Here is a 57,671-nt window from a genome sequence, read left to right on the forward strand (position 1 = left end):
AACAAACATCTGGACCGTATAATAACTGGAGAAGGTCAAAGTAGGTTCGAATACCCAAGTGCTTGTATCGCCAAAAGTTCCTACATCCGTTCTACCGCAGGTTTTAGAAAACTTAGAATAGATCAAATATGTTTCGCAGGCAATCTTAACGTTGGTAGGTCCATCTGGATTCAGATCGATCCTAAGAGCCTTAGTTCCTGTCTGACCAGTAATCTGGAACGTCTTGGAATCAGGATAAGATACTCCTAATTCTTCGCCATACAGATTATCAAAAGACTTATAACAATCTATATAGAATGTCCTACCGTAACAGTTGGTAGCCGAATCTCCATTATTCGCATCACAAATAACAGGTCCGTCCTTAGTCACAAACAATGTTCCAGTGGAAGCGCCAGCTGGAACTACTGTAACGATCTCAGTGCTAGTAGCGCTCAGAACGCTCGCGGAGACTCCATTAAATTTTACCGTCGTTAGACTTGTATCCGCGGAAAATAAACGGCCTTTAATTGTAACTGTAGTTCCAACAGTTGTTCCAATCGGTGGAGAACCACTAGGAGGATCGATCTCGGTGATGACCGGATTTCCCAAACCTAACTGGCTAGCAAGGTCCGAGTCCTTACTGTTAGAACAACCAAATCCAAAAATAGAGAGAAATAAGATAATAGCTATGATCTGAGTCTGAAATCGCATTTTTTCTTTAACCTAGAACCGTTCGAACGTAACGCTTTTGCTTGCGGTTTTTAAAAAACCGCAGAATCTACCCAATTATCGGAAAGATTCCCCCTGTTCGGGAAAGATTTTTTAGAAGGCAAATATGAGCGAGACTGTTCTTTATTCCATCGAAGATTATACGTGCATAATCAGTTTAAATCGACCCGAAAAACGAAATGCAATTTCTAGAGAACTGCTTTCTCAACTTATGTCCCATATAGAACGAGCAAGTAAGGACCCAAAAATCCGTGCTTTAGTATTCAAGGGAGAAGGTTCCGTATTCTGCGCAGGAGCCGATCTGAAAGAAAGAGCGGACATGTCAGAGAAAGAAGTACATAAATTTCTGGACCAAGTGGGGAAATGTTTCCAGGCGTTGGAAAATCTTCCTTTCCCAACGATCGCCGCCTTAGATGGAGATGCATATGGTGGCGGATTAGAAATGGCATTATGTTGTGATTTTATTCTGATGAGCGCAGAAGCAAAAGTAGGCCTTACTGAAACAGGACTTGGTATTATTCCGGGTGCTGGCGGAACCCAAAGACTTCCTCGTAGAGTAGGAAAAACAAAAGCGTTAGAACTTATTTTAACCGCTTCTGTGATAGATGCGCAAACCGCGTTGGATATCCAACTTGCGAATTCAGTATGGCATGACTCCGCATTTATGGCCGGAAAAAAATTGGCCTCCTTACTTTCTGAAAAGGCACCGATCTCCTTAAGGCTTGCTAAAGAAGCCATTAAAGAAGGTGAAGGAAAAGATATACAAGCAGCCTTGAAGATAGAAAGAAAACATTATAATAAAACCTTAAAAACGGAAGATAGGATAGAAGCCTTAAAGGCTTTCCGAGAAAAAAGAAAACCGGAATTTAAAGGAAAATAGAACTCCGAAAAAGGGAGGCGAGACACAAGGCCGGCCCGAAAATAGGCAAAACAAGGAAGCTGGAATACGAAATGATTCTAACGGGTAAGGAAATTAAAAAAAGATTAGAGAAGGACATCATCATAGAACCTTACTCCGACGATAGATTAAATCCAAACTCTTATAATCTAAGGCTTCATAACGAATTAGTTCGTTATACAGAAAGTCCATTGGATATGAAAAAATCCAATCCCTCCGAAAATCTAATTATCCCTGATTCAGGACTACTCTTACAACCAGGAGTCCTTTATCTAGGCAGAACTCTAGAATACACTGAAACACATAACCTCGTCCCAATGTTAGAAGGCCGTTCTTCTATAGGCAGATTAGGAATGTATGTGCACGTGACTGCTGGGTTCGGGGATGTAGGATTTAAAGGATTCTGGACTCTCGAAATTTCGGTCATCCAACCTTTAGTCATCTATCCAAATGTGGAAATTTGTCAGATCTTCTATCATACTGTAGAAGGTGAGATCACTGAATACAAATCGGGCAAATACCAAGGCAATAAAGGGATCCAGACCTCTATGTTATATAAGGATTTTGAGAACGGAAAATATTAAACTTCTATAAAGAAGCTTTTCTGTCTCTTTCGATCAGTCTTACTAATTTCTGAGCATTCTCATCTTCCGGGTCCTTCTCCAAAGCCAAATGGGCATACTCCAAGGCCAAGTCAAATTGTTCCGTCTGACGATATAGATCGGAAAGATTGATCAGGTTCATGGAATTGTCCGGTTGGAGTTCCTCCATCCTTTTTGCGGCTAGGATGGCTTCGTCCATTCTTCCGATCCTGCGATTTGCTAAAGAAAGATAATACCAGTATTCTACTAAATCTGGATCGGCTCCGAGATACTTATTCAGAACCTCAACAGCCTTACCGTAATTTTTACCTTTAAAGCTAAGAAGTCCGAGTAGTTTAGTCACCTTCGTATTCTGAGGATCGGATTTGTACAGACCTTCAAGTGCACCAAGAGCCTCGCTCAAACGGCCTCCCATATAATCTTCTTTTGCTTTTTTATAGATGAATTTCCAATCAAATGGATCTGAGATCTCATCATCTTTTCCGTCTCTTTCCGGAGAAGCTACGGGAGAATATTCCACTCTAAGAAGAGAAAGGTCATCGGTTAACTCTCCGACCTTTAGTACTTCTTCTTCTATTCTTTCCAGATCACCTTGGCCTTTTTCCACCATTTGTAAGAAGAGCATCTCATCTTCATTAATTGTGCGGACTTCTTTTTCAGGGGTGAGATCCAAGTCATCTTTACCGTCGGAACCTACGATCAATACGTCACCAGGTTCCAATCTTCCGGAATGGACCTTGAACTCGTATTCTGAATCTAGTCCTATCTTTCTAAGAGTCAGTCCAGTTTCTAAGAAACCTGCTCTTCCATCTCTATACATTACGGAGAATGGGTGCTCCGCATTAAAATACCAGAATTTACCTGTCTCGTCTTCAACGACGATAAACGTTCCAGAGATCACCATCGATCCGTTGAATGATTTAAAAACGGACTGCATCTCTTTATAAATTTCGGTTAAAAATTCGGAAGGAGTGGTATCTAACACTCTATCGTTTGCAGCAGATCTTGCAAGAATGGAGTTAACCACAACTCCCATCACAAGAGAGCCTCCTGCTCCTTGCATGGACTTACCCATTGCATCTCCGTTCATCGCGAAAGTATAACGTTTATAATCGTTTTCCTTTCCAAGACGAAGATTCCCTGTTACACAAAGATCTCCACCTAAGTCAGCATGTTTGCCTTTGAACTCGAATTGTTTCTTTTGGCGAAGAATAAAATTAGTGCTTACCTTTGAAGATTTGTTCGCATTATAAAAAAGCGGTTTAGCGAGTAGTGAAGTTAAGAAATAGTCACCATCTTGCTGTACCTTAAGACGTTGGAGCTCCTCTATCTTTTCAGAAAGTTCTCTGGTTCTTTCTCTTACCTTAGTTGCTAAATGTTCGGCGTAATCTTCGAGTTCTCCTCTTGCTTTTCGGATGGAAGTCACCATACTATTGAATGAGTCGGATAAGAATCCGATCTCATCCTTTAAGTCTACTTTCACTTCAACATCCAAAGCACCTAAGTTTACTTTTTCCACCCCGGACAATAGCCTATTTAACGGGGAAACTAAACTTTGTCGGAAGAAAAGAGGAAACACGAAGAATACCACAACCAGAACTAAGCCCAAGATCAGAGTCTGTTTTGCTGCAGTTGGATGCATAAATTCTCTATACTTGCGGTAAGAATAACCTACTTCACTGACCAAATCCTTCTTCACATCGTAATGAATATAAGTTACGAAATGTTGGTGTTCATCCAAACTTTTTCTGTAATGTCGATATAATGCAGGTTGGAATGGACGGAAATATAAAAGTACTTCTGCCTTTAAATGCCCGATGAGTAGATCTTTTTCATCGAAAGTGCAAGTCCCATCCTTCTCTTTCCATTTTTGAAGAAGATGTTCTTTGAACGGAATGACTCCTTTGTTCCCGACCCCTTTCAGATAATTTCTACCGTCTATGCAGAATTCTTTAGGGAAAATATAATCCAGCTTGTTTGATGTTACGAAGACTGCGGTATTTAATGTATTTAGGTGATCGAATAATTTTGTTTTTAATTCTTTTCCTTCCAGATTCGGATTATCATCCAAAAACTTCAGGATAGAAGATCTATATCCACTGAAATATTCATGAGTATCTTTCAGTATTTTTTTAACGGAGTTCCTAAAACCTTCTTCCGCTAAAAGTTTCATATGTTCAAAGATGATCGTATTTTTAAAGTCTATCTCTAATTGAGGAAGTCTTAAGTCGTATTGATTATCGTAGCGAGAATAATCCACATTTTTGGATCCCCCTTCCCACTGAACGATATATAACATCTCAGGGATCTGCTTTCCGCCTTCAAGTGCCCTTGACATATTCACAATACTTTTGGTATCGTATTCAGCTTCTTTATCTTGATTGGAGATAAAAACCAAAGCTTGCATGATCAACATCAATGTCACAAAAGTGATCCCTACGATTTTGACCATAAAGGTGGTTTTTTCTTCACTAAAGTTTAAGAAGGTTACCAGGATCAAAAAGATCCCTAATGTCATCAAAAGAACAATAGAAGTTAAATAAGTAGAACGTTCAATCCAGCCGTCTCGACTGAGAATATTTGTAAGCGCAGGAACCACACCGCCGGCAAGTAGCGCGGTCATAAAACCGCCGAGCGCAAAGCGAACTCTTCCCTTAGTTTTAGTCATTCTATAGATCGGAAGGATCAAGAAGGAGATCAAAACGAATAGGCCGATCAAAACAGCAATAATGGAAGAAGCCTTTTCCGCATTAAAGTCCCAATGGTGAGCCGTGAAGTGATATTTCCTAGGAGAAGTAAGAGTAATATAATAAAAATATGAAATTCCGATCGCTGCAACTGTATACATTCCGATCGTAAGATTTCGGTTCATTTTGGGATTAGCATGTCCAGGATAACGCGCTAAAAATTGACCCAAGTGAATGAGCGCAGGTAAAATAAATCCGACAGTCAACCATCTATGATAAGCAGCGATCGGGTTGTATAAGAATGCCGCGAAAAAATATCCTGAACAAAAGAAGGAGAAAAACAAAGCTCCTAATGCAAGATGCATTGTGCTTGAAGATTTTTCTTTCAAGAAGAGGAAGAATAAGGAAGTACAGAAGAAAGCTAAAATAGATAGCAAACTTCCGAAAGAATAATAGTTCAGCAGAACATCGTTTTGTAAGATTGAAAAAATTTCCATGCAAGCAAAAAGGAAAAGCTCTTATAAATGGATTATATTAAAGCTGGAACCGATCAGATCAAATCAAAAAAGAAATTCGTTTAGAATTCACTATTTTGTATAACGAATGCAATATAAAAATCAAGCTTAAAGTTTTTCTATCTCTTGGATTTTCATAAAAGAGTTGGGAGGATAAGCACTGTAAGGTCCAACTTCCACCCAACCTTGTAGGATCTTATTCCAATCTTTTCTCTGCACCTTATTCAAAATTTTAAAAACTAGTTCAGTGCTCAGTATTTCAGAAGAAGCCACCTGCTTTAGAAAGGATTTGTAACCTTCATAGCCCAGCTCTTTGTGAATGATAAACTGAGTACGAACCGACTTAGAGTAAAACCATGGCCCCAAACTAGGATTGGAAAGATGAAAATCCTTGGAAAGAGGAGGATCGTTCTTGGGGATCGCCTCGCCAAGACTCCATTCTTCTGTAACTGATTGAAGCTCGTCAGCGTCCAGTTTAAGATAACCTCTTTTGGACAAAAGATAAGGCAGGTAAGAAACGATCCCTTCGCTTAACCAAGAAGGTTCCGTAAAGTAATAATGTCCCAACTCGTGTAAAAGTAATGCAGGATAACCGGGAGGCACCAGACCCAATTCCATAAAGATCCCGAGTTCCTTTCCTAATTCACCGGATACATTATTGTATCCTCCTACTCTGGTCCCGTTCAAAAAAACCGTGTCTTTTAATACCAATCGTATCTTATCTTTTTCGGAAGAAGGAAGAGATTTGAATATTGGAGAAGAAGCCTGGTGGAAAGGAATCCCAAGATAAGACTCGTATGCATCTAAGATCTTTTTTGTTTTATCGAAAGCGTATTTGTCCCATTCTTTTAGTTCGGTCTCGTTCCGGACCGCTAATCGAATTTCTCCTCCTTTTAATTTAAAGGAGAAGTTTGATTCATTTGTTTTAGTGGACTTCTTATTTTGAGAAAGAATAGGAAGAACAAAAAGAAAGAATGCGGAAAGTATTCCAATCCGCAGCCATAAAGTAAACGTAGAGAGAAAACCGTCTATCAACGGTCTCTCTCTATCAAACGGATCAGTTTATGAGCGTTTTCGTTCCCCGGTTCTTTTTGTAATACTTTTCGAGCATATTCTTCCGCTTTATCGTACATTTCCATTAAACGATAGATATCGGAAAGATTGATCATATTGGAGATATTATTAGGATCGATTTCCAAAAGTTTCAGACTCGCAGTCAAGGCTTGGTCATACTTACCCATCTTCTTATTCGCAATAGAAAGATAGAACCAATACTCATGAAGATCCGGATCAGTTCCAAGATAGTTATTTAAAACTTCTACGGCAGTGTTATAATCTTTGCCTTTAAAACTTAGAAGTCCCAAAAGTTTGTTCAATCTTTGGTTAGCACTATCGTGCATATAGCCTGTTTTCAGAAGTTCTAATGCTTCATCCAAACGTCCGGTTTTATACATCTTCTTGGCATCTTCGTAAACCGAATCTGTATTTAATGCTTTGTCTATATGATCGGAGGATTCGAAAATTTCTTCGATCTCGTCGCTCTTAGGTTCTCCCTGAAATTCTATCTTGAGAAGAGAAAGGTCATCTGTGAGTTCCCCGGTTTTACGGATCTCAGTTTCAATATCTTCTAGATTTGCTTTTGCAGTTTCTACATGTCGTAAGAACAACATCTCGTCTTCGTTGATAGTGCGAATCGTCTCTTCTGGAGTTAGATCCACATCGTCTCTACCGTCCGAGCCAAGAATAATAATATCACCTTTTTTGAGTTGGAAACTTCTTACCTTAAATTCAAATTCTGAATCTAGACCTAATTTTCTGAGAGTCAGTCCATCTTCGATAAAACTTGCCTTTCCATCTCTATATAGTACTGAGTAAGGGTGCTCTGCATTGAAGTACCAACACACTCCGGTTTCATCCTCTATCAGATAAAGAGAAGCTGAGATCACCATCGATCCGTTGAACGATTTGAATACCGCATGGATCTCGTTGTAAATTTCAGTCAGCCATTGCTCAGGAGTAGCATCCAAAATCCTATTATTTGCAGCGGAACGTGCAAGAATGGAATTCATAACAACTCCCATTACCAATGCCCCACCGGCACCCTGCATGGATTTACCCATGGCGTCTCCGTTCATGGAAAGAGTATAACGTTTGAATGAATCAGGACGTCCTAATCTGAGATTTCCCGTTACACAAATATCCCCGCCCAGATCGGAATGTTTTCCTCTGAACTCGAATTGTTTCTTTTGACGAATGATAAAATCCGTAGAAACCAATTTGGATTTATTCGCGTTATAAAAGAGAGGTTTCGCTAATAAGGAAGTTAAGAAATAGTCCCCGTCCTGCTGCACTTTGAGACGTTGGACTTCCTCCATCTTCTCCTGAACTTCCCTGGTTCTTTCTCGAACTTTTTCTTCCAGGTTTTCTGCGTAATCTTGTAGTTCTCTTCTAGCTTGTTTGATAGAAGCCACCATCGCGTTGAACGAGTCTGCTAAGAATCCAATCTCATCGCGGACTTTGACTGGAACCACTACGTCCAGATCGCCCTTGTTTACCTTTTCCACCCCTGAAAGAAGACTATTTAAAGGATCTACTAAGCTGTTCTTAAAGAAGAGAGGAAACAATGCGAGAACGATAAAGATCACCGCGAGCAAGATCCCGGTCTGTTTCACTGCAGTTGGGTGCATAAATTCTCTATATAATCTGTAAGAGAATCCAACCTCACTCATCTGCTGTTTTTCAGGTTGGAATTTCATGAAGGCAACGTAATGCCCTGTTCCATCCTGGCTTCTTCTGTAGTGGCGGGTTTCGCTCGGCTTAAAATATCTGAAGTATCTTAAAACTTCGGAACGGATCTGTCCTTGATCTAAGTCCTTTCCATCCCAAAGACAGTCTTCCGACCAATGAGAGAAAATTTCTTCCTTAAAGCCGAACTCAGAATCCCCTAAAGCATTTACGAAGTCTCTTCCCTTCTTACAGAAAGATCCCCCTACAATCGCTTCTAATCGGTTCGTAGCAACGAAAGCTCTTTTATTCCATTGCTCTGCATTTTCTAAGATCAGTTTTTTAAGCTCTGCGTCGGAAAGATCCTGTTTTTCTCCCAATAACTTTTGGATAAAACGTTTATAACCGCCGAAGTATGTATGAGTTCGATCGAGGATAGAATTTAAGGATTTTCTAAATCCTTCTTCCTTTAGATTGCGGATCTCTTCGTAAGTAGTGACATTCTGTAAGTCAGCCTCTATCTCTTTGAGGTTCAACTCTTTGTTAGAATCATACTCCGAAGAATCCAAACTTTCCTTAGAATCATCCCAATGGAAAGCATACTCTATATCGCCTGATTTGACACCATTCTCCAAAGCTCTTTCGATATTCACCATACGCAAACTATCGTATTCCGCGTCTTTTTCCTGGCTGGAGATATAGACAAGAGCCTGCATGATCAAACAGATCGTAAAGAGTGTGATCCCCACGATCTTGACCATGAAGGTAGTTCGTTCCGCACTATTATTGATAAATGCGATTACTAAGAATGAAAACGCAGTTAAGAATAGAATTACGTTCGAAGTCATGTACGTAGAACGTTCCATCACTCCGTCTCGGCTGAGAATATTTGATATATTCGGATAAATTGCCGCGATCAAGAACCCTATGTTAAACATGAGAAGAGCGATCCTTCTCTTATCTTTGGTGATCACAACTCTCCATGTAGGAACGATTATAAAACCTACGATGGAGAATATTCCGATTACTAACGCAAGATAACGACTGGCATCAAATGCATTGAAGTCCCAATGATGCGCAGTGAAGTGATAGATCTTCTCTGAAATATAAGTGAAGTAAATAAATAAACTTACAGTAATCGCCGAAACCGAATGTTCCGCCATCAAAACCAATTTTGCTATACGTTGGTTACTATTTCCGGGAAACCTAAGTAAGAATTGGGTGAAATGAGCAAGGGCAAATAGAATGAATCCGCCGGTCATCCAACGATGATATGCTGCAATAGGATGATATAAGAATGCCGCTAAGAAATATCCAGTCTCGAATATACCTAATAGCATAAAGCCAATCCCAAGGTGAGTGGTAGCTATGGTCCTATTCTTTAAGGTAAGAAAGAAAATTCCGAGGAATATGGTGGTCAAAGTGACCAATAAACTTCCAAACGAATAATAATTAAAAAGGACTAGGTCCCAAGAAATTGGATTTAACCCCATAAACTCCTGTAGGCACTCGGACGCCGATGATCGAAACTGACTTCAAACCGAATCTTTTATTTTTAGTTTACCGGTTCCGGAATACATCTTCGGAACTGGTAAAAAATCGGCTAAAGCCTTCACTATCATTTTGAAAAGGGAAAAATCAATAGAAAAATAAGAATGTGACTCCTATTCTGTCGAGTATGTCCGATTCTAAGTCGAACCGAAACCTTCCGAATGCTATTAAGTTTCTTCCTTTCGAGAAACTCTGGTTCAGAGTTCTGTTAGGTTTGGTATCCGGACTTTTAGTAGGTCTATATCTAAGTCCCGAAAATTCGTTGGTAGCCCAAGAATATTCTAAGCCGATCATTTCTTGGCTAGGGCTTCCTGGTCATTTTTTCCTAATCCTATTGCAGATTATCATGATCCCTTTGGTCTTTTGTTCCATTGTCCTAGGGATACATGCAGGCGAAACTCTGGAGAATCTCAAAAGTTTCGGATTAAAGGCATTCTTATACTTCATATTTACCACAATAATAGCCGTATCTATCGGAATAATCTTAGCAAGCACGATCAAACCCGGAAGTTTTGTAGATCCGGCCGGGATCCCAAGAGTGCAGGTCCCGAGCAAAATCACAGAAACCTCTGGTACTGTTTCTGTAGATAAAGTCCCTGAGCTAATACTATCAGTTCTTCCTAGGAACCCATTCCAAACGTTTGCAAATGGAGATATGTTGGGAGTAGTTTTACTCGCTCTATTAGTTGGGATCGCTATTCTTTCAATAGAGCAGCAAAGTGCAGCGAACGTTCTGCCTGTATTCCAAGCTATATTCAAAACAAGTATGATATTCGTACAATGGGCCATGAAGATCGCACCTTTTGCCGTCTTCGGACTCATCGCTCAGATTACTGCAAAGATAGGACTCAAAGTATTATTAAGTCTTGGAGTTTATTTTCTAACTGTACTAGGCGGATTAGTTTTAGTTCTGATCATGTATTCGATCATACTGATTCTTGTAACAAGAAAGAGCCCTATTTGGTTTTTTAAACAAGCAGGAGAAGTGCAGCTACTCGCATTCTCCACTTCCAGTTCCGCAGCAGTTCTTCCCTTTTCCTTAAAGACAGGGATCGAAAAGATGGGGGTCTCCCGAAAGATTGCAGAGTTTATTCTGCCCTTGGGAGCCACAGTAAATATGGACGGTACTGCACTTTACCAAGCGGTTGCCACAGTATTCTTAGCTCAAGTTTATGGAATAGAATTAACTGCAACTAATCTTACATTTGTGCTCATCGCAACTGTGGTAGCTTCTATCGGAACTCCAAGTACTCCAGGACTTGGGATCGTAATTCTCGCATCTATTTTGGCCGGTGTAGGAGTTCCAACAGAAGGAATCGGAATTATCTTAGGAGTGGATCGTATTTTGGATATGTGCAGAACCACTGTGAACGTCACCGGGGATTTAGTTGCCTGTAATGTTTTTCAAAGTATAGAAGATAAGAAACGACCGAGTACTTGAGTTTTCTTTTTGGAAAAAAAATTTCTCACTCTAACATTTTTCAATATAGTCGCGAACCTAACAGTTCCACTTACAAGCTTTGCTGATATTGCAGTGCTTGGCCAATTGGAATCCCATACGTATGTTGCAGGGGTCGCATTATCCAACGTACTATTCGATTATTTGTTCTGGGGCTTTTCTTTTTTAAGAATGAGCACAACCGGTCTAACTGCACAGGCGGAAGGAAACGAAAATAACAAAGAATCCTTTCAGATACTCTTAAGATCATTATTACTCGGCCTTGGGATCGGTGTTCTAATTCTTCTTGCTAAAACTTATTTAGAAGAATTTGGATTTTCTGTTTTAGAAGGGGAGAAGGATGTAAAATCCGCAGGAGGAGAATATTTTAAGTCTAGGATCATCAGCGCACCCGCAACTCTCTGCAATTTCGTACTCACAGGTTGGTTTTTAGGAAGATCCAAAAGTGCTACTGTCTTAGTAGCAACAGTCATCGCAAACGTAGTTAATATCGGGTTGAATATTTGGTTCATTCTATTTTTAGATTGGAGAGCTTACGGAGCAGGGATTGCAACTTCCATTAGCCAATATCTAATGTGTGCATTCTTCCTCGTTTTATTATTGAAAGAGAAGGACCGCTTCTTGCAAGTCTATCATGAGATCCAAATCTTTTCCCTAAAAGGGTATATCTCTCTGCTCTCCTTAAACTCGGATATAATGATCCGGACCTTACTTCTGATCACCACATTCAGTTTATTTAGAAATTACAGCTCCGGTTTAGGTTCCGAGACCTTGGCTGCAAATGCAATCCTTCACCAATTGATCTTGATCGGAGCATTTTGGATAGATGGCGCAGCAATCGCAATGGAAACGGTTGCAGGGAATCTAAAAGGAAATAATAACTCGGAAGGCTTGCGAAAGATCCTAAAAATGGCGATCGTTTCAGGGTTCGGGATTTCTTTGCTCTTTTGTATTTTGATCCTTCTACCTTCCGGATTCTTATTTGAATTATTCAGTAAATCCAAACCAGTTGTGACTCTTGCAAAAGAATACGGTTATTGGATAGCTCCCGTTCTCATCTTTGGATCTTTTGCATTCATATTCGATGGTTTCTTCTTAGGAATTTCAGAAGGAAAGATACTCCGAAATTCAATGATCATAAGTTCTATCATATTTTTCTTTCCGGTCGCTTATTGGGGAAAGATCCAAAACAGCAATCATATACTTTGGTTTTCGCTCTCTTTGTATATGTTAGGAAGAGCGATTACACTTGGAGTCGTCGCTTACAAAAGATACTTTTTAACCAGACAAGAATCTTTCAGTTAGAAGAAAGATCCGTACCTTTAGGAAGAAGTGTAACTTCTATCTCCGCAGGAATTGGTTTCCAAATTTCGGAATCCTTTGCCTTGAATAAAATAGGAGAAGGTAAAGCGGCCCAAGCCTCACTACGAAATAGATCCACCATATCTTCTGCTTTTTGGTAAGCACGAGAAGATTCTATCTTCTCCGGTTTTACACTAGCCAACGGTACCCATCCAAAACTCGGAATATAAATGTCCAAGGTATCCTTAAAAGAAGGATTTGAATTTCCATTAAATACTAGACTTTTCACAGGGCGAACAGGCAGACCCGAATCTAGTAGAGACTTTTTCAGACCATCCCAATCAGAACGGAATAATCTCGCGTCGAAAATTTTATCTAAGAAAAAATTCCCTGTCTTCTCTTTTACGGAAACCCGGTTTTTAGTGAATGCGGCAAGGTCAATGGGAATCTCTTCCTTCTTCTTTAAAAAATCGTCCAGAACGTAGTATCTGACGTTAGTCGTTCTTGCTTCGAAATGGTATTCTAAAGTTTGGGGACCTTTAGGATCGTCTATCCCTAACTTTTTGGAAAGAGCACGAACCCCCATTACCATATCCCCTTTAAATTTAGGATCTTTGGTTTTTAGATTTCGAATCCTCTGGTGTTCCGTTGTAGGAGGGGGGAGAAGACCCAAAACTCCACCTACTAGAGTTGTTTCATCCAAAGAATATTTGATCTTCACATTGATGAGATAAGTGGCCTCTCCGGAAGCAAGGAATCGATCCGTTTCTACAAAGGAGATCTTTTTTACTTCTCTAGTAGTGCGATCCACGACGTAGATCCTGCTTCCAAGAATTGCAATACCGCGAATATCTTTAGAAGGAGAACGAATAGATCCTGTGATTTTTCCGCTAGTAGGATCATATCTATACACATTCCCATCGGAAGAATCTGTAATCCAAAGACTGTCTCGCGCAAAACAGATATCTTTTGGTTCAGATCTATCAGTTAAGAATCCACCGAAAAAACTTTGGGTGCCCTTATCATAAACGGAGACTTTTCCGGTATCCGAATCCAGGATATATAGATAATTTTGAAAGTTCGCGATCCCACCTATCTTGTCTATCGGGACCTGTATTCTTTCAGTAACTCCACCGGTATTCGGTTCAACTTTCAGAACGACCCTTTTGCTTGCTACGAAAAGTTTACCTTCTCTCGGATCGAAGTTTAGCCCTGCAATAAATGGAATTCCTAAATTGAAAGCTTCTTGTCTTCCGCTTGGATCTACACGAATGATCGCTCTTCGTTTGCTATCGGCGAACCAAAAATTTGTCCCGTCGTAAGAAAGACCGTAAGGGTTATCGGTCAATTGTATGTCTACGTCACCTTCTTCTTGCGAATGGACAGACAGGGAAATTACTAGAAAGATAAGGATAAAAATTTGAAAGATCAGTTTTCTCATTTTGAAAATACTTCGAGTAGAATTTTCCAAAGATCTTCTCCTAAACTGCTCTTAGCTCCGGAAGAGGATACAACAGTGATCGGAGAGATTGGAAAAATAAGCAGGAAGGATAATAGCATACTCCAGCCAAATATCTTTCTAAATTTACCGATTGGATAAGAAGCATCCGGAATAAAAGGATGTTCTACTCTGATAAAGTAATAGATGAGCAATCCCCATAAGATCCACGAATAATTCCAAAGTGAGAGCAAAAGAAATGCGGAGAACAAATAGTGGATCCACTTTCTGTAACCTTCTCCTGCTAATGAGTAAACTACATGCCCTCCATCTAATTGACCGAAAGGTAAAAGATTTAATGCGGTGATCAGTAACCCGACCCATCCTGCAAATGCAAGTGGGTTGTATTCTACCGTAAATAGTGAAGAATCGAAAGGACCTAAAATTTTCTGGGATAAAATATAAGTAAGAATGCTATCTCCAAAATGAATGTCCATCAATCCCGGATGAGCTTGTAATACTGTGGTTCTTTCTGCGAGAGAGACGAGTTGAGAATTATATAATCCGATAACAATACAAGGGACAGAAAGTATAAGACTCATGGCTGGTCCCCAAATCCCAATATCGAATAATTGGATTTTGTTTCGAATTGGTTCCTTTATACGAATGACTGCTCCCATGGTCCCAACAGGAGAAAATGGAACCGGCAAAAAGTAAGGAAGAGTTGTTTTGATCCCATAATATCTAGCCGCGAAGTAATGCCCCATCTCATGGCAAAAAAGAATTCCAAGAAGAGAGATAGAATAAGGGGTTCTGACCCAAAAGATCTCCGAAATTGTCGCAGAGTTTAAATATGGAATCCTGAATATATCGTCCTGAAAGGTTAAGGTAAAAAAAGTCAGAACGAAAAGAAGTATGTTCCATCCGTAAGACGATCTGTTCAATTTTTTAGACCGTTTTCCTTTAGATTCCGACTCAGGTCCTCTCTCAAAATGATTCCTCCTTTACATACCGGCGCACAGTTTCAGGTTTATTCATAAGTAAATATAACATTACTCTTCTATCGACCGTCAAAGAAGAACCGGGATAAACATTTGTTCGAAAACATCAAAGCAATTAAAAAAAATGATCCGGCAGCTAAATCCTATTTGGAAGTCATTCTCTGTTATCCGGGTTTACACGCGCTTTGGTTCCATTCCCTGGCACACTCCTTATATAAGATCAAAATTCCTTTATTTCCCAGGATCATCAATACTTTCGCACGATTTTTGACTGGGATAGACATTCATCCGGGAGCAAAAATTGAACCCGGGATTTTTATTGATCATGGCCAAGGCGTCGTTATCGGCGAGACCGCAGAAGTAGCGAAAGGTTGTCTCATTCTGCAAGGCGTTACCCTGGGAGGAACAGGTAAAGAAAGTGGCAAAAGGCATCCCACGTTAAAAGAGAATGTGGTAGTTGGAGCCGGAGCAAAAATTTTAGGAAATATAGTCATCGAACATAATGTTCGGATCGGTGCCGGTTCCGTAGTACTCAGAGATGTCCCCGCAGATTGTACGGTTGTTGGAGTTCCTGGAAAAGTAGTCCGTTCCAAAGTGGATTTTGGAAAGGAAGGAGAAAGAATGCTGGACCACGGAGAACTTCCGGACCCTGTCGCAAGAGTTTTCTCCATTCTGGTCGAAAAGATTGATACCTTACAAAAAGAAGTGAACGAACTATACGCAAAATCCAATCTCAAAGAGAAAAAATCTCCCCCAAAAAACAAAGATGATGAGCTAAACGAGTTCATCCACGGCGGCGGGATCTAAATTTCGGAAAGATTTTTTTTGACAAACTGACCTTCTTCCAAATCCTTTAGGTTATATTCGTTAGCCGCCTTTGCGGCCGAGGGTTTATGAAGTCGAAAATAAGGGCCTTTTTTCTAGTTTGTTTTTCTACAATCCTACTCTATTCATTTTCAGATTGTGGACTCTTAGTAAATCATGAAGATCTTTGCGCAGAAGATCTGAAAAATTACGACGATTGCTTTACTATTATGTTAATTGCAGACCCTGCGTGCGGACAAGGGACAGGCACCTGTCTTCCTGCTTATGTTCAATTAGCCAAAACACTTTGTGCGAGCAGAATGAAGGTCAAAGGGTGTAGAGCACACCGAAACTAAATAAAAAAGCCTCCGATAGTCGGAGGCTTTTTCTTTCAGAGACCGAATTAGAGTTTTATTTTTTAGGAATAAAACAATCCACTCCGTCTTCTTTCAATTTAGATTTTAGAAGGTCCGCTTTTGCTCGATCCATAAAATCACCCATTTGAAGAACGAACATACCGTCTCTTTCGAAAAGATATACTTTCTCTCCATATTCTGCAGAAAGATTTTTTCTATAATCTTCAGCAAGTCTGCTGTTTCTAAAAACTCCCACTTGGACTGTTTGTCCTTTAGGAGCTCCCTTCACTAATGGAGCAGGAGTCACAGCTTTCTTAGGAGTTAATCTTTCAGGTTTGTTTTCTTTTAGAAGAGCTTCTTCGTCTTCAAGACCTTCCATGTCTTCAGACTCTCCTGCTCCCCCTTTGCTAACTACAGTGAGACCAACTCTTGCAATTCCTACATCTTTGAATTCCAAGTTCTCAGCTGCTTTTTCAGATAGATCTATAATCCGATCTTTTACGAAAGGTCCGCGATCGTTTACTTTTACTAAAACTTCTTTATCGTTTTCCAGATTTTTCACTCGAACCACTGAACCTAATGGAAGGCTTGGGTGAGCTGCAGTCAGTTTTGTTTTGTCAAAAATTTCTCCGCTCGCCGTTGGCTTACCGTGAAATTTAGGACCATACCAGGAAGAATATCCGACCTCGTCGAAATCTCCCGTAGAACCTGATTGTTGTCTGGAAGGAGTAGTGGCTTTTACCGGTTTATTATCCGCAAGAAGATCATCCAATCCTCTGGAAGCGGAAGAGTTCTTAGCCAGAACCAAATCTCTTTTGGACTCTTGGTCCATTGGAACGATTTCTTTTTCAAAAAATATTTCGGAAGGATCTCCGGACGCGCTAATACTTCTTCTGGTTTCGGAAGAAGCGCAAGCGGTAACAGTTATCAATGCGAAGATAGCGGCTATCTGTTTCATTTCGGACCTCTGTCTTTCTATATTATATTTTCGGAGATTTTTACATTTTACCTGAAGTTTTTTTCAGGTTGTTTTCTTGGGAATTTTAGTCGATATTCCGGATATGACCGAAGCCGATATCAAACGAAAGTTCAACGAGGCTTTAAAACTCGAAAAAGAAGGGAAAATCTCCCAGGCGGCCAAGGTATATTCTGAAATTTTGGGAATGAATCCCAAATTCCAAAAAGCCTATCTGAACCTCGGGGCTCTTTACTCTCGAACCGGCGATTCGGAAAATGCGATAAAGACTTACCAAAAGGCACTCGAACTTGGAAAGACCACTGAGCTTTACTATAACCTTGGAGTAGAACTTTATAGACTCGGAAGTTTAGATGCCGCAGTTAAAGCGCTCAAAAGTTCTCTAGAATTAAATAAAAAATATCTAAACTCTCATCTACTTCTTGCATATTGTTATAAGCAGTTAGATCGTCCGGACAAATCAGAGTTATATCTGAAGAATGCGATCAAATTAGATCCTAAAAATAAAACAGCTTATGCAGCACTTGCTACTATCTACTTCGATACTGAAAAATGGGAAGAGGCTTTAGCCGCAGCAAATACTGCCATCCAAATCAACCCGAATGATCCTAGAATGGAAATCCTGATGACGGAAATCCATGTTAAACTTGGAAATTATAAACAATCATTCGAAACTCTTAAGAAAGTTACTACAACCGCACAAGGATTCGTACAATTCAACGACTCCATCAAGGAAGCCAGACAAAAGCCGAAGCCGGAAGAGAAAGTTTTCTTCGACAATCTGGAAGTTCTAACCAGAAAGAAATTGGACGAATTTAAAGATAAACTCACTCTTTCTAAAGAAAATCCTCAGGATTTCGAAGCTCCAGAAGCACAGGACGCGCTTGATCTTTCTCTTATGTATTTGTTTCATGGAGATACAGAGCGAGCTTTAAAGTATTTATTGTATGCGCAGAAAAACCTACAGGAAAATCCTACTTCTGAAGCCGGTTAATCTTTTTCTTTTACCCTTTCTTCTATTCTTCTCTTGTCTATATCCAATCAGAAACAACGAACAGATCGAAAACGATCTCATGTTTCTTTATCTTCCCGCAACAGATTATACAAGGGAAAAGGTAGACTCGATAAAAAGCCCTTGGGAAGCAAAATCGCATAGAGGAAAAGCAATCCCTGCTCCAGACAAAAACAATCTGGGAATTTTATTCGTAAGATTCTCTCTTGTCGATGATGCCGAAGAAGAGTTCCTGAACTCGCAAAAACTTCTCCCTAATAATCCTATACCATCACTCAATCTATTACGTTTATATTATCTAGTGGACGATATTTCAGAAGCTAAAAAGTTCCTGGAGAAATTCCTAAAACAGTCTCCTACTATAGAACGCAAAAAATTCGAGAACCTTCTGATAGAAGCCCAGAGAGAAGAAGAATTAGTAATTTATAGAGATGCACTTTCTACAATTCCAGGCCAAGAAGTCTACGCTTGGGAAGGTTTGGCAGAATATTTTTTCTCCAAACAAGACTGGTCCAAAAGTTATTATTATTTGGAGAAAATCCTACAACAAAGCCCATTCCATAAGAATGCAAGGGGGCTCATGTTGAAGATGGCCCATATTTTAGAAAAATGGGATGATGTTTTGGTCTTCGGACTCAGCTTAAGCGGAACCGGAGAAAGAATCCCCGAATTAGAATATTATATCGCTCATGCATATTGCGAGAAGAGAAGATATACAGAAGCATTAGATTGGCTAAACAAAGCTCCGGAATCTGAAAAAGAATCTTTGGTATTTTTGGAATTATGGAAACTTTCTCTTCTTTCTAAAAATCCTAAGGCAGATGTTTCTCCATTACTTCCTTATTTTAGAAGATTAAAATCCAAAGGTCTCCAATTCACCGAAGAAGAGTTTTTTCCTACTCTGACTCCGGAAGGCAAAGAAGCAATGGATAGAATTCGTTATGGACGATAGTCGCTTCGCTCCTGAAGCCCGCGTTGCGGACTATAAACTCCGTGAGACATTTCCCAGGTTTTCATAGCTAATAAAAAAGATTTGGGAGAATGAGTTCTGATCATCTGAACTCCTTTGGACCAAAGATATATTTCCGAGATCGCAGTCGGGATAATTCTATCTTCTACAGGCAAACCACCGAGAGCATTTCCTAAAAAAGATTTTTTAGTTACTGAAACCATCAAATTCGGAAACTCAGAAAGAATTTCAGCAATCTTGGAAAGAATTGCAAAGCTTACCTTATAGTCAGGACTTAAAAAAAATCCCATCCCTGGATCTAAGATCAAACGATCTGCAAGGCCTAAACTTTCGAAAGTTTTTGTCCTCTCTCTAAAGAATTCCAATGCAAGTGGTACAACTGTCTCAGGTTTTAGATCTGAAAATTCCGAAGCCTTGATAGAATGATCTTGGGAGAACATCGCAATATATTTTGTGGACTTGTCACTTGCACCTTTTAGTAGATCCAAACTTTCAGGATCTACAAAACCCCTGATATTATTGATATAATCCACATCTGCCTCTAACGCCTTTTGGATGACGTAAGGCCTGAATGTATCTATTGAGATTGCAACCTTCTTCTTTTTTAATTCGGAGATGATCTCTTTCATTCTATTCCATTCCGTATCTTCCGAAATTGGTTCCGCCTTTATATTGGAAGATTGGGCCCCAATATCAATGACATCCGCGCCTTCTTCAATTAAAGATTTCGCCTTGGCAAGAGCCAGGTCCTCGCGGAGGTATTTTCCCCCGTCCGAAAAAGAGTCACTGGTTATGTTCAAAACTCCGAATAAGATCGGTTTTGGAGGGAAAATTTCTTGCTGGTTTCTATTCGGCAGGTCGGATTCCATCTTAGTTTCCATCTTGATACTTGGGGTCTTTCTTCCGATACTAATTACAAGATGTTTTTTTACAATCCAGGAAAAGGACCCGTTCTAAAACGAAATCATTTTCTAAGCTCCGTTCTTGCCGGAACTCTTTTGTTTTTTTTATATTCCTGGGATGGATCCGCCCAACCTGTTCCTACACTCTTGGAAAGAAATTTTGGATCTCCTTTAAACACGCAAAACGTAGAATACAATCCCATCATCAGTCCTGACGGAAGATATTTGATCTTTCAATCCAATCGTCCAGGCGGAGAAGGAGAGATGGATATCTGGCTCTCTGAAAACGCAAACTATAAAAAAAGAGATGGAGAAGCTGATTGGAAGAAGCCGGTCAATCTAAACCAGGACATCTGGGAACAGAATAAGAAGGAACTTCCCTCCGGAGAAAAAAAATCCAAACTATTCAATACCGATAAGTACGAAGGTGGGATCTCGATCAGATTCGACGAATTAGGAAATCCCGAGGAAATTTTTCTGACTTCTATCCGAAACGTAAAAGCGGATAGAGAAGGTTTTGACGCATTAGATATTTATTATACTAAGAGAGATGAAAAAACAAGGCGTTGGAGCGACTTGATCGGTATCTCCGAGATCAATTCTAACTTTAATGAAAAGATGCCGGCGGTTTCTCCAGACGGAAAATTTCTTATCTTCTCTTCTGATCGACCTGGCGGATCTGGAGAATACGATCTTTGGGTAAGTTATAAAAATCTTTCAACGGGAGTTTGGTCGAGTCCAATCAATCTAGGATCGGAGATCAATTCCAAAGCCAGTGAAATTCTTCCTTATGTTCATCCCGATGGGGAACAATTATACTTCTCCTCTAATAGAGAGAATGATCGCAAAAAGTTTTCCTTATATCGTAGCTTCTTAAATCTTCCGGGAAACGCCGACATAGAAGATGCGGAAGATAAACTGACAATTTCTAAAACGAATCTTCCTCATCCAGTTCCGGAAACAGGAAGTTTAGAAAAACTGCCTCATCCATTTAATTTAGATAATACAGAAGGGATCGATTCAGAAGGAATTTCTTTCGATCACGAGGGGCTTTGGGCTTATATTTCTTCCAACCGAAACGGAGGGCAGGGCCAGTACGATATTTATAGATTCCAAGTTCCTGAAAATCTGAGGAATTCCTACGATGTATCCTTCCAGGGATTGGTCCTAGATGGCTCAGAAGCTACAATGATAGGCCTGGATGCTACAATCAAAATTTCAGATAGTATTGGTCCTTCTCGTACTATTACTTCCAGAAGAATAGGTGGGGATCTTTCTAAAGGAAACCCGACTAACTTTAAAACCGTTTTAAAAACAGGAAGATTGTATAAGGTAGAAATTTCTTCTCCTGGTTTTTATCCCACTGAGGACAAGCTCGACTTACGTGGAAACGTAGAGAGAAATAAGAAAGTTAATAAAACTTATGTGCTTCTGCCTATCAAAGATGAAGAGAAAGGTAAGATTGTTAACACTGGTGATGGGGATAAAGGAAAGGGACTTAATGTAGTAGTCGTAGATGCCACTACTAAAGAGCCAATTACTGGAGCGAGCGCTACAGTTTTTACTCCTAAGAATAGACAGGGAGAAATCTTAAAATACAACAGTTTGTCAAAAAATTTCCATATCGAGTTGATCCCCGACACTGATTTCGAAATCTTTGCAAAGGCTGAGAAATATATTTCCGAAAGTGTTAATATCTTGAAGAAAGATATTAAACCTGGCTCTACGATCTCTATCGCATTAAGGAAAGATTCGGAAGTCCCAGCTGTTTTAAGTACTAAACTCTATTTTGAATTCAATAAGACCGAGGTGACTGACGCACATCGCCGACAACTCGATCTGATTGTAGACTATCTCAAGAAGAATCCGTCGGATAAAATAGAGATTGGGGGCCATACGGATAATATAGCTTCCAAAGAATATAACACTCGCTTAAGCGGGAACAGAGCACGGAAAGTTTTTGACTACGTTCGTAGTAAAGGGATCCAAGCTTCTAGGTTAAAAACCAGAGCATATTGGTATTCCAGACCTGATGAAGATAACTCTACCGAAGATGGAAGAGCTAAAAACAGGAGGGTCGACTTCCGTAAGCTATAAGGAGAGCAAATGGAAGTCGAGTACCGATCTTACCTACAATCACCAAGAATTTGGGATACAATCAAAGATCCTCAAAAAGTAGGTTATATTCTGAAAGAGTACGTGCATAATAACGGACTCTTTCTGAAAGAAAATCCCTTAAAACAAGAATTGCAAATCTTACAAACCACTCCTGAGGGAAAAATTTTCCTTAGGATAGATCCGGAATATGTTAACGAAGAAGGCGAAATCACAGTTTACAAAACCTTAAGTAAACATATGGAGATCGGCTTTAGAGTCGATTCAGTAAATCATGAAGATGGATTAGTGGTTTGTTCTCCCGAATATGTAAGAATAGCAAAAGACGGCCGAATTCTTCCAAGGGTAGAAGGCCTACAAGGCAAAGTAATCGCGCACAGATTTCATATGGTTAAGAAGGAACAAGATTCTACCAAAGTATTGGGAACATCCGGCCAAATCCTTTTGACCGACTTACACAAGAGTATCTTATCTGAATATCCGTATTCCAGATTGGTATTTCCAACGGGAAAGGAACTTAGCTTAGAGCAGGACTTAGCAAAACGTACCGGTAAAACTATCTTTGTAAAAGATGCGATCAATATGGATCCTCTTTCCCAAGAAGAGGCAAACGGCTTTAATATTTTAGATCTAAAGCAAGAATTAGAAGATGAAATGATCTTGGAAGATAGAACCAAAGTTTATCGTTCCGGGAAGATACAATCTTTCGCGATCTATCCAATCTATTACAAAGACCCGTCCGGATCAAAGCTCGTTGCTTTAGGTTATGCGGAGACTAAGGACAGGATTTTGGATCCCGCTATTCTGAAAAAATACGCAGAGTTAGAAACTGTGTTTAACGATAGGATAGAAGACTCCAACACTCTGGACATTGATATCCGTCAAAACGTAGTCAATGCTTCGGAAGGTGGAATTCTTTTGGAAGTAACCGAGTCCCAGCTAGTCGAATCATTTCTGCATAAACCTTTCTTTACTGCGGATATAACTTTTAAAATGCAAGCTCCGCTAAGATTTGCATTCAAAATCCGACATATTTCTCAGATCGGGGAAATTTATCTAGTCGGTGCAGAAATAGTTGGCTCCAACGATGCCAAGACGAATATGACTCTATTAAAGAAGAATTTAAGCTTCATTAAGAGCGTCTAAGAGACTTGGAAAAACAGAAAGCCTTTTTACCCACAGCCCCATACAAGGGGACGAGAGATTTTTATCCGGAAGAAATGAGATTCCGAAATTGGATGTTTTCCGTAATGAGGAAGACAGTCCAATCTTTCGGTTATGAAGAATACGACGGCCCCATCCTAGAATCTTTCGAACTCTATCTAGCAAAAAGCGGAGAAGAGATCGTGCAAAGACAATTGTACGATTTCACGGACAAAGGAGATCGTCATGTTGCGATCCGTCCCGAAATGACTCCTACTCTTGCAAGAATGGTAGCAGGAGAGGTCAGAAATCTTGCTAAGCCTATTCGTTGGTTTTCCATCCCGAACTTATGGAGATATGAACAACCGGGCAAAGGACGTTTAAGAGAACATTGGCAGCTCAATGTAGATCTGTTCGGTGTAAATTCTTATAGAGCAGAAGTTGAGATCATTCTGATCGCTAACGCTATCTTAGAAAATTTTAAAGCTCCAAAAGGAAGTTACCAGATCAAGGTTTCTCATAGAGGTATCTTGGATTCATTTTTGAACCAAACTCTGGCTTTAGCTCCCGAAAAAGCTCACGCTGTTTCCAAACTTTTAGATAAAAAATCCAAGATCAGCAAAGAAGCTTTTGAAGAAGAGATCAAACCTCTACTTTCTAATCCGGAAAAACAATTAACTCTAATTTATAGATATTTGGACACAAATCTCCAAACAATAGGAGAATTAGAAGGTATAGATCCTTCTTCTGTTGAATTTATTAGAAATCTTTTTTTAGATCTAGCCTCCTTAGGGATCAAAGACCAACTCGAATTCGATCCTTCGATCATTCGTGGTTTCGATTATTATACAGGTTGTATTTTCGAAGTATTCGATACGAATCCTGAAAATAGGAGATCCTTGTACGGCGGAGGAAGATACGACAACTTGATCGGATTATTCTCCAATGAACAACTCTCAGGGATCGGTTTCGGATTAGGAGATGTAACCTTCAAAAACTTTTTAGAAGGACATGGACTCGTCCCTAAAGATCTGAATTCTAAAAATGCTGTTTTAATTCCTTTGATGGAAGATAGAGTTTTTCCGGAAGTTTTGAAACTTGCTGAAGAACTTAGAAAAGAAGGAATCGGAGTGGAAACAATGCTTGAGTCTGCAAAACTCGGCAAACAAATCCAGACGGCTGAAAAAAAAGGATATCGTTTCTTGATCTTCTTAGGAGAATCCGAAATCTCTGAAAACAAGGTTCAGTTAAAAGATATCGCTTCGGGAGAGCAATCTTCCGTTTCAAGATCCGATCTGATCTCCATTTTACGGAAATCCTTACTTGGATAAGAATACTTTGGAAAAATTATCCGCTTTCGAAAGAATCGATTATGCGATCGCGATGTTTATTCGCGAAAAAATCCATTCTCAGACTCTGAACCGAACTCTCTCCAGGATCAATCGTGGAGAGATGATGTTAGTTCTTATTCTTCCTTATCTTGCATATGCTGCATGGAAGGGAATTCTTCCTTATCCTTGGTGGATTGTAATTCCTTATGCGGGGATCGTTGCCTATGCAAATGATCGTTTTGTTTTAGTATTAAAGAAATTAATCGCGCGTAAGAGACCGTTAGTTACTGTCGCTGGAAAAGTGGATCAAAACCCTGACATGAAACATTCTTTCCCTTCTGCTCATGCATCTAACTCGATGACAGCAGCATTGATCTTAGTGTTTTTGTTCGGTTTTCCGGAATGGTTTTTGGTGCTGAGTCTTTTGGCGGGGATCGGAAGATTATTATCTCTTCACCATTTTCCCTCCGATGTGCTCGGAGGGTGGTTGATAGGAACCTGCTTCGGAAGTTTAGGCCTTTTTCTTGGCCGCTGGCTTCTTCCCTTCTTGTTTGGAACCACCTAAGGCATCCAAAGTAAGTTTGTGACGGATCTCTCCTTCGTGAGTGATCGTTGTAGAAGCAATGACTTCGTCGTTTAAATCAAAGTTGATCTTCTTCTCTTTAACCAATAGTTTCAGATAATTTAATACGTTCTTAGCGAACATTCTGGAAGCGTCGGAAGGAAGAGAACCTGCCAAGTTTTGGTGACCAACTATGGAAACTCCGTTTTTAGTTAAGACAACCTTACCGTGTTGAGTGTACTCGCAGTTTCCTCCGTTTGGAGAAGCAAGGTCCACTACTACGGATCCGGCTTTCATTCTATCCACGATCTTTTTAGTGATGATGATAGGAGCTTTTCTTCCTGGGATCAAAGCTGTAGTGATGATTACGTCCGCTTTAGCTGCGAACTTTTCGATCGCTTCTTGTTGGCGTTTTTTGTAGTCTTCAGTTTGTTCTACAGCGTAACCACCCGCAGCTGCGGAGTGAGTTGCACCTTCTACCTCAACGAATTTAGCGCCAAGAGATTGAACTTGCTCTTTTACTTCAGGACGAGTATCGAACACATCTACTACTGCGCCTAACCTTCTGGAACTTGCAATTGCTTGTAATCCGGCAACACCTGCACCGATGATGAGTACGGAAGCGGGAGTAATTGTACCAGCAGCGGTAGTCAACATTGGGAAGAATCTAGTCAAATGATTAGAGGCTATAAGAACAGCTTTGTATCCGGCAACGGTTGCTTGAGATGAAAGAACGTCCATTGACTGAGCACGAGTGATACGAGCAATCGCATCTAAGCTCAATACTGTAACTTTTTGAGCTGCAAGCTTTTTGATTACCTGAGGATTAACTGCAGGCTGAAACATTCCTAAGTAGAAAGCTCCTTTTTTGATCTTAGATAAGCTTGCACCATCCGCTAAGTGAATACTCACAACTAGATCGGATTTTTTTAGGATATCCGCGCGAGATTGAATCGTCGCTCCGGCTTTTTTATAATCTTCGTCGGAGAAATAAGAACCTTCTCCGGCGCCTTTCTCGATGATAACAGAAGCACCGATTTTTTTTAAAGCGTCTACTACGTCCGGCGTTACCGCTACTCTAGTTTCTTCCTTAGCTTCTTTTAAAACTCCGATATTCATACAGCCTACTCGAAACTCAATTTTTCGGTTAAATTCCCTTATAGGGGAAAAGTAGGTCCAGATTTTCTCGGCGAACGATTAATCCAAGTGATTTTTGAAATAATCGACCGTTTTCCTGATTCCTTCTAATAAAGGAACCTTAGGTTCATAACCCAGTTTTTGTCTAGCTAAAGTCAGATCCGGCTTTCTGCGGGCAGGATCGTCTTGAGGAAGAGTTTTATAAATGATCTTGGAAGAAGAGCCGGTCTCTTTTAAAACTAACTCCGCTAATTCTGTAACCGTAAACTCTCCGTCATTCCCCAAGTTAACAGGACCGTTGAAGTCCTGGGTGTTCATCATTCTGATGATACCATCCACAAGATCATCCACATAACAAAAGGACCTGGTTTGAGAACCATCTCCGTAAACTGTGATATCTTTTCCTGCAAGTGCTTGGACCACAAAATTACTTACAACTCTGCCGTCGTCAGGAAGCATACGAGGTCCGTAAGTATTAAAGATACGGATTACTCTTATGTCCACTTTATGATTTCTGTGATAATCGAAACAAAGAGTTTCAGCGACCCTCTTTCCTTCATCGTAGCAACTTCTGATACCGATCGGATTTACATTTCCCCAATAAGTTTCCTTTTGAGGATGCTCGATCGGGTTTCCATAAACTTCGCTGGTAGAAGCTTGTAAGATCCTCGCCTTTACTCTTTTAGCAAGACCCAACATATTCATTGTACCGAGTACATTGGTCTTAATTGTTTTAATTGCGTTGGACTGATAGTGAATTGGGCTTGCAGGACATGCAAAGTTGTAGATCTGATCTACTTCGAGTCTGATCGGCTCAGTGATATCATGACGTATTAGTTCGAAGCGAGGATTGGAGAGAAGTTTTTCGACATTCTTCTTTCTTCCTGTATGAAAGTTATCCACACAGATAACTTCGTTACCTTCTTGTATCAATCTTTCGCATAAATGAGATCCGATAAATCCGGCTCCGCCGGTCACTAGCACTCTATTAGCCATCAATTCTCTCGATATCCATAAATTCCGGAGGAAGAGGTTTACCGTTCAGATCCAAACCTCTGCTTAAAAACCATTCCAATACTTCCGGAGTTACTTCTCCGGGAAATGGATTGTCTAAACCTAGCACCGGCCCTTCATCAAACCCTGGAGCCTCAACCGGAACCGGACGAGGAGCTACCGCTCGTTTCAATGAAAAGAATATGATGGATACGCTAAAAAAGGACCAGAGCAGAGCAATCAAATATCCCAAGAACAAAACCGATTTCGGAACGGCTCCGACAGGAGAAGTTCCAGTAGCCCAATATGCTAAGATACCTGCATCAGTATTTTGAACATTCTCCGTAAAATCCAAAAGATCGTACAGACTGTATAAACTTACACTGGTCCCTAAAAACACAGTGATCAATCGATCCCAACCGAATGGAAGAAAAGAAGAGACCAAAAGAAAAATCCCCCAAAGTAATCCAGTCCTCTGAGCAAGCCCTCCGGAAGAAGTGTACTTTAAAGTGAGTAATAAAACTGCCCCTCCCAAAAGTAACAAAGTGGGGCGAACCAGGCTTCCTTTGAATCCTCTGTTAATCAAAAATCCTCCGACTAAACAAGACCCCAAATAACCTGCGGAAACTACGAAAATAAAAGGACTTTTACCTGATGTAGGAGATGCAACAGTTTGTCCTGCTTCGTCCCCGTTCAGTTCTATCATTTGCACGGAACCGCCGGAGATCAAAGTTGCAATCGCATGTCCTGCTTCATGGATAAAAACCACGAAGTCTTTTAGATAAGAAACCCAACCATGATTCCAATAGGAAAGAAGAGTCACTATGATCGCGAGTAAGAGCGCAAGCCTTAGGAAACGATTCTCCATTCTAGAATCAATATCGGCTTTTTTGCGATTTAATCTGTTTTAAAATGGCTTAAAATTCCGCCAAATTTTTGAGAATGTTCCAGAGTATCTTTCACTGAATGTCTGATATTTTCAGAAGTAGCGGCTATATCTTCTGCGGATTTAGAAATTGCGCTCATAGAGTCCGAAATTTCTTCAGCAGAAAGTTTTTGTTGTTCTGAAGTTCCGGCCATCATCTTTCCTAATACCAAAACCTGATCGGAACTACTGCGTATTTCTCCGAGTCTTTTGGATTGTTCTAACAAAAGACTTTTTACTTTAGATGCAGAATTATGGACTTCTTCAATATAGTTTTGAAGATTTTCGAATACGTCTACCGACTGTCCTACTTTCTGAGCACCTTCTTCCACCGAGTTGGATGTACTTTTTACAAGATAAGTGATATCTTTGATACTCGACTTGGTTTGTTCAGCAAGTTTAGAGATCTCATCTGCAACCACCGAAAATCCTTTTCCTGCTTCTCCTGCTCTTGCTGATTCAATCGAAGCATTTAATGCAAGCATGTTTGTTCTTTCAGAAATACTAGTTATAATACCCACGATCTTATTGATCTCATTGGAATAAGAACGTATCTGTTCCATCGATTGAATTGCTTCATTAAAGATCTGTTTTGCTTGATCAGCTTTATTCGCTACATTCCCCGCCTGAGACTCCAAGTTCTGCATCGATTCAGAAGTTTTTCCCAAGGACATATCGATAGAACCGATGCTATCATTTACATTGGATAAGCTTCTTGTCTGCTCGCTAATAGTTAATACAATCTCATCAATCGTTTTAGAAAGTTCATGGGAAGCTGCCGCCGTTTCTTGAACCGCGTGTGCTTGTTTTTGAGAAACTCTTTCGAAAGAACCTACTGACTGGAATAATTCTTCATACAGTTTTAAGTTTCTTTGGTAGTTCTCTTTCATTTGGACAAGAAGTCCCCAAAGACTGATGGTCATACATCTGAAATTAGAATAAATTCTGTCTGCGTCTTCTATTCCCTCTTTCCTTGGAAATTCAGAAGCAAGATTTCCATTCACTACCTTGCCCACGATCTCTAAAGTTTCAGACATTTTCTTTTTAAGTTTATAAATAGTTCTCAAACAAAGAGAAAATCCAAAAACCACCGCAAGGAAGGTTACAGTAGAAGCAACCGGGTCGGTTACAAATAATTTCAAACCTAAGTAAGAAGAAGGTATAAATATACAAGCGAATGTAAAACTTACAAGAGCAAGATATCCGAATTTCACTCGGATTGAATTTATGAAAGAAAGGAATGTCCTAAAAAGTTTAGATTCTCCATTCAGTCTTGCAAAAAGTTTTTCCGCCTTTTCGATTTGTTGTCTATTCGTCTTCTTGCGAACAGACATATAACCGGTGATCACTCCATTCTCAAGAACGGGAGTGACAGTGGCGTCCACCCAATAGTGATCTCCATTCTTAGCGCGATTTTTAACGATCGCATTCCATGGATGTCCGGATTGAATTGTGTTCCAAAGATCTTCGTAAACTATGGGAGGTATATCAGGATGACGGACTATATTATGAGGTTGGCCCAGCATCTCTTCTTCTGAAAAACCGCTTACATTCGCAAAATCTTGGGAAACGTAAGTGATCCTTCCTTTTGAATCGGTTCTGGAAATAATTACCGCCGATTCAGCGAATTGAATTTCTCGACCTGTAACCGGTAGGTTCTTTCTCATATTCTCAGTAATTTTTTGGAGCCAAGTTTGGTATAGCGAATTTAGAAGAATCGCTTCTTGATTTTATATATCGAAATGTAAAAGACCGTTCATTCGTAAAAAAAAGCTTAAACAGTAATACTTTCGGATTATTTTTATAGAAGGGTCCGTCTAACAAACCGACCGCGTTCCTTACTTTATAAAAACAAGATATGCTTGGATACAGCCAGCGATACCTCCAAGGATTGCACCTAAGCTGATTAAGGTGGCTTCATCTTCCTTAAAGACCGAATGTAATAGATGTTCGAATTCTTCCGGGGGTAGTATACTCAAATTCTCGAAGACCAATTTCTCTATCTCTAATCGCTCTTCAATATAATCTTTCATTTTGTCAGCAGTTTCAGGCACTAATTCCAAAATGGAATTTGCGATCTTCTCCTTTAACTCTTCCAGTTTTTTAGAACCTAAGATCAAAGAAGCATAGGGAATTTTTTTCTTTAACTTCTCATCCATAAGTTCTTTGGATTTGGAAAGAAGTTCCGTAATAATCAAATCTCCCCCTTTCCCTTTGAAGATCACGCCGATCAAACTTTCCGGATCTAAAATTTTGCCCGCTACAACAGATGCAAATTCTCTGGAAACATCTATCTGCCTTTTTAAGAAAAGACCTTGGTATTTAAAAAATATAAAGTTCTTAGGTCTCAAAGGAGAGAAGATCATAAGGATCGCTAGCCAATTAGTGATATAACCTACGAAAATTCCCATGAGGGGCATAGTCCACCATTGATTCAAATATGCGATGAACATAATCTGGACGCAGCCGATCAAAAATCCGAAATAGATCCCGGAACGAATAATAAATCTAAACTCTGGTCCTCCACATCTTTTAAAAATTTCAGAAAGAATATTTGCATTTTCTCCTGAAAGAGATTCTTTAATTAAATCACCGATCCCTAATATACCTTCCAGGTTTTTGCCGAAAGAAGTATAAATCTCCTCTATCTTCTTTGGAATATCTTCTCTGATCTCTTTTTCTAAAATTTGTTTTGCTTCTTCCGGAACCATCTTCCAGATCACAGGGTTGTCTGCGAAAAATATGTCTTTGACTATAGAGGAAGATTTCTCTCCGATCCTATCTCGGATCAGATCCGAAATTTGGACTGGATCGATCTTTTTATATAGATCGTAAGGACGGATCAGTCTTTCCATCATTACATTCGAAATGAGTCCTGCCATTTTTTGGGAATGTCTCGGAATGATACCCTGCCAACCTAAAATTCCCCACCCTCTATACTTAGTAGGATAGAAGATCATCTGCACCGCTATATAGTTTGTGATCCAACCTACAAAAGAGCAGGTTACCAAAATCGAAATGATCTCGATCGTAGAACCATGAACAGAATCGAAAGATTGCATCGGGCAGAGTTTCATAGGTCCGAAAATTCGATTCAAGAAAAATTCAATATTTATTATACTTGTAAAATCGTATCAATCCAATGGGATCCAGAACTTCATTTTTCATTTCTCTTTCAATTCATGCAGTGCTCTTTCTATCTTATTATTTGGTCCGAAATTTAAATCCTGAAAATTTTTCAGAACAGATCAAACTCAGCCTTACCAAGGGACAGATCCCAAGTGTACATTTTTCACTTCCTAAAAGTTCTGGAGAAGGACCTGATACTTCTTCTGATTCAGGCCTGGCAGGAACTCCGGAAGCTGAGATTGAAAGATTTAAAAACGAGATCCATTTTCCTCCGGAAGCTTTGGAACAAAGATTAGAATCCGATTGTTCTTGGGAAGTGGTGATAGGGTCTAACGGAACGGCCAGAAAAGTAACTACTATCAAACCTTGCAAATATAAGGTTTTCGAAACACAGTTCAGAAGGTCAGTTTCTAGCTGGAAATTTCAACTACCGGAAGGGAATATAATAATTATTCCAGTATCCTTTCGCATTGAATCTGATGAGTGAATCTTCCAAATCATGGTATGCAGTTTATACCAATTCTAGGGCGGAGAAGAAGTTAGCACTAGAACTTTCTAAAAAGGGAATAACCCAATACTTGCCGATTATCTCGACCAAAAAACAATGGTCTGATCGGGTCAAAACGGTTCTGATCCCTGTTTTTCCTTCTTATGTATTCGTAAAAATTGATATAAGAACGGAAAAATTAAAAGTTTTGGAAACTTCGGGAGTAGTAAAGTTCGTTTCGATTGGGGAAATTCCTCTCATAATAGATGAGGAAGATATTGATGCGATCCGCCAACTCGTGACCGAGTATCCCGATAGAATTAAGATCGAAAGGGAAAAGATGCTGGCTCCCGGTAAAAAGGTACTGATCAAAAACGGACCTTTTAAAGACATAAGGGCTAGAGTAATCCGAAAAGGAAGTAAATCGTCTATTCTTGTTTCCCTTTCCGGAATGGATACTACAGTATCCTTGGAATTGGATTCGGAATTACTAGAAACAGACGAGGAGAATTAAAAGTGGGAAATACATTAGATAAAGTTAAAAAAGCTTTGGATACTGAAATCGAAGCAATCCTTCATTTTAGAGAAAATCTAGATCCAAATGTAGAAAAAGCAGTCGATCTGATCTTCCAATCTAAAGGAAAAGTAATCGTAACCGGAGTCGGAAAATCCGGAGACGTAGGTAAAAAGATCGCGTCCACTTTATCTTCCACAGGAACTCCTTCCTATTTTCTGCATCCATCTGATGCGGCCCACGGTGACGCCGGAATTTTAGCACAGGGCGATGTGGTTATCGCAATCGGTAAGAGCGGAGAAAGTGAAGAATTACTCAACCTTCTTCCGACCATAAAAAGTATTGGAGCCAAATTGGTAGGTTTAACTGCAAACCCTGGGTCCAGATTGGCTTTGGACTGCGATATCGTAGTTTTAACCCCAGTATTAAAAGAAGCATGTCCCCTCGAACTTGCACCAACTTCTAGCACAACAATCGCATTGATGTTAGGAGATGCGATTGCAATGGCATTAATGGAACTTAGAAATTTTCAAAAAGAAGATTTTGCATTATATCATCCTGCAGGGAGACTCGGAAAAAGATTATCCCTGAAAGTGGACGATGTGATGAGAAAAGGAGATAAACTTGCAAAAGTAAGTTCCGACGCAAGTTTAGAAGAAGTTCTTTCCGAGATCACAAAGAAACTCGTGGGTGCAACTGGAGTTGCAGACGCGAGCGGGAAACTAATCGGATTCGTAACAGATTATGATATTAGAAAATTATTAAATGACGGAAAATTAGATAAATCTATTAAAGCTAAAGATTTGATGAACTCTAAACCTACCGTATTCGAAAGTGGGATCATGGCTTATGATGTTTTACAATCTATGGAAAGAAGAGAAAAACCGATCTCAGTAGCTCCGATTGTTTCGAAAGATGGAGTCTTACTCGGAATCGTTTCTATCCACGATCTATTGCAAAAAGGACTCTGATCTCCAATGAGCCGGAACGATTCTCAAAAAATATGGATCATTCTTACATTGAATGAAGAGGAGTTTTTTGGATTAAAAACTCTTCCTAAGGCCGATTTTTTGGAGATCCGTTTGGACCAATTTCGTTCCGACAAAGATGCTCCGGAAAAGATCTTACAAAAAATAAAAGATCTAAATGCATCTTGCGTATTCACCTATAGACAACCGGAAGATTCCAGCTTGAAAAGTTTAGGAATTTGGAATAGAGAGGGTGTTGCTCCTTTACTCTCCGGATTAGAATCAGGAAAACATTATATAGATCTAGAATTGGATAAAGATAATCCGGTCTTTAATGGAATAGACGAGGATCGTTTCGGGATCATTCGATCTGTTCATAGTTTTTCAGGAATCCTAGATTACGAAGAATTACTCTTTTACTTAAGACCAGTCACAGAAGAAGTTTTAGCAACTGTTAAGTCGGGACTTCCTTTTCAAAGGATTTTTAAAATTGCAGCGCTTCCAAAGAATGGGCAAGAATCGGAAGAATTTCAACATTCTGCTCTTAAACTTGCTAAGCTATGTGCAAAACAGAATATTCCGATCGGATTCTGTGGAATTTTAATGGGAGAATCAGGAAAAGAATTTAGGATCTTTCCTGAAAAGATAGGATCCCAATTTACTTATTGTTGTTTGGGAGAACCAAAGGCTCCCGGCCAAGTGGATTTGGAAACCATGCTTTCTAAAAGAAAATAAACGATCAGTCCCTATCTTGGGAATCGTCGTCTTCTTTATCGTCTTCCGATTTTTTACGATCTCTGGTTCCAGCTCTGGTTTCTAAAAATGTTTTAAAACCTTCGTCGGATTTGAACTTCTTGAATGCTTTATCTTTTTCCGCAGATGCCCAATAAGAAGATTTGATACTTCCAGATTTTTTAATATAGGACATTGTCCTTTCTTGGTCATTTTTCTCTGAGTAACATTTTGCTAATAGATAGTAGGCTCCCGCAGAATCTTCTACCTTTTCCAAATGATTGATCGCTTTATCAACAGAACCGGTATATAGATAGGTTTTACCTAAATAAAAATTATATTCTCTGATTTCTTCTTCGTCCGGTTGGACAGCATGGAAATATTTGAGAGCTTTTTCATAATTTCCGTTATTTGTATAATATCTGGCGAGTTTTAAGATACCATCGTAATAGACATCGGGAAGATCTTTCAGCTCCGGATTTTCTTTTTCGATAGCAGCACCGATCTCCTTCAAAAGATCGTAACCTTCTTCTTTTTTGCCGATCTGTATCTTGCAGAGGCCGATATACATTCGGATCTCTCTGGTTTTTTCTCCGTATTCGAGAGCTTTTTCGGCGGTTTTGATCGCGTTATCACAATCCTTTTGCTGCCATTTAATTTTGGTCAGACCGATCAAAGGAAGGACTGTATGTTTATTTGCATGCGCCTTTCGATAATACTTAGTCGCTTCTTCGAAATTTTTCTTTTTATGATAAGCGGCCGCCTGGGTCAGATGCGTATAATATAATAATTTTTCCCTTTCAGAAGGGATTTTAGGCTCTATGCGATTCAGAACTACAAGAGCATCGTCATAATTTCCGAGTCGAACAAGCAAAGCCCCGTACTTATAGCCGTACTCAACATTCTCCGGTTCTCCTTTCACTAATCCGGAAAGAATGAATTCAGACTTAGCAAATTCTTTTTCATTATAATAAGCTAATGCAAGTCTCCAAAGGATCTCTTTATTATTAGGATCCTGTTTTAATTTTTTTTCTAGACTGGAAACACTTTCCTGTTCAGGTTCTTCTTCATGATAAACAGGTTTGCGAGGTCCACCGGAAGAATATCTCTCTTCTGCGGCAGCTCTGATCTTTTGAATATGAGAAAGATCCGGATCGATCTTTAGTAACCGATTGGAATAAGAGATCACTTCTCCGTAATCTCTTTGATAATTATGGTACAAGATGATCTTTGTAAGAGAGTTAACCAGATCCTTTTTCGGAAGATTTAAACTGACCGCTTTTTTGAATGCTTGGATGGATTTAGTATAATCTTTTCTACTCTCATAGATATAACCCATGTACATCCAGGCCTCGCCGGAAGAAGGGTTTCCATCATTATACTTTTGGAATTGTTTGAGAGCCTCCGTGTAGTCTTTTCTAGAATAAGCTTTTTTACCTTCTTTCATATCTGCGAAGACAGAATTGGAAAAGAAGAATATACTAAAGCAAATCAGTAAGGAAAAGAAGCCCCTAGCCATACTAGTAAGACCTACATTTTCCCTCCGAATACTACAAAAGAAGGAAGGCATTTATCCAATTTTGGAAGAGAACGCCACGAATAAAGTGGAATTCTCGCCTTTCATAAGGAATTATTTATTTCCTAAAACCTCTGCCTTTCTTTGAGCTAAGGCTCTTGCGGCTCTCAGATTCACGCTCATTGTCGTAATTTGAGGATTTACGGATAATCCTGTAGGATATACAGAAGCATCCATTACGAAAATATTCTTATGACCATAGAGTTGGAAGTCCATATCCACCGCACCTAGGTCGGGTGACTGAGCAGCTTGAATAGAACCATGAGGGTGAGCGGAACCGATTGCGATCTTTCCAGGCTCGATACTCTTGTCTAAGATCCAGTCAAACTTGGAATTTTTATCTACTGCGATCGGTTCTTCTACATCAGGGAATGGGAATATGATCGCCTTTGCACCTGCAGCAACTTGCACTTCTGCGAGAGCTTTCAAACCTTTGAGTAGATTTTTACCGTCAGTAGGAGTGATCTCGAAATAAACTTTTCTTCTTCCTAAAGACCATTTCACGGAAGCATTTGCTTCTCCGTCTGCTCCGTCGCGAACAAGCACAATCCCAGCACTCATATTCGGATACTTTTTCATAGCATCGAATTGTCTCTGTCCATAAAAAGGAATAAGAGAACTTGCTAAGGTAGGACGGAATGGAGCTACTTCTAACCAATAGCCATAACCAGTATTGTCCTGGTTATGGCCGTCTTTGATCACTGCAGATTGGGGAGGTCCGGAGAACATGTTAATCGTCTCATCAAAGATAGCAAAGTTTGTACTTGTAGGATGGACTTTTAAATTTCTTCCCACCCAATCGTTTCCTAGTCCGGATCTTTGCAGTAATGCAGGACCTTCTATCGCACCTGCACTTACTATAACAACTGGAGCGTCGATCAATACTTTTTCCAAAACATTGTTTGGCGCTTTTTCATAAGGATCAGGAGTAAATTCGGCAACTACAGTTTTAATATCTCCATCCTGGATGTATTGCGCTCTCATATTCGAGATTACAATAGCACCTGCTTCGATTGCGTCAGGTATCCAAGTTAAGAATGCCGATTGTTTTGCATTAATAGGACAACCCAAACCGCAACGACCAAGTCCTATACATCCTCTATTATTATTCTTTAATACTTCAGGGTGTAGACCTAAAGCTTTCCCACCTTTCATTAAGGTGTTATTGTTCGAGTTGATCAAGTTTTGAGGAACTTCGTGGACTCCAATTCTCTCGTGGACTTCTGAAATATAAGCGTCCATTTCCTGTCTTCCGTATCCTTTCCAACCGAAACGGGAATCCCATTCGTTGGTCACATAATCAGGAGGATAAAGAGAAGTTTGCCAGTTTATGGTAGTAGAACCTCCGACGGTTCTACCTTGTAAGATGGAAAGAGTCTGCTCTTCAGCAATGATAAATCCCGCATCTCTATATAATCTTGCTTGAGAAAGGAATTCATCCCCGGTGAATTTTGCAGGAGTGAAATATCCGCCTTCTTCGATCAGGACAACTTTCCATCCTGCTTTAGCTAGAGTGGCAGCAACAACTGCCCCTCCCGCTCCCGAACCGATGATGACCGCTTCTGCTTGTAATTTCCAAACTCCGTCTTTGATCCCGTTTTCTTTGATCAAAGATTCATGTTTTTCCGGAGTAATGATCTTATAATTTGCTTCAGGAATCGCTCCCATAGTTCTTAACCTCTATATCCCACTAGTTCGTTATAATCTCTTTCCATAGAAACTAAGAAGAAGGACAACTGGCGCATGATGTTATAAGCGCCTCTTTTCAAAGATAAGGAAGAGTTTTTCCAGGAAAGAAGTCGTTTCTCTCTATCTTCTTTGGAAAGTCCCACCATAGAGGTGAAGGAAAAATCCAAAGCAAGAGAAACAAGAGAAGAGCCCGGCAAGAATGCCAATAATTTCAAAACGGATTCAGTATCGATCGGATACGGATGACCATAGATGTACTTATCCGCGGCCACTCCTAAATCGAATCCTTGGATTGGATTTCCTACAAGGAAGACTTCTTCCAATGATTTGAAAGCGAGATATTCAGAATCACTCAATCCATTCAACTTTGGAATAGATCCAGGTTTGCAGGAAGCTTGAGGAACTAGGATAGCCGAGATGGCCGCCGTTTTGAACAAAAACTTTAGAAAGCGATTACGAGAAACTTTCTCATCCAGAAACGATTCCAATTCTAACTCCTAAACCTTGTTCGAAAAAACAAAGTTTGCCGTAACGAATGTTCTGGAATATGTTCGACTTTGTCTATCCTTTCTTTTGGAATTTTTTCATCTTCACGTAAATTTTGATTTCTTCAAAATCAATTCTATCTAATTCAACAGGAAAGGTTTCACCTAACGAATATTGTTTGGTATATTTTTTAGAATAGAATGTGAAATCCGTCTCTGCTTGCAGCTCACCTTCGTCAGTAAATTCTATTGCAGGAATGATCGCTTCCACCGGAGGATTGTTCAATTCTACAAATGCAACCGCTGCTTTAAATCCTACAAGAGTTGCAGAGAATTCCTTGATCCCTGTTTTTTCCAAAAACCTACAGGCCTTCAGTTTATAATAATCCCTTTCAGAATCCGTCGCCTTCCTCTCTTCATGAGAAGTGTGAAGACCCATTACTTTAATATCCTCTTCGGAATAAGGTTCCTGATCGGAGAGTAGAATACTTTCTAAAACTCTATGACAGACCAAATCGGGATATCGACGAATGGGAGAAGTGAAATGACAATAATCTTTGAAACCCAATCCCCAATGTCCCAGATATTCGCCTGAATAATAAGCCTGCATAAAACTTCTCAAAAGAGAAATATTAAAGAGACGTTCGGCGGGACTTCCTTCTATCACTTGCAAGACATTGCGAATGGATTCGTAAGTTATATCCTGCAATTGCGCTTTGACCCCGTTCAATCTTAGAAAGGAATTTAACATTTCCAGTTTTTCTACATCCATCGGTTCATGAACACGATAGAGAGTAGGTCTTTCTTTTTTGCGAATATATTCGGCGACTTTGATGTTTGCGGAGAGCATAAATTCTTCGATCAAGATATGAGCCTGCAGTCTATCCACAGGTTTGATCTCAATTACATTGTGTTCTGAGTCGGTAACCACCTTGGTCTCTTTCAGATTCAGATCGACTCTTCCAGAGTTCAATCTTCTCTTTCTAAGAATGTCCGCAAATTTCATCATCTGAAAGATCCAATTCTTCGGATCTCCGGATTTAATCTCTTCTTCTGCCCGATTGTAAGTATATCTTTCCTCTACGCGGATTATGGATTTATAAAATTTTGCATGGAAGATAGTTCCGCTCCAATCTGCTTCCATCTCCACTGTGAATGCGAGTCGGTTCTTTTTAGCCACAAGACTACAAAGATTTTCGGAAAGTTCAGGTGGAAGCATAGGAACCACTCTACTTCCCAAATACACGGAAGTTGCTCTAGAATAGGCCTCCACGTCCAGAGCAGAGCCTGGTTGTACATAATGAGAAACATCTGCAATATGAACGTAAAACCTGATCTTCTTACCCTCATCTATGAAGGAAATCGCATCGTCAAAGTCCTTGGAATATTCTCCATCTATTGTGATAGATTTGAGCTGCCTCAAATCCACTCTAGAGTTCCAATTGTTCACTGTGGATTCGTCTACTTCGTCGGGAAGTTCTTCCAATTTTATTTCCTCAGGATAGAGGATTGTATAATTGTACTTCATCAGCATTCTCATCAGATCCGTGTCTTCTTTAGTATCCGACTCGAAACGGACAAAGTGTGCTTCGTATAGATTTTTTTCGTGATCAGAATCGTGTTTCAAGGTTACGATCAAAACATCGCCAATATTGATCTCATCTTGTAGATCTTGGAGTAATGTTTTACGTGGAAGGAACCCTTCTTTCAGATCTCCTTCCATATCTAAGAAAGTCCCGATTATAAATTTATAATCTTTCTCAGTGACCTTCATTCTATAAAGTTCACGGCCTCTACGCAGAATTGAGACAACTTCGCCTTCTAATTTTCCTTTGCGGCCGATACCTGTGGGAAGAATTTCCACGAGGTCTCCCTGGATTGCAGAAGAAGTGTATTGACCGGGAACAAATACTTCGGTTCCGGTAGTCAGCTTTACGAAGCCGTCTCCTTTTTTACTTAAGGATATGGTTCCACTTAAGGTTTGGTTAGGGCGAACAATGATATTCTTTTTCTGGATCTCTATCAGACCTTCTTTCTCGAAAAAGATCAAAATTTCCTCTGCAGAACGTTTTTGTTCTTGGGCTTCCCATTTTTCTCTTCTAAAACCTTTTTTCTGCCCCGCATGTGCTATGAACTTAGAGTATATCTCTTGCATAGATAGGACCTTTCCTGCTTTAGAACGGAAAAATTTTAGAAGTTTTCTGCCCGGCTCATTCTCTCTTTCCCAATCATGGCTTCCGAATTTTTTATCGTAAAATTTGGGCTTTGATGCCGGAACATGAGATTCCGGTTTAAATTCTTTCTTAAATTTCGGAGCCTTAAATTCTTTTTCTTTTTTATGCGAAGAAGGGAGTGGAGGCGGCGCTGGAGTTTTTACTTTTTTCTCCACCGGAAAAACTTCGAGTTCTGAAGAGCGAGAAGACTTATGATCTTTTTTCCTTTTAGAAACCTTCTCCTTTGCTTCCCTGAGTTTTTTTCTTAAATCATTATCTTTCGATTCTTTTGGAATGGATCGTTTATCCTTTTCAATATTCTCTTTGGTTTTTGTTTTTTTCTTTGTTTGTATTTGTTTAACTAATTTCTTTTTTTGTGTCATGTATAATATACCTTAGGCTTGTCGTCAGCGTAAGTTCCTCTTAGATAATTCGGAACCAATTGCAAATACGAATGATCTTCCGGCTTAGATAATGCCTTTTTGATCTCGCTAGACTTCTCCAATAAACTCGCTTCCGGTGAAGGAAGACTTTCTTTCATATTTGTTCCCGCAAAAAATTCGGGAGAGTCGCTGAACTTAATTCCTGTAAGATAAGAGCCTATCCTATCTTCCGGGATGGTTTCCGGAATCATATCCGGAGCAATGTCCAAGGTGCCCCAATATCCTCTGGAGTCTCTTAGACCGAAATAGATTTTCCCTTGTTTCGCTTCAATTCCTACACAGACGGGAGATTCGGATTCCGCATAATACTGGCAGGTGTACAATTCTAAACTATCAATTCCCAAAACCGGAATATTCCAGATCTGTGAAAAGTTCCGTGCAGTAGCCACGGAGATCCTGATCCCAGTAAAAGACCCGGGACCGGTTGCAGTCACTATTATATCAGGTTTTTCCCAATCGGATACCTTCAAACAATTGGAAATTTCTTTAATGAGCAAGAGAGAAGATTCTCTATTATGTAATTCTCTGTACTCGGAAAGTTTTTCCAGATTGCCGTCATCCGTTTTAAGATAACATCCCACTAAGATCCAAGAGTTGGTAGCATCGAAGAATAATATTTTTGTCATAGGATTTTCTCCGACTTCAGGAAAGATTCAATCTGTAGATCGGGCCTTCTCCATTCTTCTCCTAAAAATTGGATCTGCAGATTTCTAGTATCTTCGTCAGCTTCTTCCATATTAATTTTAACACGGAATTTTCTCTCTTTAAATTCAGGTTCCGCTTTTTCCCACCATTCTATCAGAGAAATCCCTTTGCCGTTCCAATATTCTTCAAAACCCAAGTCAGAAACTTCTTCCGAAGAACCGATCCGATATAGATCAAAATGAAAGATCTCTAATGGATCTCCCGATTGGTTTTGGATTCCTGGAAAAGAATACTCATTCATCAAAGTATAAGTAGGAGAATTTACAAATAGATTGGATTTATCCAATCCAGGTTTCAAATGATCCAACAAAGCCTTCACAAGTTTAGAAACGAATGTGGTTTTGCCTGAGCCCATTTTTCCGGAAAGAAGAAGTAGGGGAAATTTTCCCTCTTTCCAGACAGCCGCGACAATCCCTGCAAGTTTCGAGACAGGAATATCGATAGAATCTAAGGTAAGATTTTCAAACCGTCCTGACATTCTACTTTCTAAAATAACTCTAAGACCTGTGCCTTTGGAAATCTATAAATAGAATTACAGAATTCGCAGGTGACTTCGATCTGTCCTTGCTCTTCTGCGATATCCATTGCTTCTTCTTTTCCTAAATTTTGAATGAGTTCCTTGATCTTCTCTTCGGAACAATCGCATCTGTATTCAGGTCTTCCCGTTTCTAAGATCTCGAATTTTGTATTCCAAGATGATTGCAGAATTTCTAATGCTTGCGAAACAGTTCCTTCGTAAACTTTGGATTTTTCTTCTTCAAGTTTTCCCGCTAATTCTCTTACTGCATCTATATGTTCCTGTCTTGCTTCCGGCAATGCCTGTAAGAATAGACCTTTGATCCTCCAGTGCAAACCTTCCAATTTAATATAAGCTACTAAAAAGGAAGGAACCTGCTCCGAGTCTCTCAGATAGTTTTCAATGTTTGCTTCGAAACTTTGGTTCCTAAAAGGAACGATAGATTGATAGATACATTCTCCGTCTTTCCAACGGAATACTTTTAAGATCCCTAAATTTTCCTCGGAGATCTGTCCGGATTCGATATCTTCTTCCGGACGGTGTCTTAGTGTCGCCTTTAATTTTCCATCACGAGTACTATAGGCTAGAACCGAATGTATCTCTGTGTCGTCGTAAAAGCGAATTTGAACGCTTACTTTTGTGTCTTCTTTTACTAGATCCGCTAAGAAGAATGCAGCAAGCATTGTCCTTGCCAGAAGCTCTGTCCCCGCATCGTCGAAACCGTGTAAGTTAGACGCTGCTGTTACTGCGTAGGAAATTTCGGCTGAGGAAAAACGGAAATGAACGTCGGGAAGAATCCCATAATGGTATATGTCGTGATTTTCCATGCAATGTTTGGATTCCCGACCTTCTAGGACGAGGTTCTAATCTATTCTCCCTGAATCGTATCGAAAAGACAGTATTTTTTCCGAATTTCAATAGGAATTCCCGGTTTTCTTTCTGGAAAGATCTTCCCTCAAGAGAATCATCGTCTCTACCTTTTTAACATGCGAGGACCGAATGATTTTCGGAGCTGATTATTATCCTGAACAATGGACTCCCAAAGATTGGGAAGAAGATATTCGGATCATGAAGAATATGGGACTAACTAGAGTCCGTCTCGCAGAGTTTTCTTGGGCCCTAGTCGAACCTAAAGAAGGGTTATTCGATTTTTCTTTTTGGAAGAAGATGTTGGATCTCTTTCATAAACATAAAATGGATGTGATCCTGGGAACTCCAACCGCCACATTTCCTCCTTGGCTTGCGAAAAAATATCCTGACGTTCTCCAAGTGAGAGATGGAGTTCTAAGAAATATAGGAACGAGAAGACAGGCATGTTTCTCTTCTCCGAATTATAAAAAAGCTGTGGTTCGGGTCGTGACTAAGATGGCCCAAACATTAGGAAATCATCCTGCCGTAATCGGCTGGCAAATAGATAATGAGATCGGTCATGAAGGATCAGATATTGATCATTCAGAAACTTCTCTCAAGGCATTTCGTCTTTGGCTGAAATCAAAATACAAAACGATCCAAAACCTGAACGATACTTGGGGAAGTATTTTTTGGGGAGTGATCTTCAATGATTGGAATGAGATCCCACTTCCAGGTCCTCATGTGAGTGCCGGCTTTAATCCTTCTATGATCCAAGACTTTTACAGATTCCATTCGGATACTATCGTGGATTTTGTAAAATTGCAGTCGGACATTGTGAGAAAATTTTCTCCTAATAGAAAACTCACTACGAATTTATATCCAAGTCCTTTTCTTCCTGTGATTGATATGAGCGAATTATTCACTCATTTAGATTACGTATCATGGGACAATTATCCAACCTGGGGAGACCAAGAAGAACCTTTCCCTCATCCATTCATCTCTGCAATGCATCAATACAATCGTGGTTTGAAAGATCTTCCGTTTACTGTGATGGAACAAATTTCAGGATTTCAAGGACATGATACTTTAGGTTATCTTCCCGCTCCAGGTCAGATACAACTTTGGATGAAGCAAGCAATCGTACAAGGAGCCGAGCAAATCGTATTTTTCAGATATAGAACTGCAAGATTCGGACAAGAACAACTTTGCTATGGGATTTTAGACCACGATAAATCTCTGACCGATAGATACCTTGAATTGCAAAAAGGTATCTCTGAGATCTTACCGGAAGCGAAGGACTTTGTCTCTGAACATTTTAATGCTGATATTGCCGTTCTTCATGATATTGAGAACGCAAGAAATTTCAAACACCAACCTATTTCTTCCGGTTTAAAACATAGTCCTGTTCCTTTTGCGCAGGTCGGCTATGATATCGAGATGGCAACTTGGTTTGCAGGTCTCAACATTCTAAATGTAAATACTCACTTCTTACCCATCTCCAAAACCAACTTTTCCAAATACAAAGTTTTGGTCCTTCCCCTTTATGCAATGGTAGATGATCTCATTGTTAAAAAATTAGAGCAATTCGTTAGAGAGGGAGGTGTTTTAGTTTTAGGATATAGAGCAGGCTTGAAGGATAAAAATTCATGGATGTTGGACTCTCAGGTGCCTGGTCCATTCTCCGAAATGGCTGGTGTAAACGTGAGAAAGTTTGAAGCAGTAGGAAATCGAAACGTTACCTTCCGATTCAGGGTTTTACCTGGAACTTGCTCCAAAATTTGTGAGATCCTGGAACCTACTACGGCCAAAGTTTGGGCAAGATATTCCGATAATAAGAAATTTTATAAAGGAAAACCTGTCATAACTTGTAATCGATTCGGAAAAGGATCTGTCGTATACGTTGGAGCGAGTCTGAGTCCGATCTCGTTTATGCTATTGTACAGAAGAACGTTAAGAATGGCAGGCATCCCATTTACTTTTTACGGGCCAACAGTAGAGCGCAGTTTTAGAAAGGGAAAGTCCAAAGACTACGAAATTTTTATCAATCATTCCGGTAAGAAGACTCTTGCAGGTTTCAAGCTACTCAAACCATACGAGGTGAGGATCCTGCCTAAAACGAAAAAATGAAGCTGAATGAAGTTAAAGAATTAAATAGGCTCTTACAGAATCATTCGAATGGAAAGAATAAGGAAAACTCCATTTACGTGGATAATCTTCATACTTCCTTCGTTGAATTCGAAGAAAAGTTTATTCTACCTTCTACTTCCGTTTTCGAAATAGAGTTTAGCGCTGCAGAAAGTTTTCTGAAATCTATTCTTCATCTTGCTCCGGAGTTAGTTGCAGATTCGCTCGTTCTTCCGGAACCCAGACCAAAAAGAGATATTGATCGTTTGTTTCTGATCAAACCGTTTTATACGGAAGGAGAAATATTCAGAGAAAATTCTCCGGAAGTATGGAAAGAACGACTCCCTCCATTTGCAATCGTTACCAGCTTTCATGTGATGCATCTCGGTGGAGCACCTAAGGAAGATATTTATGCCCAAGCTTCTCAAGGGAAAACTATGTCCGTTTACACCAAAAGGGCTTACTTTTCTTCCAGAGTAATTCCTCTGGATTCTCTTACTGTGTTAGAAGGTGCAGTGATTGACTTTACCGCTAAGAAGTACCAAGAGTCGGACTTCATGGTTCAGATCTCCAGAGATACTTTCGAAGGAGTAAGGCATACTTATTCTGAAATTTTTGATGAGGTAGACTACTCGAAGCAGATAAGCTTTATCCATGAGTCCTTGGGGATCACTCCTACAGACTGGACCCTCGGAAAAATATTCGCTCCTTTAGCGGTGGAATACCTAACCCTGACCGCCAGATTTTTGGATCCTTCCCTAGATAAGATCGCAAAGGATTTTAATTCGTTTCACCAAGTAGTTGATCTTTTGTTAAGACCAGGCAGCATGACCTTAGAAGAATCTGCCCGAAATTCATTCTTCGCTTGGCTCCGATCTCATAAGTCGGAGAGGATCATTTCCCCCTCGGGAAACATGGCCTGGAAAATTTTACGGGTATAAAGGACATAAGACCCGAACATGGAATCCTTAGCACCTCCCATAGATTTCCCTCTTGAAGAAGTGAAGAAGAGAGTGAAATCAGTCCAATCCGTATCCGGGCTTATACTGGAATCCGCTCGTAAACTCCAAAAAGAGATCCGAGTTTTCGGGATCGTAAGCGACTCCGAAGAAAAAGACCGCATTCATAAAGCGGATGAATTGATGGGAAAATTCCTGATCGATTTTATCCGACAAAACTTTCCAAACGACTCCATTATTTCAGAAGATTATTTCAAACATGAAGGAAGCAATTCTTTCCGTTGGGTTCTGGATCCGATCGACGGATCTATGAACTTTGTAAGAGGAATCCCTCTTTATTGTGTGTCTGTTGGTTTAGAACATAGAGAAACTCCTGTCGCAGGGGTTGTATTCGCACCTGAGTTGGACACACGTTATTCCGCAATTTTAAGCCAAGGTGCATTCAAAAACGGACTCAGAATTGATGTTTCTAACACGGACGCGCTTGCAAGATCGCTTTTAGTATCCAGTTTTCCTACAAATAGAAAGGAAATTTTGAACGAGGTTATCTCCGACATCACTGCATTTATCAGCTGCGGTAGATCCATGAGAAGAACAGGATCTTTTGTTTTAGATACATGTTGGGTTGCGGAAGGTGTGCTCGACGGTATATGGGAGAAGGGCGTAAAACTCTGGGATACGGTTGCAAGCTCCGTGATCTTAACGGAAGCAGGCGGAAAACTCACTGACTTTCAAGGAAAACACTTCTTATCCGGTCAGGCAGAAGTAGTAGCTTCCAATGGAAGGATCCATAAGCAGATCATCGACATTCTCCGAAATGTTCGGATCTCCATCGGAAGAAATTAAGAAGAAGGGAACGGCGAAGATCATCGATCACTCGCCAATCCAAATCTATTACTGTTTCAAAAACTCTTCTAAAGATCTTATCTGAGCTTCCGCAAAATTAAAACGGGTCATTGCAGTACTCTGACGTTTAGGAACGTATCCTGGAGGATATTCTCCTCTCATTCTCGCTTCCAATAATTCATAAGAAGAATTTCCGACAGAAGGACCAACGGCTCCATCGAGTTTCGGGTTTGCATTATGACAGGCAATACAGTTTGCCATATACAATCCTCTACCAGCTTCTGCTTCCGGAGAAAGCGGTTTGGATTCTTTACAGAAAGAGAATACAGATAATAAAAAAGCTAAGAGTAGGAAGCTAAAAAAAGAAAGGCGGTGATTACCGCCCTTCTCGCTTCCACTCCGATCGATTTGGAATGGATTCATTCAATATTCCTTAAGCAGTTAAAAGAACTTCCATCAGAACGTAAGTAACTAAAGCAAAAATCACTCCGCTTGTAATTACAGCTTTTACGGTTTTGATCGGCTTAACAGTAGGTCCGTTTTGATCCGCTTTTAAAGCATTCACTTCGAAAATCACGATCAAAAGTACGATAATTCCGAGGAAAACTCTCAACTTGTCCGGGCTATAATTAATAGGAAGGTTACGAGCCGCTCCCATCGCAAATAACATTGGAATAGAGAAGAAAGTGTTAGTTCTAGAAGCTACGAAAGCGCGGTTTGCGTTAGGAGCAGGATCCACAGTGGTTTCTCCTTTAGCTTTCGCGATCACAACTTTTTGATTCGGCCAGATTACGAACCAAACGTTCGCCCACATAACCGTTCCAAAAAGCGCACCCACTAGAATTACTACGACCCATTGGGAATTATGCGGAATACCTTGAACTCCAAGTGCGATAGCGATCATCGCAATACCGGATAAGAAGGTAAACATTGCGCCCCAACGGAACCACCATAATGCGCGTGGAACTAATTTCTGAGTTGCGTTCTTTTTTGTATCCGCATCGGTTTCGTTGAAGAAGGGACCTTGTACAAAGTTGAAATAGTACAACATTCCGATCCAGGTTACCCCGGATAAAAAGTGAATGTACTTAACTAAGTAATAAAGCCCGTTCGTGGTGGTAAACAGGGTTAATTCCATGATTCCTCCGAACACAGTTCTAAAAATATTATTCGGTCGTTAACCGAATCCGATTAGGATTATTTGTGAAAGAGGTCCAGTCAAGCAGTTTTAGAAAGTTTCTAAATTGGTTTTATGAACTTCAAGTATACTTGAAGTTTTGAGGATCATCTACCTCTTAAATCTAATACGATATTTTTTCCAAGCTCGGTAAAAAAAGAAGGCTCATCATCTTCGTCGCTCGACTTGAAAGGAAGGAAACGATCTCTAAATATTTCAGACTGAGTAGTTAACAAAACCTTGCTTCTGTTCCCATTACGCTTGGTTTTATTTTCGAATCGTGTCCCGCCCTTTCCGTCGGATCCTTCCACTAAAAGTTTAAAACTTCCTTCTGCATATTCATCCATATTTCCGGGAATAAAGAAGTTCACTGCACCTGGAGGAAAAATGGAAAGAAATCTACCGCCTATCGTAGTTTCCGGAATTTTATTGTAGTATCCCACGACAGTGTCCGTGTTTCCCGAACGACTGAACTTAAGAGTATATCCTAATCCTCGAACATCGACCTTTAATCCGAAAACATTAATAAACATATACGTTCTTAGATGCAAAGCCTTAGGAGAAGCCCAATATCCTTTAGGCGAATTCGGAATTCCTAATATAATTTTTTTTCCTTCATTATAGAATTCCCATCCCTTGGTAAAACCTCCTGGTTGGAATAACTGAAATCTAAAAGAAACCTGTCCTAAACGTTTATTCCATTTTTTGTACGCGATCGGAAATTGTTCCCTCATTCTTTCCGAAAGTGTATACGTAAGAAAGAGTTCTCCATGATCGTTTTTAATCTCACAATCGAACTGATGACATAAGAATTTTTGAAGAGAAGAATGTTCTAAAACTTGATTATGTTCGGACCTGCGAAGATGTTCTATTGTTTCTTCTATCATCGGAAACACATCGTATACACTCACTTCAGGTGAGATCATTTCTACTGTTCGAGTGATCTTGTATATAGGCTTGGTATAAAATTCCGCAGGCTCAGCCTTTACAAAGATCGAATACGGGCTTTCCGGAAAAACAGAAAGAGGAGAATCGGATAATTCTTTTCTGAATCGATCGCCGCTCTCACTTAATCGAAAAGAAAGTGCAAGATATCCATCTTTCTTATAAAACTTCTCCTCAGAATCCGCTTCCGGATTTCCATATAAGATCCCTCGAATAGTATCGTCTTTAAGTTCAGTTTGAATGTAATCTTGATATTTAAAATATCTTTCGAAATAATCCGCAACATGCGAATTCTTTCTTACACAGTTACCAACAAAAGGAAGAATTAGCAAAAGTGAAAGATAAGAAGAAAAGATCTTTTTGTTCATTTTACTTTCCGCTTCGGGTCAATCTATAAAGTTCGGAAACTTTTGCGTCATCCACAGACTCGAAATATTCTTTGTGGATCAACGCACCCTTGGGAGAATATACTCTTAAGAAAGATTTTCCTTCTACCAAGCCGTTGGATAAAACCCCTTTCTTATCCAACAAAATACTTTCGTAATCTTTCTCTTTTTCTTGGAAAATATAATCGAAAACTGCAGATGGCGCGTTTTTCAAATTCAAATATGCGGAGAATATAACGCGATCCTCATCTTTCAAGAATGTCTGCATCTTCCAATAGATCTTACGTCCATGTTTTCTGCAAAGGACTATGTCCTTAAAACCGCAACCGAGTAAAAAGTAAGTGTTTCCTTTTGCACTCGAAGAATTGAAAACTTTTCCTCTTTGATCTGCCAATCTGAAATCCGGAAGTCTCTCTTTTTCGTCTGCAACCAATTCTAAAGCAGAAAGAAGCAAAACGATAGAGATGATTTGGATCTTATACTTCATGTTTTAGAATTTCCTATTTAGTTGCGGTTAAATTCGGATTACAAAACCGAGTAAACAATCAGACAGTAGAAGGGTTTAGACGTTCCCTAAATTTTAGAAGAATAGATCGAAATTGAAAATTATTTTCTGTGAAGCCTAAAAATCCCATCCCAATCTCCCGGAGGAGTCTGGCCGAGGATCATTTTGGTTCTTTTAGCATACAATTTTACTATATTGTCTGTAGGCTTTTCTTTGTATAATTCCTTAAAGATAGAGAAAGCATTCTTGAACTGGCCGGCTTTATACAGAGCTATCCCTTCATTCAATTTTGTTTTAGAGCCTTCTTTCCAATCTACTGATTCTGGTTCATCAGCTTGGAATACTTCATATAAGATCACAGGCTGAGTCTTGCCCTTTACAATTACCGTATCAATCTCTCTTGCCATTACATCTGAAAGTAGGTTTAAGCGTAAGAAAGTATGATGGGTTACTAAAATTTTGGTTTTATAAAATCCTGAAAGACTTTGGACTCTCGAAGATAAATTTACCGTATCCCCTACAACTGTAGTATCAATTCTTCTCTCACTTCCTACAGTCCCAAGGATCAAAGGTCCTGTATTCACTCCGATTCCCAGATCCGCACCCAATCCAATTCCGTCGTTCAAAGATTCTACATAACGAACCATGTCTATCGCAGATTGAAGGGCGTTGTCTGCGGAGTTGAAATTCTCCTTTTCCGCTCTATCACTATGATCCGAGAACAATGCCATGATCGCGTCTCCAATGTATTTATCTACAAAGCCAGCATTCTTAAATATGATATCTTCAAATGCGGAGAAGTATCTGTTCAGATACTTTATATTCTCGTCTGGACTTAGTTTTTCGGAAACCGAAGTGTAACCTCTTAAGTCCGCGAAGAATACGGACATTGTTTTTTCTTTAGAGTCTCCTATCTTAATCTCCACCGGGCTTTCTCTATCTAAGATGGAAATAAATTCGGAAGGAACGAATCTGTAGAATGCATCTCTCTGTTTTGAGATCTCTAAGTTAAGAGCCTGAGATTGTTTGTATAAACTCACATACCTGGATACCAAAAGACTGATAATAACAAGAATGAAAACTGAGAATGAGATCTTAAAGAAAGGATAATGAAATCCCGCAATCTTAGTCATCGCATCGATCGTATCCCAAAGTCCGAAAAGGCCACAGACCCCGATACCGACCGCTAGTTTGATAGAGTCGGGTTTTTTCAAACGGATCGCGTTCGCAGAAAAGAAGATCACATACAAGAGCATCAAAAACAGAAGCACTTGGAAAACCATAAGATTCGGAAGAACGTATTTAAAAGGCAGGAACCAATTCGTTAAGAATAAAATCCCGCTTAAAACACAGAAGGTCCGAATGATCCAAAACTTTCCTTCTTTTTGGTAAAAGAAGTCTTTCGCAAAAAGCATAAAGACCGGGACCATAGGAATAAGTGCGGAAATTTCTCCCCTAAAGAATAATTCAGTATCGGGTCCGTCCGGAAAGTTTATATATTTATTATATATATGAAAAGTGGTGAAATAGAAATATACTGAGGAAAATAATGAAAACAGTCCAAAGTAGAGATAATAAATATCCTGCTTTCTAGTTATAAAAAACAGAACATGATAGAATCCGAATATAAAATAGATCCCAAAAAGAAATATATCGAAGTATTCTGAAGTTGAGTTATAAATTTCTTCGAGAGAGGAAATCCTGAAATTTTTTGGATGATAGAATCCAAAATGATCGTTTGCTTTTATTGGATTGCTGTCAGCCATTCCTATAAAACGGATCTTCAATTCGTTTTTACCCGGCTTTAAGATCCCATGATAAAGCGGAATGATAAGACCTTTTACGGAACGGTTTTTAGAAAGCTGTCCGTTACTAGGTTCGTACCATTCTTCTCTTACTAATATTCCATTCAGGAGAATTTTCCAATTCTCTCCTATATCAGTGATATATAGCCCGGCAGGAATTTTAAGTAAATCGTCCGCTTTATCTAAATTAAAGTCGGTCTTTATCTCAACTTGATGAAGTCCTGAATCCATAGGGATTTGAAAGAGACTATTGAATGTCCAAGGTAAATTCGGAAGAGGAGTCCAATCTTCAGAAACAGATTCTTGCTTTTTATTTTTTACTTCCGCTTTCTTATCATTTTGAGTTTCCGTAATAAGTCTTCCGGTCCATTCTAGTTCCGAAAAATCTATTTTTCTAACGGGCTTAGTATCTGAAATACAACCGAACTGAGAGATCAGTAAGGTTACGCAGATCCAGAATACAAATCGTTTGTGAGATATATGGTCCAGGCTCGGACCTCACATAACGAGTTCGTCTTCGCCAGCACGAGCGACTACGATGTCTCCGGATTCTTCCAGCTTACGTATGATGTTAACGATTTTTTGCTGAGCGTCTTCCACGTCTTTAATACGAATCGGTCCCATGAAGTCCATATCCTCTCGGAGTAGGTTCGCGGCACGTTTGGACATGTTCTTGAAGATTTTTTCTTGCACTTCGGTATCCACAGACTTGAGTGCTTTTGCAAGATCTGAGTTGTCTACTTCCCTCAATACTTTTTGGATCGCACGGTCGTCGAGTAGTACGATATCCTCGAATACGAACATTCTCTTTTTGATCTCTTCCGCGAGTTCAGGATCTTCCTCTTCCAAGGCTTCGATGATCGTCTTCTCAGTTCCCCTGTCCACAAGGTTCAAAATTTCTACCACTGAGTCGATACCACCGGCAGAGGTATAATCCTCACTCGCCAATGTGGAAAGTTTTCTTTCTAATACCCTTTCCACTTCTCGAAGAACGTCAGGAGAAACCCGGTCCATGGTCGCGATCCTTTTTGCAACTTCTGCTTGGATCGTGTGTGGTAATCCTGATAGAATGCTAGATGCCTTCTGAGGATCTAAATAAGATAAAATTAATGCGATTGTTTGAGGGTGCTCGTTCTGGATGAAGTTTAATAAGTGCTGAGGGTCGGTTCTACGAATAAAGTCGAAAGGACGGACCTGCAAACTCGAAGTAAGTCGGTTGATGATATCGATCGCTTTCTGGTTACCGAGAGCTTTCTCTAATAGCCCCCTAGCAAAGTCGATACCTCCATTGGAGATGAATTCCTGAGCCATCATAAGCTCATTGAATTCTACGAGAACCTTTTCCTTATCCTCCGGAGTGATCTTATCTAAACGTGCAATCTCAAACGTGATCTGCTCGATCTCGTCTTCACGTAGATGTTTGAAAATTTCCGAAGATACGTCGGACCCTACGGCAATTAGAAAAATAGCCGCTTTTTGTCTTCCGGTTAGAGAGGTCTTTTTATTCAGCACTTTGAGCGCGTCCTAAGGAATACTATCGGCAAAACTTTCCATTTTCAAGGTAAAGTTTTTTTGTCGGTTCCGGCTTGCAAAGACGACATAAATTCCGAATTTGGGAAGGGAAAGCTTTGTAGGAGATCCAACCGTGAAGTTAAAAGTTTACGAATACAAAAATTGCAGCACATGCAGAAACGCCCTAAAATTCCTGGAAGGCAAGAAGATCGACTTCGACAAGAAGGCAATCCGGGAAACTCCGCCGACCAAGGCAGAACTCAAAAAAATGCTGGGGTACGTAGGTGGAGACTCCAAAAGATTATTCAATACCTCGGGCGGAGATTACAAGGAACTGGGTCTTAAGGACAAACTTTCCAAAATGAGTTTGGACGAACAGTTCGAGCTACTTTCTGGAAATGGAAACCTCGTAAAAAGACCTTTTGTACTAGGAGAAAACTTCGGACTAGTAGGTTTTAAAGAAGAAGAATGGAAGGCCGCTTTAAAAACTAAATAGGCCTTCCTGATCGATTATCTTCCTACGGAACCCATGCTTGAAGCCGGATAACGTAGTCCGGCCGCTGCATCTTTTGGAGCGACTGAATTGATCCTGTCTAAATCTTCTTTGGATAATTTGACAGAACTTCCTCCGATATTCTCTTCCAGATACTTGCGTCTTTTAGTACCTGCAATCGGAACTATATCTTGTCCCTGAGCAAGAACCCAAGCCAAAGCAAGTTGTCCTGCGGTGACCGATTTTTCGTTAGCGATCTCTTTGATCTTAGCGACTAATTCAAGATTCTTTTGGAAATTCTCTCCTTGGAAACGAGGGGAGTTTCTTCTAAAATCGCTTGGATCCAGATCTTCGAATTTTTGGATCTGGCCTGTTAAAAATCCCCGGCCGAGGGGGCTATAAGCTACGAATCCAATTCCGAGTTCTCTACAAGTTTGTAAGATGCCATCTTCCGGATCTCTAGTCCAAAGAGAATATTCGGTTTGTAATGCTGAAATAGGATGAATCTTAGCGGCTCTTTTGATTGTATCGATTCCCGCTTCGGAAAGTCCTATGTATTTTACTTTTCCCTGTTTTACTAGGTCCGCCATTGCACCTACCGTTTCTTCGATAGGAGTATCCGGATCTACTCTGTGCTGGTAATAAAGATCGATAGTATCTACTCCTAAACGTTTCAAACTTCCTTCGCAGGCTGCTTTCACATATTCAGGTTTTCCATTGTATCCTCTTTTATAAGGATCATTCGGATCTCTTACGATCCCAAACTTAGTGGCAACTACAACCTTATCTCTTTTACCTTTAATTGCTTTTCCTAAAAGTTCTTCATTTATATGAGGACCATACATATCAGCTGTATCGAATAACGTAATTCCCAGCTCTATCGCGCGATGTATTGTTGCAATGGATTCAGTGTCGTCCGTCTGTCCGTAAAAATCCGACATTCCCATACATCCCAATCCTTGTTCGGATACGAGTGGGCCTATTTTTCCTAATTGTCTTTTTTGCATGATTGCCTCCAGAGATTATAATGAGTTGATCTTATCCATTCCCTTGCCTTCTCTTAAGATAGAAATTCCATCTCCGGTACAATCAAGAATAGTAGATAATTCCAGTTCTAGGATCCCTCCATCTATTATCCCATCCACTTTGCTACCGTATTCTTTTTCGATCATGTCCACGTCGGTCACGAATTCGTCTTTAAAGAATACGGAAGTAGAAGTAAGAGGATTCGGATGGAGTTCCATCAAAGTCTGCAGATATTTAGAATCAGGGATCCTTATCCCGATATTCTTATCTTTTTGATTTGAGAATGAAACCCTAGGAAGATGTTTATTCGCCTTAACTACGAACGTATAAGGTCCAGGAGTGATCCTTTTCATCAAACGGAACGCTTCGTTAGAAAGTTGTTCCATATAATTGGATGCAGTGGAAATATCCGCGCAAAGAAGAGACAGAGGTTGATTCTTAGAGATGTTCTTTAGTTTGTATAATTTTTCGACTCCTGCATGCGATTGAGAGTCTGCTACCAAACCGTAAACTGTATCTGTAGGAAATACATACACCCCTCCCTCGGATAATTTTTTGGAAATTTGTCCGAGGATCCTCTTCTCAGGATTCTGGGGATGCAATTCTAGTATCATATACCGGAAGTAACACCTCCGTCCACGACGATAGCTTGACCGGTAACGTAAGCCGCCGCATCTGAAGCTAAAAAGACTGCAGCACCTGCAAGATCTTCCGGTCGGCCCAATCGAGACATCGGTATCCTTGCTTTCATTTGCTCCAATACTTCCGGCTTTTCTTTGATCATGTCCGTCATGTCCGTATCTATAAATCCCGGACAGATCGCATTCACTCTATATCCGGAGCCTGCCCATTCCACTGCGAGGGCCTTGGTCATATTGATTACTGCACCTTTTGTTCCACAATACACGGACGCAAATTTAGTGCCGACCATACCTAGGACTGAGGCGATATTAATAATGTTCCCGCCTTTTTTCTTGTGTATTTTATAGTATGCCTGACTTGCACGAAACACTCCCACAAAGTTAGTCTGTGTCACGTTTTGGATGTCTTCTTCTTTAAAAAAACCTGCAGGTAGATTTGCAGCAACTCCCGCATTATTTACAAGCACGTCGAGCTTTCCGTGCTTTTTACTCAATGTTTCTATGATAGAATCCATTGCTCCAGGTTGGCGAATATCAGCTGCAAATGCTTCGATGCCAGATCCTTCTAAACGTTTAATGGAATCCGCGGAAGATCCGGTCCCATAAACTGTTGCACCCGCATCTAAAAATCCCTGAGCGATCTGTCTTCCTATCCCTCTGGTTGCTCCTGTTACTAATACTGATTTGCCTGTTAAATCGAATACGTTTTTCAAAATTCTCCTCCCTTATCGTTTGTTTTAGGTTCCGAATAATACACTTTAGGCTTGTTGCCATCTTGCAAAACACCGCAAGGATGTTTGGATCTATCTTTGTCAGATCTTCTTCCTGCGGAAATATCATATCTTTCAAATAGTTTTTTAGAATCTATTCTCATATTATTTCCGTAATCCGTATTGGTTGCTTTGATCTTTTCTTTTTTCTTAGGCAAAGGTTCCGTTGGATCGTTAGGTTCTTTTTCCTGTTTGGCTTCTTCTTCTATCTTATAATCGTTTTTTAAAACTCCACGATCTATGTAATGAGAATATCCTTCGTATTCTTCATGAAACGGATCGCAGTCGGAAAGATCCGGATTCACTACAATCTTATCGCAGAATAGATCGAACCAATCACAGGTGTTTTCAAATGTATGATTCTTAAAATTTTGAAGATTAAAGCCTCGGCATGATACGGAGGACAAAAAGAATAGAAGCAAGATAATCTTAGATAATTTCATATTCTATTCTTACTTTCGGAAAAAAACCGGAAAGACCCTTACTTTTTACCTTCTCCGCTCGGAGCAGGGTCTTTACTATTCTTAGACTCTCCCGGTTTTTTGCCTGTTCTAGATTGGTAAACACTTATGATCGCCTGCTTTTCTTTTTGTCGATTCTTCTCTTCCGATTCGTTCAATACTTCCAGACAATCATCCCAATATTTCACTTCCTCGGGAGTTAAATAGTCCGTTTCTAAAACTTTGTTTTTAGTAAGCTTTTCTTCCGATTCCAATTTTCCTTCTTTGGATTTTTCCAAAAGGATTTTGGCTTTATAAAGTTGTAACAGGCCTTGCTTCGCAAAATATAGATTCTGTCCTTGGTTTCCGGCTTCTCTTTCTAACTTAGCTGCCTGCCAGGTATCTCTATAAATCTGCAGATGTTTCTCCATCACAGGAATGTATTGTTTGCCGGTTGTTTCCGTATTCAGTTTTAGATCCACAACCTTAGGTTGGATGTCCTTCTCCAACGCATCGGATCTATTAAATACTTCCTTTGCTTGAGCCTCCGCAAGTTGATCCAATTTTGTTTTTAAAGTTTGGAATTGGTTTCCTGCAGATTCCCATTCCCCTCTTTGAAAAGAAGATTCTGCCTTTGAATAATCCGCGAGGCAAGTATCCCAGTCCGCTTTCTTCCCAAAATTTAATAGACTGGTTCTAAGATATCGCAAGGATACCCAAGATTTCTTACGCAAAGAATATGCTCTGGATTTTAGATCCACATTCGAATTAGTCGGTTTGGTCTCCGGACTATCATTAGGTGCAATTTTCTTAGCTTCTTGAGAATAAGAAGAAGTGAAAGTCATAAGCGAGACAAGAATTACCGAAACTAGGGTGCGTGTTGAGAAGAATGATCTAAGAAATAAATTCATTGGTTCGATCCGTGCGAACATTGATACTGGGAAAAGGAGTGTCTGGCAAGGCTTTTCTTTCAGAATGGATATATGCTCATTCTGAGATCCCAATCTCCTAGAAGAAAAGAGATCTTACAATCTTTGGGATTACAATTTCAAGTCCTACCTCTACCCACGGACGAATCTAGTCTTCATGAAGAAACACCTGTTCGCTATTTAGAAAGAGTAACCTTGGCAAAACTTGGACCTGAACCAAAGGGTTCTGAAGAAGTCATCATAGCCTCGGATACAATCGTAGTTTTTCAAAATAAGATCCTGCAAAAACCTGCTGACGAATCGGAAGCATTTTCCATGATCTCTGAACTTTCCGGAAAAACACATCATGTCTATTCTGGACTCGGGATCAGGACAAAGGACGAAAAAATTTTCGATTACGATATTTCAGAAGTAGACTTCAATGCTTGGGGCAAATCTGAAATTTTAGAATATATTAAAATTTGCAAACCATACGACAAAGCAGGATCTTATGGCATCCAAGATCCAAATTCGCCTGTGAAAAATTTCCGAGGATCTTATTCAAATATCTTAGGATTTCCAGTCCGCAAATTTTTCTTATACCATACTCTTTGGAGTCGGTTTCTCTAATTTTGAATATAGAAAAAGGAAAATTAAACGTAAAGATCTAGAAATCGACCTTTAGATGCTGAAGATTCTTGAGGAGAAGAACT

General features: G+C 39.8%; 53 protein-coding genes (2 of these 53 cut by a window edge). 21 read left to right on the plus strand and 32 right to left on the minus strand.

Translation table 11 applies throughout. The features are described from left to right. Positions 1–690, minus strand: the 5' portion of a protein-coding gene (locus CH352_RS08315; RefSeq protein ID WP_100704843.1) for an LIC10067 family putative lipoprotein. It extends 39 nt beyond the left edge of the window; only the first 690 of its 729 coding nucleotides appear in the window; the start codon lies at positions 688–690; its stop codon lies off the left edge, out of view. 124 nt (positions 691–814) lie between these two features. Here CH352_RS08315 and CH352_RS08320 point away from each other — a divergent pair, with 124 nt between their 5' ends. Continuing rightward, positions 815–1,588: an enoyl-CoA hydratase/isomerase family protein gene (locus tag CH352_RS08320; protein WP_100704844.1), complete on the plus strand. Its 774-nt coding sequence runs from the start codon at positions 815–817 to the stop codon at positions 1,586–1,588. A 71-nt stretch (positions 1,589–1,659) separates the two neighbouring features. Beyond that, positions 1,660–2,190, plus strand: a complete 531-nt coding sequence (dcd, locus tag CH352_RS08325) for a dCTP deaminase (protein WP_100704845.1) — start codon at positions 1,660–1,662, stop codon at positions 2,188–2,190. Between the two features lie 4 nt (positions 2,191–2,194). On the opposite strand, the gene CH352_RS08330 is transcribed toward dcd, so the two are convergent. From CH352_RS08330 to CH352_RS08340, 3 genes are all read right to left on the minus strand, one after another. Continuing rightward, positions 2,195–5,392: a SpoIIE family protein phosphatase gene (locus tag CH352_RS08330; protein WP_100704846.1), complete on the minus strand. Its 3,198-nt coding sequence runs from the start codon at positions 5,390–5,392 to the stop codon at positions 2,195–2,197. 126 nt (positions 5,393–5,518) lie between these two features. After that, the gene (locus CH352_RS08335; protein ID WP_100704847.1) at positions 5,519–6,445 is read right to left on the minus strand and encodes a M1 aminopeptidase family protein; all 927 of its coding nucleotides are present in this window, start codon (positions 6,443–6,445) and stop codon (positions 5,519–5,521) included. Continuing rightward, positions 6,442–9,627, minus strand: a complete 3,186-nt coding sequence (locus CH352_RS08340; protein WP_100704848.1) for a SpoIIE family protein phosphatase — start codon at positions 9,625–9,627, stop codon at positions 6,442–6,444. Before CH352_RS08340 ends, CH352_RS08335 begins: the two co-directional genes overlap by 4 nt. Before the next feature lie 185 nt (positions 9,628–9,812). Between CH352_RS08340 and CH352_RS08345 the strand changes: the two genes are divergently transcribed. Next, complete coding sequence (locus CH352_RS08345) at positions 9,813–11,126, plus strand: dicarboxylate/amino acid:cation symporter (protein ID WP_100704849.1); 1,314 nt, start codon at positions 9,813–9,815, stop codon at positions 11,124–11,126. Positions 11,127–11,135: 9 nt separating this feature from the next. Then, positions 11,136–12,449: an MATE family efflux transporter gene (locus tag CH352_RS08350; RefSeq protein WP_100704850.1), complete on the plus strand. Its 1,314-nt coding sequence runs from the start codon at positions 11,136–11,138 to the stop codon at positions 12,447–12,449. Here the strand turns inward: CH352_RS08350 and CH352_RS08355 are convergent. Further along, complete coding sequence (locus tag CH352_RS08355) at positions 12,442–13,887, minus strand: Vgb family protein (protein ID WP_100705268.1); 1,446 nt, start codon at positions 13,885–13,887, stop codon at positions 12,442–12,444. The two genes, CH352_RS08350 and CH352_RS08355, sit on opposite strands and share 8 nt — an antisense overlap. After that, positions 13,884–14,828, minus strand: coding sequence for a site-2 protease family protein (locus CH352_RS08360; RefSeq protein WP_100704851.1), 945 nt, complete (start codon positions 14,826–14,828; stop codon positions 13,884–13,886). The genes CH352_RS08355 and CH352_RS08360 overlap by 4 nt, the downstream gene beginning before the upstream one ends. A gap of 150 nt (positions 14,829–14,978) precedes the next feature. On the opposite strand from CH352_RS08360, the gene cysE reads away from it, so the two are divergent. Next, positions 14,979–15,692, plus strand: coding sequence for a serine O-acetyltransferase (gene cysE, locus CH352_RS08365; RefSeq protein WP_100704852.1), 714 nt, complete (start codon positions 14,979–14,981; stop codon positions 15,690–15,692). Between the two features lie 86 nt (positions 15,693–15,778). Continuing rightward, positions 15,779–16,045 (plus strand): hypothetical protein, encoded by a 267-nt coding sequence (locus tag CH352_RS08370; RefSeq protein WP_100704853.1) that lies wholly within the window; start codon positions 15,779–15,781, stop codon positions 16,043–16,045. Between the two features lie 55 nt (positions 16,046–16,100). Here CH352_RS08370 and mpl36 read toward each other — a convergent pair whose 3' ends face one another. After that, positions 16,101–17,003: an RlpA family plasminogen-binding lipoprotein MPL36 gene (gene mpl36 / locus CH352_RS08375; protein ID WP_100704854.1), complete on the minus strand. Its 903-nt coding sequence runs from the start codon at positions 17,001–17,003 to the stop codon at positions 16,101–16,103. Positions 17,004–17,106: 103 nt separating this feature from the next. On the opposite strand from mpl36, the gene CH352_RS08380 reads away from it, so the two are divergent. Then, positions 17,107–18,015, plus strand: a complete 909-nt coding sequence (locus CH352_RS08380; RefSeq protein WP_100705269.1) for a tetratricopeptide repeat protein — start codon at positions 17,107–17,109, stop codon at positions 18,013–18,015. A gap of 79 nt (positions 18,016–18,094) precedes the next feature. Next, positions 18,095–18,985, plus strand: coding sequence for a tetratricopeptide repeat protein (locus tag CH352_RS08385; RefSeq protein ID WP_243396180.1), 891 nt, complete (start codon positions 18,095–18,097; stop codon positions 18,983–18,985). Here the strand turns inward: CH352_RS08385 and folP are convergent. Next, positions 18,973–19,872 carry a dihydropteroate synthase gene (folP, locus tag CH352_RS08390; protein ID WP_423789674.1) on the minus strand — a complete coding sequence of 300 codons (900 nt, stop codon included), beginning with the start codon at positions 19,870–19,872 and terminating at the stop codon, positions 18,973–18,975. The two genes, CH352_RS08385 and folP, sit on opposite strands and share 13 nt — an antisense overlap. A 51-nt stretch (positions 19,873–19,923) precedes the next feature. Here folP and CH352_RS08395 point away from each other — a divergent pair, with 51 nt between their 5' ends. From CH352_RS08395 to CH352_RS08410, 4 genes are read left to right on the plus strand one after another with little or no spacing between them, the layout of a single operon-like run. Next, complete coding sequence (locus CH352_RS08395) at positions 19,924–22,002, plus strand: OmpA family protein (RefSeq protein WP_100704857.1); 2,079 nt, start codon at positions 19,924–19,926, stop codon at positions 22,000–22,002. Positions 22,003–22,011: 9 nt separating this feature from the next. Next, complete coding sequence (locus CH352_RS08400) at positions 22,012–23,166, plus strand: DUF1577 domain-containing protein (RefSeq protein WP_100704858.1); 1,155 nt, start codon at positions 22,012–22,014, stop codon at positions 23,164–23,166. 5 nt (positions 23,167–23,171) lie between these two features. Beyond that, the gene (hisS, locus tag CH352_RS08405; protein WP_100704859.1) at positions 23,172–24,494 is read left to right on the plus strand and encodes a histidine--tRNA ligase; all 1,323 of its coding nucleotides are present in this window, start codon (positions 23,172–23,174) and stop codon (positions 24,492–24,494) included. Between the two features lie 52 nt (positions 24,495–24,546). Continuing rightward, the gene (locus CH352_RS08410) at positions 24,547–25,059 is read left to right on the plus strand and encodes a phosphatase PAP2 family protein (RefSeq protein ID WP_165780138.1); all 513 of its coding nucleotides are present in this window, start codon (positions 24,547–24,549) and stop codon (positions 25,057–25,059) included. Here the strand turns inward: CH352_RS08410 and CH352_RS08415 are convergent. The 5 genes from CH352_RS08415 to CH352_RS08435 form a co-directional block, all read right to left on the minus strand. Beyond that, complete coding sequence (locus CH352_RS08415) at positions 25,006–26,175, minus strand: Re/Si-specific NAD(P)(+) transhydrogenase subunit alpha (RefSeq protein WP_100704861.1); 1,170 nt, start codon at positions 26,173–26,175, stop codon at positions 25,006–25,008. The genes CH352_RS08410 and CH352_RS08415 overlap by 54 nt on opposite strands. A 78-nt stretch (positions 26,176–26,253) precedes the next feature. After that, on the minus strand, positions 26,254–27,189 hold the full coding sequence (locus CH352_RS08420) for a UDP-glucuronic acid decarboxylase family protein (protein ID WP_423789675.1): 936 nt from the start codon (positions 27,187–27,189) through the stop codon (positions 26,254–26,256). Next, a complete protein-coding gene (locus CH352_RS08425; protein WP_100704863.1) occupies positions 27,182–28,054 on the minus strand; it encodes a M50 family metallopeptidase in 873 nt (290 codons plus the stop codon). The genes CH352_RS08420 and CH352_RS08425 overlap by 8 nt, the downstream gene beginning before the upstream one ends. Before the next feature lie 29 nt (positions 28,055–28,083). Continuing rightward, entirely contained in the window at positions 28,084–29,778 is a 1,695-nt protein-coding gene (locus tag CH352_RS08430; protein ID WP_100704864.1) for a methyl-accepting chemotaxis protein, read from the minus strand. A 171-nt stretch (positions 29,779–29,949) separates the two neighbouring features. Continuing rightward, positions 29,950–31,188 (minus strand): DUF445 domain-containing protein, encoded by a 1,239-nt coding sequence (locus CH352_RS08435; RefSeq protein ID WP_243396181.1) that lies wholly within the window; start codon positions 31,186–31,188, stop codon positions 29,950–29,952. A 65-nt stretch (positions 31,189–31,253) separates the two neighbouring features. Here CH352_RS08435 and CH352_RS08440 point away from each other — a divergent pair, with 65 nt between their 5' ends. Genes CH352_RS08440 through CH352_RS08455 form a run of 4 tightly spaced genes read left to right on the plus strand, consistent with a single transcriptional unit; the run spans position 31,254 to position 33,944 of the window. Next, positions 31,254–31,727, plus strand: a complete 474-nt coding sequence (locus CH352_RS08440; RefSeq protein WP_100704865.1) for an LIC_10042 family TonB-like protein — start codon at positions 31,254–31,256, stop codon at positions 31,725–31,727. Next, positions 31,720–32,241 (plus strand): UpxY family transcription antiterminator, encoded by a 522-nt coding sequence (locus CH352_RS08445; protein WP_207766622.1) that lies wholly within the window; start codon positions 31,720–31,722, stop codon positions 32,239–32,241. Before CH352_RS08440 ends, CH352_RS08445 begins: the two co-directional genes overlap by 8 nt. A gap of 2 nt (positions 32,242–32,243) precedes the next feature. Further along, the gene (locus CH352_RS08450) at positions 32,244–33,212 is read left to right on the plus strand and encodes a KpsF/GutQ family sugar-phosphate isomerase (RefSeq protein ID WP_100704867.1); all 969 of its coding nucleotides are present in this window, start codon (positions 32,244–32,246) and stop codon (positions 33,210–33,212) included. A gap of 6 nt (positions 33,213–33,218) precedes the next feature. Further along, positions 33,219–33,944, plus strand: a complete 726-nt coding sequence (locus CH352_RS08455; protein ID WP_100704868.1) for a type I 3-dehydroquinate dehydratase — start codon at positions 33,219–33,221, stop codon at positions 33,942–33,944. Positions 33,945–33,948: 4 nt separating this feature from the next. Here CH352_RS08455 and CH352_RS08460 read toward each other — a convergent pair whose 3' ends face one another. The 7 genes from CH352_RS08460 to CH352_RS08490 all read right to left on the minus strand — a co-directional run bounded on the left by CH352_RS08460 (position 33,949) and on the right by CH352_RS08490 (position 42,396). Then, positions 33,949–35,460, minus strand: coding sequence for a tetratricopeptide repeat protein (locus tag CH352_RS08460; RefSeq protein ID WP_100704869.1), 1,512 nt, complete (start codon positions 35,458–35,460; stop codon positions 33,949–33,951). A gap of 111 nt (positions 35,461–35,571) precedes the next feature. Further along, positions 35,572–37,185 carry a GMC family oxidoreductase gene (locus CH352_RS08465; protein ID WP_100704870.1) on the minus strand — a complete coding sequence of 538 codons (1,614 nt, stop codon included), beginning with the start codon at positions 37,183–37,185 and terminating at the stop codon, positions 35,572–35,574. 5 nt (positions 37,186–37,190) lie between these two features. Continuing rightward, positions 37,191–37,694: a hypothetical protein gene (locus CH352_RS08470; protein ID WP_100704871.1), complete on the minus strand. Its 504-nt coding sequence runs from the start codon at positions 37,692–37,694 to the stop codon at positions 37,191–37,193. A 73-nt stretch (positions 37,695–37,767) separates the two neighbouring features. Continuing rightward, complete coding sequence (locus CH352_RS08475) at positions 37,768–40,287, minus strand: ribonuclease R family protein (protein ID WP_100704872.1); 2,520 nt, start codon at positions 40,285–40,287, stop codon at positions 37,768–37,770. Further along, positions 40,284–40,973 (minus strand): tRNA (adenosine(37)-N6)-threonylcarbamoyltransferase complex dimerization subunit type 1 TsaB, encoded by a 690-nt coding sequence (tsaB, locus tag CH352_RS08480; protein WP_100704873.1) that lies wholly within the window; start codon positions 40,971–40,973, stop codon positions 40,284–40,286. Before tsaB ends, CH352_RS08475 begins: the two co-directional genes overlap by 4 nt. Beyond that, positions 40,970–41,530, minus strand: a complete 561-nt coding sequence (gene tsaE / locus CH352_RS08485) for a tRNA (adenosine(37)-N6)-threonylcarbamoyltransferase complex ATPase subunit type 1 TsaE (protein WP_100704874.1) — start codon at positions 41,528–41,530, stop codon at positions 40,970–40,972. The genes tsaB and tsaE overlap by 4 nt, the downstream gene beginning before the upstream one ends. Positions 41,531–41,538: 8 nt before the next feature. Next, entirely contained in the window at positions 41,539–42,396 is an 858-nt protein-coding gene (locus CH352_RS08490) for an Hsp33 family molecular chaperone HslO (RefSeq protein WP_100704875.1), read from the minus strand. Between the two features lie 172 nt (positions 42,397–42,568). Between CH352_RS08490 and CH352_RS08495 the strand changes: the two genes are divergently transcribed. The 3 genes from CH352_RS08495 to CH352_RS08505 are packed head-to-tail and all read left to right on the plus strand — an operon-like array spanning position 42,569 to position 46,350. Beyond that, a complete protein-coding gene (locus CH352_RS08495) occupies positions 42,569–44,548 on the plus strand; it encodes a beta-galactosidase (protein ID WP_100704876.1) in 1,980 nt (659 codons plus the stop codon). Further along, on the plus strand, positions 44,545–45,486 hold the full coding sequence (locus CH352_RS08500) for an LIC_10030 family protein (RefSeq protein WP_100704877.1): 942 nt from the start codon (positions 44,545–44,547) through the stop codon (positions 45,484–45,486). Before CH352_RS08495 ends, CH352_RS08500 begins: the two co-directional genes overlap by 4 nt. 18 nt (positions 45,487–45,504) lie before the next feature. Continuing rightward, positions 45,505–46,350: an inositol monophosphatase family protein gene (locus tag CH352_RS08505; protein WP_100704878.1), complete on the plus strand. Its 846-nt coding sequence runs from the start codon at positions 45,505–45,507 to the stop codon at positions 46,348–46,350. Positions 46,351–46,398: 48 nt separating this feature from the next. On the opposite strand, the gene CH352_RS08510 is transcribed toward CH352_RS08505, so the two are convergent. The 6 genes from CH352_RS08510 to fliG form a co-directional block, all read right to left on the minus strand. Continuing rightward, positions 46,399–46,773 (minus strand): c-type cytochrome, encoded by a 375-nt coding sequence (locus CH352_RS08510; RefSeq protein ID WP_100704879.1) that lies wholly within the window; start codon positions 46,771–46,773, stop codon positions 46,399–46,401. 10 nt (positions 46,774–46,783) lie between these two features. Then, positions 46,784–47,488: a urate hydroxylase PuuD gene (locus CH352_RS08515; protein WP_165780124.1), complete on the minus strand. Its 705-nt coding sequence runs from the start codon at positions 47,486–47,488 to the stop codon at positions 46,784–46,786. Between the two features lie 146 nt (positions 47,489–47,634). Continuing rightward, positions 47,635–48,840 (minus strand): LIC10025 family lipoprotein, encoded by a 1,206-nt coding sequence (locus tag CH352_RS08520; protein WP_100704881.1) that lies wholly within the window; start codon positions 48,838–48,840, stop codon positions 47,635–47,637. 1 nt (position 48,841) lies between these two features. Beyond that, positions 48,842–49,345 (minus strand): hypothetical protein, encoded by a 504-nt coding sequence (locus CH352_RS08525; protein ID WP_100704882.1) that lies wholly within the window; start codon positions 49,343–49,345, stop codon positions 48,842–48,844. A gap of 119 nt (positions 49,346–49,464) precedes the next feature. Beyond that, positions 49,465–51,399: an adenylate/guanylate cyclase domain-containing protein gene (locus CH352_RS08530; protein ID WP_100704883.1), complete on the minus strand. Its 1,935-nt coding sequence runs from the start codon at positions 51,397–51,399 to the stop codon at positions 49,465–49,467. Positions 51,400–51,666: 267 nt separating this feature from the next. After that, positions 51,667–52,680: a flagellar motor switch protein FliG gene (gene fliG, locus CH352_RS08540; protein WP_008589915.1), complete on the minus strand. Its 1,014-nt coding sequence runs from the start codon at positions 52,678–52,680 to the stop codon at positions 51,667–51,669. A 133-nt stretch (positions 52,681–52,813) separates the two neighbouring features. Here fliG and CH352_RS08545 point away from each other — a divergent pair, with 133 nt between their 5' ends. Then, positions 52,814–53,176: an arsenate reductase family protein gene (locus CH352_RS08545; protein WP_100705271.1), complete on the plus strand. Its 363-nt coding sequence runs from the start codon at positions 52,814–52,816 to the stop codon at positions 53,174–53,176. Positions 53,177–53,190: 14 nt separating this feature from the next. Here CH352_RS08545 and CH352_RS08550 read toward each other — a convergent pair whose 3' ends face one another. The 5 genes from CH352_RS08550 to CH352_RS08570 are packed head-to-tail and all read right to left on the minus strand — an operon-like array spanning position 53,191 to position 56,961. After that, a complete protein-coding gene (locus tag CH352_RS08550; protein WP_100704884.1) occupies positions 53,191–54,180 on the minus strand; it encodes an aldo/keto reductase in 990 nt (329 codons plus the stop codon). A 15-nt stretch (positions 54,181–54,195) separates the two neighbouring features. Continuing rightward, positions 54,196–54,813, minus strand: coding sequence for an L-threonylcarbamoyladenylate synthase (locus CH352_RS08555; protein ID WP_100704885.1), 618 nt, complete (start codon positions 54,811–54,813; stop codon positions 54,196–54,198). Next, on the minus strand, positions 54,810–55,553 hold the full coding sequence (locus tag CH352_RS08560; protein WP_100704886.1) for an SDR family NAD(P)-dependent oxidoreductase: 744 nt from the start codon (positions 55,551–55,553) through the stop codon (positions 54,810–54,812). Before CH352_RS08560 ends, CH352_RS08555 begins: the two co-directional genes overlap by 4 nt. Then, positions 55,550–56,053, minus strand: a complete 504-nt coding sequence (locus CH352_RS08565) for a hypothetical protein (RefSeq protein WP_100704887.1) — start codon at positions 56,051–56,053, stop codon at positions 55,550–55,552. The genes CH352_RS08560 and CH352_RS08565 overlap by 4 nt, the downstream gene beginning before the upstream one ends. A gap of 38 nt (positions 56,054–56,091) precedes the next feature. Next, positions 56,092–56,961 (minus strand): hypothetical protein, encoded by an 870-nt coding sequence (locus tag CH352_RS08570; protein WP_100704888.1) that lies wholly within the window; start codon positions 56,959–56,961, stop codon positions 56,092–56,094. A gap of 72 nt (positions 56,962–57,033) precedes the next feature. Here CH352_RS08570 and CH352_RS08575 point away from each other — a divergent pair, with 72 nt between their 5' ends. Further along, complete coding sequence (locus CH352_RS08575; RefSeq protein WP_100704889.1) at positions 57,034–57,588, plus strand: nucleoside triphosphate pyrophosphatase; 555 nt, start codon at positions 57,034–57,036, stop codon at positions 57,586–57,588. A 23-nt stretch (positions 57,589–57,611) separates the two neighbouring features. Here CH352_RS08575 and CH352_RS08580 read toward each other — a convergent pair whose 3' ends face one another. Beyond that, positions 57,612–57,671 carry the 3' portion of a hypothetical protein gene (locus CH352_RS08580; protein WP_100704890.1) on the minus strand. Its footprint extends 162 nt past the window's final position, so the window shows 60 of its 222 coding nt (coding positions 163–222); its start codon lies off the right edge, out of view — the gene reads right to left on this strand; its stop codon occupies positions 57,612–57,614.

Origin of the sequence: Leptospira hartskeerlii (assembly GCF_002811475.1) — a bacterium.
Taxonomy (GTDB): domain Bacteria; phylum Spirochaetota; class Leptospiria; order Leptospirales; family Leptospiraceae; genus Leptospira_B; species Leptospira_B hartskeerlii.

Excerpts from the sequence above, each read along its gene's own strand:
- CH352_RS08395 (WP_100704857.1), top strand. The coding sequence starts at position 19,924 with ATGTTTTTTTACAATCCAGGAAAAGGACCCGTTCTAAAACGAAATCAT.
- CH352_RS08330 (WP_100704846.1), bottom strand. The coding sequence starts at position 5,392 with ATGGAAATTTTTTCAATCTTACAAAACGATGTTCTGCTGAACTATTAT.
- folP (WP_423789674.1), bottom strand. The coding sequence starts at position 19,872 with ATGGAATCCGACCTGCCGAATAGAAACCAGCAAGAAATTTTCCCTCCA.
- CH352_RS08445 (WP_207766622.1), top strand. The coding sequence starts at position 31,720 with ATGAGTGAATCTTCCAAATCATGGTATGCAGTTTATACCAATTCTAGG.
- CH352_RS08320 (WP_100704844.1), top strand. The coding sequence starts at position 815 with ATGAGCGAGACTGTTCTTTATTCCATCGAAGATTATACGTGCATAATC.
- dcd (WP_100704845.1), top strand. The coding sequence starts at position 1,660 with ATGATTCTAACGGGTAAGGAAATTAAAAAAAGATTAGAGAAGGACATC.
- CH352_RS08370 (WP_100704853.1), top strand. The coding sequence starts at position 15,779 with ATGAAGTCGAAAATAAGGGCCTTTTTTCTAGTTTGTTTTTCTACAATC.
- CH352_RS08400 (WP_100704858.1), top strand. The coding sequence starts at position 22,012 with ATGGAAGTCGAGTACCGATCTTACCTACAATCACCAAGAATTTGGGAT.
- mpl36 (WP_100704854.1), bottom strand. The coding sequence starts at position 17,003 with ATGAAACAGATAGCCGCTATCTTCGCATTGATAACTGTTACCGCTTGC.
- CH352_RS08505 (WP_100704878.1), top strand. The coding sequence starts at position 45,505 with ATGGAATCCTTAGCACCTCCCATAGATTTCCCTCTTGAAGAAGTGAAG.
- CH352_RS08525 (WP_100704882.1), bottom strand. The coding sequence starts at position 49,345 with ATGAAGTATAAGATCCAAATCATCTCTATCGTTTTGCTTCTTTCTGCT.
- tsaE (WP_100704874.1), bottom strand. The coding sequence starts at position 41,530 with ATGTCAGGACGGTTTGAAAATCTTACCTTAGATTCTATCGATATTCCT.
- CH352_RS08575 (WP_100704889.1), top strand. The coding sequence starts at position 57,034 with ATGCTCATTCTGAGATCCCAATCTCCTAGAAGAAAAGAGATCTTACAA.
- CH352_RS08430 (WP_100704864.1), bottom strand. The coding sequence starts at position 29,778 with ATGAGAAAGAACCTACCGGTTACAGGTCGAGAAATTCAATTCGCTGAA.
- CH352_RS08465 (WP_100704870.1), bottom strand. The coding sequence starts at position 37,185 with ATGGGAGCGATTCCTGAAGCAAATTATAAGATCATTACTCCGGAAAAA.
- CH352_RS08355 (WP_100705268.1), bottom strand. The coding sequence starts at position 13,887 with ATGAGAAAACTGATCTTTCAAATTTTTATCCTTATCTTTCTAGTAATT.
- CH352_RS08340 (WP_100704848.1), bottom strand. The coding sequence starts at position 9,627 with ATGGGGTTAAATCCAATTTCTTGGGACCTAGTCCTTTTTAATTATTAT.
- CH352_RS08520 (WP_100704881.1), bottom strand. The coding sequence starts at position 48,840 with ATGAACAAAAAGATCTTTTCTTCTTATCTTTCACTTTTGCTAATTCTT.
- CH352_RS08440 (WP_100704865.1), top strand. The coding sequence starts at position 31,254 with ATGGGATCCAGAACTTCATTTTTCATTTCTCTTTCAATTCATGCAGTG.
- CH352_RS08415 (WP_100704861.1), bottom strand. The coding sequence starts at position 26,175 with ATGAATATCGGAGTTTTAAAAGAAGCTAAGGAAGAAACTAGAGTAGCG.
- CH352_RS08380 (WP_100705269.1), top strand. The coding sequence starts at position 17,107 with ATGACCGAAGCCGATATCAAACGAAAGTTCAACGAGGCTTTAAAACTC.
- tsaB (WP_100704873.1), bottom strand. The coding sequence starts at position 40,973 with ATGACAAAAATATTATTCTTCGATGCTACCAACTCTTGGATCTTAGTG.
- CH352_RS08345 (WP_100704849.1), top strand. The coding sequence starts at position 9,813 with ATGTCCGATTCTAAGTCGAACCGAAACCTTCCGAATGCTATTAAGTTT.
- CH352_RS08460 (WP_100704869.1), bottom strand. The coding sequence starts at position 35,460 with ATGGCTAGGGGCTTCTTTTCCTTACTGATTTGCTTTAGTATATTCTTC.
- CH352_RS08490 (WP_100704875.1), bottom strand. The coding sequence starts at position 42,396 with ATGGAAAATCACGACATATACCATTATGGGATTCTTCCCGACGTTCAT.
- CH352_RS08555 (WP_100704885.1), bottom strand. The coding sequence starts at position 54,813 with ATGATACTAGAATTGCATCCCCAGAATCCTGAGAAGAGGATCCTCGGA.
- CH352_RS08385 (WP_243396180.1), top strand. The coding sequence starts at position 18,095 with ATGTTTCTTTATCTTCCCGCAACAGATTATACAAGGGAAAAGGTAGAC.
- CH352_RS08570 (WP_100704888.1), bottom strand. The coding sequence starts at position 56,961 with ATGAATTTATTTCTTAGATCATTCTTCTCAACACGCACCCTAGTTTCG.
- CH352_RS08550 (WP_100704884.1), bottom strand. The coding sequence starts at position 54,180 with ATGCAAAAAAGACAATTAGGAAAAATAGGCCCACTCGTATCCGAACAA.
- CH352_RS08435 (WP_243396181.1), bottom strand. The coding sequence starts at position 31,188 with ATGAAACTCTGCCCGATGCAATCTTTCGATTCTGTTCATGGTTCTACG.
- CH352_RS08565 (WP_100704887.1), bottom strand. The coding sequence starts at position 56,053 with ATGAAATTATCTAAGATTATCTTGCTTCTATTCTTTTTGTCCTCCGTA.
- CH352_RS08420 (WP_423789675.1), bottom strand. The coding sequence starts at position 27,189 with ATGGCTAATAGAGTGCTAGTGACCGGCGGAGCCGGATTTATCGGATCT.
- CH352_RS08500 (WP_100704877.1), top strand. The coding sequence starts at position 44,545 with ATGAAGCTGAATGAAGTTAAAGAATTAAATAGGCTCTTACAGAATCAT.
- CH352_RS08530 (WP_100704883.1), bottom strand. The coding sequence starts at position 51,399 with ATGGATTCAGGACTTCATCAAGTTGAGATAAAGACCGACTTTAATTTA.
- CH352_RS08510 (WP_100704879.1), bottom strand. The coding sequence starts at position 46,773 with ATGAATCCATTCCAAATCGATCGGAGTGGAAGCGAGAAGGGCGGTAAT.
- CH352_RS08425 (WP_100704863.1), bottom strand. The coding sequence starts at position 28,054 with ATGGAGAATCGTTTCCTAAGGCTTGCGCTCTTACTCGCGATCATAGTG.
- CH352_RS08410 (WP_165780138.1), top strand. The coding sequence starts at position 24,547 with ATGTTTATTCGCGAAAAAATCCATTCTCAGACTCTGAACCGAACTCTC.
- CH352_RS08495 (WP_100704876.1), top strand. The coding sequence starts at position 42,569 with ATGATTTTCGGAGCTGATTATTATCCTGAACAATGGACTCCCAAAGAT.
- CH352_RS08455 (WP_100704868.1), top strand. The coding sequence starts at position 33,219 with ATGAGCCGGAACGATTCTCAAAAAATATGGATCATTCTTACATTGAAT.
- CH352_RS08515 (WP_165780124.1), bottom strand. The coding sequence starts at position 47,488 with ATGGAATTAACCCTGTTTACCACCACGAACGGGCTTTATTACTTAGTT.
- CH352_RS08475 (WP_100704872.1), bottom strand. The coding sequence starts at position 40,287 with ATGACACAAAAAAAGAAATTAGTTAAACAAATACAAACAAAGAAAAAA.